At 33.7% G+C, this 57,671-nt stretch carries 52 protein-coding genes (1 of these 52 running past the window's edge); 36 read left to right on the top strand and 16 right to left on the bottom strand.

Going from position 1 to position 57,671, the window contains the following annotated elements:
• The 3 genes from V7P73_RS12535 to ppk1 form a co-directional block, all read right to left on the bottom strand.
• A protein-coding gene (locus tag V7P73_RS12535; RefSeq protein WP_333854192.1) for a choice-of-anchor I family protein crosses the window boundary here: on the bottom strand, positions 1-2,726 show its 5' portion. Its footprint begins 331 nt before the window's first position; 2,726 of the gene's 3,057 nt are visible here — the first part of the coding sequence; the start codon lies at positions 2,724-2,726; its stop codon lies beyond the left edge, outside the window.
• 189 nt (positions 2,727-2,915) lie between these two features.
• A complete protein-coding gene (locus V7P73_RS12530) occupies positions 2,916-3,800 on the bottom strand; it encodes a Ppx/GppA phosphatase family protein (protein ID WP_333854190.1) in 885 nt (294 codons plus the stop codon).
• A 40-nt stretch (positions 3,801-3,840) separates the two neighbouring features.
• Positions 3,841-5,910 carry a polyphosphate kinase 1 gene (gene ppk1, locus V7P73_RS12525; RefSeq protein WP_333854237.1) on the bottom strand — a complete coding sequence of 690 codons (2,070 nt, stop codon included), beginning with the start codon at positions 5,908-5,910 and terminating at the stop codon, positions 3,841-3,843.
• 235 nt (positions 5,911-6,145) lie between these two features.
• Here ppk1 and V7P73_RS12520 point away from each other — a divergent pair, with 235 nt between their 5' ends.
• The 16 genes from V7P73_RS12520 to V7P73_RS12445 all read left to right on the top strand — a co-directional run bounded on the left by V7P73_RS12520 (position 6,146) and on the right by V7P73_RS12445 (position 24,891).
• Positions 6,146-7,372, top strand: coding sequence for a M43 family zinc metalloprotease (locus V7P73_RS12520; protein ID WP_333854188.1), 1,227 nt, complete (start codon positions 6,146-6,148; stop codon positions 7,370-7,372).
• A gap of 145 nt (positions 7,373-7,517) precedes the next feature.
• Complete coding sequence (gene dnaK, locus V7P73_RS12515; protein WP_333854186.1) at positions 7,518-9,407, top strand: molecular chaperone DnaK; 1,890 nt, start codon at positions 7,518-7,520, stop codon at positions 9,405-9,407.
• 230 nt (positions 9,408-9,637) lie between these two features.
• The gene (locus tag V7P73_RS12510; RefSeq protein ID WP_333854184.1) at positions 9,638-10,207 is read left to right on the top strand and encodes a helix-turn-helix transcriptional regulator; all 570 of its coding nucleotides are present in this window, start codon (positions 9,638-9,640) and stop codon (positions 10,205-10,207) included.
• Positions 10,204-11,445 carry a site-specific integrase gene (locus tag V7P73_RS12505; protein WP_333854182.1) on the top strand — a complete coding sequence of 414 codons (1,242 nt, stop codon included), beginning with the start codon at positions 10,204-10,206 and terminating at the stop codon, positions 11,443-11,445. Before V7P73_RS12510 ends, V7P73_RS12505 begins: the two co-directional genes overlap by 4 nt.
• Positions 11,446-11,452: 7 nt before the next feature.
• Entirely contained in the window at positions 11,453-12,238 is a 786-nt protein-coding gene (locus tag V7P73_RS12500; RefSeq protein ID WP_333854180.1) for a hypothetical protein, read from the top strand.
• Positions 12,239-12,350: 112 nt separating this feature from the next.
• Positions 12,351-12,728 carry a helix-turn-helix domain-containing protein gene (locus V7P73_RS12495; protein ID WP_123878899.1) on the top strand — a complete coding sequence of 126 codons (378 nt, stop codon included), beginning with the start codon at positions 12,351-12,353 and terminating at the stop codon, positions 12,726-12,728.
• Positions 12,725-13,954, top strand: coding sequence for a primase-helicase family protein (locus tag V7P73_RS12490; protein ID WP_333854175.1), 1,230 nt, complete (start codon positions 12,725-12,727; stop codon positions 13,952-13,954). The genes V7P73_RS12495 and V7P73_RS12490 overlap by 4 nt, the downstream gene beginning before the upstream one ends.
• Before the next feature lie 221 nt (positions 13,955-14,175).
• The gene (locus tag V7P73_RS12485) at positions 14,176-15,054 is read left to right on the top strand and encodes a toprim domain-containing protein (protein ID WP_333854173.1); all 879 of its coding nucleotides are present in this window, start codon (positions 14,176-14,178) and stop codon (positions 15,052-15,054) included.
• A gap of 147 nt (positions 15,055-15,201) precedes the next feature.
• Complete coding sequence (locus V7P73_RS12480) at positions 15,202-15,651, top strand: plasmid mobilization protein (protein WP_333854171.1); 450 nt, start codon at positions 15,202-15,204, stop codon at positions 15,649-15,651.
• Positions 15,644-16,564 (top strand): relaxase/mobilization nuclease domain-containing protein, encoded by a 921-nt coding sequence (locus tag V7P73_RS12475; protein ID WP_333854169.1) that lies wholly within the window; start codon positions 15,644-15,646, stop codon positions 16,562-16,564. The genes V7P73_RS12480 and V7P73_RS12475 overlap by 8 nt, the downstream gene beginning before the upstream one ends.
• Before the next feature lie 25 nt (positions 16,565-16,589).
• A complete protein-coding gene (locus V7P73_RS12470; RefSeq protein WP_333854167.1) occupies positions 16,590-17,228 on the top strand; it encodes a hypothetical protein in 639 nt (212 codons plus the stop codon).
• Positions 17,229-17,304: 76 nt separating this feature from the next.
• Positions 17,305-17,589 carry a helix-turn-helix domain-containing protein gene (locus tag V7P73_RS12465; protein WP_123910526.1) on the top strand — a complete coding sequence of 95 codons (285 nt, stop codon included), beginning with the start codon at positions 17,305-17,307 and terminating at the stop codon, positions 17,587-17,589.
• Positions 17,590-17,601: 12 nt separating this feature from the next.
• A complete protein-coding gene (locus V7P73_RS12460; RefSeq protein ID WP_123910527.1) occupies positions 17,602-18,849 on the top strand; it encodes a type II toxin-antitoxin system HipA family toxin in 1,248 nt (415 codons plus the stop codon).
• Between the two features lie 69 nt (positions 18,850-18,918).
• Positions 18,919-21,984, top strand: coding sequence for a type I restriction endonuclease (locus V7P73_RS12455; RefSeq protein ID WP_168637564.1), 3,066 nt, complete (start codon positions 18,919-18,921; stop codon positions 21,982-21,984).
• A complete protein-coding gene (locus tag V7P73_RS12450) occupies positions 21,984-23,603 on the top strand; it encodes an HsdM family class I SAM-dependent methyltransferase (RefSeq protein WP_168637563.1) in 1,620 nt (539 codons plus the stop codon). The genes V7P73_RS12455 and V7P73_RS12450 overlap by 1 nt, the downstream gene beginning before the upstream one ends.
• Positions 23,593-24,891, top strand: coding sequence for a restriction endonuclease subunit S (locus V7P73_RS12445; protein ID WP_333854162.1), 1,299 nt, complete (start codon positions 23,593-23,595; stop codon positions 24,889-24,891). The genes V7P73_RS12450 and V7P73_RS12445 overlap by 11 nt, the downstream gene beginning before the upstream one ends.
• On the opposite strand, the gene V7P73_RS12440 is transcribed toward V7P73_RS12445, so the two are convergent.
• Positions 24,860-25,438 (bottom strand): restriction endonuclease subunit S, encoded by a 579-nt coding sequence (locus tag V7P73_RS12440; RefSeq protein WP_333854160.1) that lies wholly within the window; start codon positions 25,436-25,438, stop codon positions 24,860-24,862. The genes V7P73_RS12445 and V7P73_RS12440 overlap by 32 nt on opposite strands.
• Positions 25,439-25,440: 2 nt before the next feature.
• Positions 25,441-26,433, bottom strand: coding sequence for a site-specific tyrosine recombinase/integron integrase (gene xerA, locus V7P73_RS12435; protein ID WP_333854157.1), 993 nt, complete (start codon positions 26,431-26,433; stop codon positions 25,441-25,443).
• 98 nt (positions 26,434-26,531) lie between these two features.
• On the opposite strand from xerA, the gene V7P73_RS12430 reads away from it, so the two are divergent.
• The 3 genes from V7P73_RS12430 (at position 26,532) to V7P73_RS12420 (ending at position 31,096) form a co-directional block, all read left to right on the top strand.
• Positions 26,532-27,248 (top strand): restriction endonuclease subunit S, encoded by a 717-nt coding sequence (locus V7P73_RS12430; protein WP_333854155.1) that lies wholly within the window; start codon positions 26,532-26,534, stop codon positions 27,246-27,248.
• Positions 27,249-27,361: 113 nt separating this feature from the next.
• A complete protein-coding gene (locus tag V7P73_RS12425; RefSeq protein ID WP_333854153.1) occupies positions 27,362-29,719 on the top strand; it encodes an AAA family ATPase in 2,358 nt (785 codons plus the stop codon).
• A 12-nt stretch (positions 29,720-29,731) separates the two neighbouring features.
• On the top strand, positions 29,732-31,096 hold the full coding sequence (locus V7P73_RS12420; RefSeq protein ID WP_168637557.1) for a 5-methylcytosine restriction system specificity protein McrC: 1,365 nt from the start codon (positions 29,732-29,734) through the stop codon (positions 31,094-31,096).
• A gap of 16 nt (positions 31,097-31,112) precedes the next feature.
• On the opposite strand, the gene V7P73_RS12415 is transcribed toward V7P73_RS12420, so the two are convergent.
• Positions 31,113-32,303, bottom strand: coding sequence for a hypothetical protein (locus tag V7P73_RS12415; RefSeq protein ID WP_333854151.1), 1,191 nt, complete (start codon positions 32,301-32,303; stop codon positions 31,113-31,115).
• A gap of 386 nt (positions 32,304-32,689) precedes the next feature.
• Here V7P73_RS12415 and V7P73_RS12410 point away from each other — a divergent pair, with 386 nt between their 5' ends.
• The 9 genes from V7P73_RS12410 to V7P73_RS12370 all read left to right on the top strand — a co-directional run bounded on the left by V7P73_RS12410 (position 32,690) and on the right by V7P73_RS12370 (position 43,112).
• Entirely contained in the window at positions 32,690-34,264 is a 1,575-nt protein-coding gene (locus V7P73_RS12410; protein ID WP_333854149.1) for a reverse transcriptase domain-containing protein, read from the top strand.
• Between the two features lie 139 nt (positions 34,265-34,403).
• Complete coding sequence (locus tag V7P73_RS12405; RefSeq protein WP_333854147.1) at positions 34,404-35,003, top strand: DUF6088 family protein; 600 nt, start codon at positions 34,404-34,406, stop codon at positions 35,001-35,003.
• A gap of 2 nt (positions 35,004-35,005) precedes the next feature.
• The gene (locus V7P73_RS12400; protein ID WP_333854146.1) at positions 35,006-36,010 is read left to right on the top strand and encodes a nucleotidyl transferase AbiEii/AbiGii toxin family protein; all 1,005 of its coding nucleotides are present in this window, start codon (positions 35,006-35,008) and stop codon (positions 36,008-36,010) included.
• 583 nt (positions 36,011-36,593) lie between these two features.
• Positions 36,594-36,857 carry a hypothetical protein gene (locus V7P73_RS12395; protein WP_333854145.1) on the top strand — a complete coding sequence of 88 codons (264 nt, stop codon included), beginning with the start codon at positions 36,594-36,596 and terminating at the stop codon, positions 36,855-36,857.
• Positions 36,858-36,906: 49 nt separating this feature from the next.
• Positions 36,907-37,935, top strand: a complete 1,029-nt coding sequence (locus tag V7P73_RS12390; RefSeq protein WP_333854143.1) for a nucleoid-associated protein — start codon at positions 36,907-36,909, stop codon at positions 37,933-37,935.
• A gap of 50 nt (positions 37,936-37,985) precedes the next feature.
• Positions 37,986-38,345 (top strand): hypothetical protein, encoded by a 360-nt coding sequence (locus tag V7P73_RS12385; protein WP_333854140.1) that lies wholly within the window; start codon positions 37,986-37,988, stop codon positions 38,343-38,345.
• Between the two features lie 301 nt (positions 38,346-38,646).
• On the top strand, positions 38,647-41,031 hold the full coding sequence (locus V7P73_RS12380) for a TonB-dependent receptor (protein WP_333854138.1): 2,385 nt from the start codon (positions 38,647-38,649) through the stop codon (positions 41,029-41,031).
• Between the two features lie 27 nt (positions 41,032-41,058).
• Positions 41,059-41,619, top strand: coding sequence for a hypothetical protein (locus V7P73_RS12375; RefSeq protein WP_333854136.1), 561 nt, complete (start codon positions 41,059-41,061; stop codon positions 41,617-41,619).
• A gap of 158 nt (positions 41,620-41,777) precedes the next feature.
• Positions 41,778-43,112 (top strand): trigger factor, encoded by a 1,335-nt coding sequence (locus tag V7P73_RS12370; protein ID WP_333854134.1) that lies wholly within the window; start codon positions 41,778-41,780, stop codon positions 43,110-43,112.
• 196 nt (positions 43,113-43,308) lie between these two features.
• Here the strand turns inward: V7P73_RS12370 and V7P73_RS12365 are convergent, their stop codons facing one another.
• On the bottom strand, positions 43,309-44,190 hold the full coding sequence (locus tag V7P73_RS12365; protein WP_333854133.1) for a M23 family metallopeptidase: 882 nt from the start codon (positions 44,188-44,190) through the stop codon (positions 43,309-43,311).
• Between the two features lie 185 nt (positions 44,191-44,375).
• Here V7P73_RS12365 and V7P73_RS12360 point away from each other — a divergent pair, with 185 nt between their 5' ends.
• Positions 44,376-45,392, top strand: a complete 1,017-nt coding sequence (locus V7P73_RS12360; RefSeq protein WP_333854132.1) for an NAD(P)H-dependent glycerol-3-phosphate dehydrogenase — start codon at positions 44,376-44,378, stop codon at positions 45,390-45,392.
• 100 nt (positions 45,393-45,492) lie between these two features.
• Positions 45,493-45,831, top strand: coding sequence for a YkvA family protein (locus tag V7P73_RS12355; protein ID WP_333854131.1), 339 nt, complete (start codon positions 45,493-45,495; stop codon positions 45,829-45,831).
• 57 nt (positions 45,832-45,888) lie between these two features.
• On the opposite strand, the gene V7P73_RS12350 is transcribed toward V7P73_RS12355, so the two are convergent.
• From V7P73_RS12350 to V7P73_RS12340, 3 genes are all read right to left on the bottom strand, one after another.
• Entirely contained in the window at positions 45,889-46,137 is a 249-nt protein-coding gene (locus tag V7P73_RS12350) for a NifU family protein (RefSeq protein ID WP_120213840.1), read from the bottom strand.
• Between the two features lie 4 nt (positions 46,138-46,141).
• On the bottom strand, positions 46,142-47,251 hold the full coding sequence (locus tag V7P73_RS12345) for an Mrp/NBP35 family ATP-binding protein (protein ID WP_333854129.1): 1,110 nt from the start codon (positions 47,249-47,251) through the stop codon (positions 46,142-46,144).
• 410 nt (positions 47,252-47,661) lie between these two features.
• The gene (locus tag V7P73_RS12340; RefSeq protein ID WP_333854127.1) at positions 47,662-48,897 is read right to left on the bottom strand and encodes a dicarboxylate/amino acid:cation symporter; all 1,236 of its coding nucleotides are present in this window, start codon (positions 48,895-48,897) and stop codon (positions 47,662-47,664) included.
• A 255-nt stretch (positions 48,898-49,152) separates the two neighbouring features.
• Between V7P73_RS12340 and V7P73_RS12335 the strand changes: the two genes are divergently transcribed.
• Both V7P73_RS12335 and V7P73_RS12330 read left to right on the top strand, forming a co-directional pair.
• On the top strand, positions 49,153-49,977 hold the full coding sequence (locus tag V7P73_RS12335) for a UDP-2,3-diacylglucosamine diphosphatase (protein ID WP_333854125.1): 825 nt from the start codon (positions 49,153-49,155) through the stop codon (positions 49,975-49,977).
• A gap of 120 nt (positions 49,978-50,097) precedes the next feature.
• Positions 50,098-51,066, top strand: a complete 969-nt coding sequence (locus tag V7P73_RS12330) for a glycosyltransferase family protein (RefSeq protein ID WP_333854123.1) — start codon at positions 50,098-50,100, stop codon at positions 51,064-51,066.
• On the opposite strand, the gene V7P73_RS12325 is transcribed toward V7P73_RS12330, so the two are convergent.
• The 5 genes from V7P73_RS12325 to pncB all read right to left on the bottom strand — a co-directional run bounded on the left by V7P73_RS12325 (position 51,067) and on the right by pncB (position 54,564).
• Positions 51,067-51,516, bottom strand: coding sequence for an outer membrane beta-barrel protein (locus tag V7P73_RS12325; protein WP_333854235.1), 450 nt, complete (start codon positions 51,514-51,516; stop codon positions 51,067-51,069). It lies immediately after the preceding gene.
• 207 nt (positions 51,517-51,723) lie between these two features.
• The gene (locus tag V7P73_RS12320; RefSeq protein WP_312825482.1) at positions 51,724-52,140 is read right to left on the bottom strand and encodes an SH3 domain-containing protein; all 417 of its coding nucleotides are present in this window, start codon (positions 52,138-52,140) and stop codon (positions 51,724-51,726) included.
• Between the two features lie 6 nt (positions 52,141-52,146).
• A complete protein-coding gene (locus V7P73_RS12315) occupies positions 52,147-52,626 on the bottom strand; it encodes a BON domain-containing protein (protein WP_312825481.1) in 480 nt (159 codons plus the stop codon).
• 304 nt (positions 52,627-52,930) lie between these two features.
• Positions 52,931-53,386: a hypothetical protein gene (locus tag V7P73_RS12310; protein WP_333854119.1), complete on the bottom strand. Its 456-nt coding sequence runs from the start codon at positions 53,384-53,386 to the stop codon at positions 52,931-52,933.
• Between the two features lie 2 nt (positions 53,387-53,388).
• Positions 53,389-54,564 (bottom strand): nicotinate phosphoribosyltransferase, encoded by a 1,176-nt coding sequence (gene pncB / locus V7P73_RS12305; protein WP_333854117.1) that lies wholly within the window; start codon positions 54,562-54,564, stop codon positions 53,389-53,391.
• 132 nt (positions 54,565-54,696) lie between these two features.
• Between pncB and V7P73_RS12300 the strand changes: the two genes are divergently transcribed.
• Positions 54,697-55,029 carry a hypothetical protein gene (locus tag V7P73_RS12300; protein ID WP_333854115.1) on the top strand — a complete coding sequence of 111 codons (333 nt, stop codon included), beginning with the start codon at positions 54,697-54,699 and terminating at the stop codon, positions 55,027-55,029.
• Positions 55,030-55,083: 54 nt separating this feature from the next.
• Here the strand turns inward: V7P73_RS12300 and V7P73_RS12295 are convergent, their stop codons facing one another.
• Positions 55,084-56,184 carry a DUF3667 domain-containing protein gene (locus V7P73_RS12295; protein ID WP_333854113.1) on the bottom strand — a complete coding sequence of 367 codons (1,101 nt, stop codon included), beginning with the start codon at positions 56,182-56,184 and terminating at the stop codon, positions 55,084-55,086.
• 215 nt (positions 56,185-56,399) lie between these two features.
• Here V7P73_RS12295 and rplM point away from each other — a divergent pair, with 215 nt between their 5' ends.
• From rplM to rpsB, 3 genes are all read left to right on the top strand, one after another.
• Entirely contained in the window at positions 56,400-56,855 is a 456-nt protein-coding gene (rplM, locus tag V7P73_RS12290; RefSeq protein ID WP_074236969.1) for a 50S ribosomal protein L13, read from the top strand.
• A gap of 5 nt (positions 56,856-56,860) precedes the next feature.
• Complete coding sequence (gene rpsI / locus V7P73_RS12285) at positions 56,861-57,247, top strand: 30S ribosomal protein S9 (RefSeq protein ID WP_074236968.1); 387 nt, start codon at positions 56,861-56,863, stop codon at positions 57,245-57,247.
• Positions 57,248-57,432: 185 nt separating this feature from the next.
• Positions 57,433-57,671: 30S ribosomal protein S2 (gene rpsB / locus V7P73_RS12280; protein WP_333854109.1), on the top strand; the 239-nt coding region annotated here is incomplete at its 3' end.

Below are 57,671 nucleotides of genomic sequence, written 5' to 3'. Positions count from 1 at the left end.
GCGATGTAAGTGATGCCTTCTGGACCGTTATCTCCGCCGAATGCTGATGTCATTCTAGAATGTTTGTAATCTGTAAATGTTACATTATTTGGGTCAGTTACATTGTAAACCATTACACCACCGGTTCTTTCCAAAGTGATGAAAGCGAAAGTCTGTCCACTGATATTGGCTAATGTCACACCTTCTGGTTCTGGACCTTTTGCTCGGCTTCTGGATTTGATTCCATTCGCTTCGTTATCTGCATTGAAAATCAAAGGATGATTAGCTGCAATATATCTTTCAAATTGGTCGCCACTGTCATAAACAATCGCTTTCGTATCAGCATTGAAGATAGAGAAAGACCTTGCTCCCAAAGCATTGATTTCCTCAAAATTAGAATTTAAATCATTATTTCCGTTCACATTAGTTACTCTGAATCTTCCTAAGTTGTGGGAAGCTTTTAGGATTGAAGAGTTCGGGAAATTATTTGGATTTAATACATAACCATTCGCTCCGACAGTTGTTCTCTCGCTGAATCCTCCCAAATCTTTTTCATCACCTTCGTTAGCTGTCACCAGATAATTGGTATTTCCGATTTTGAAAGAAGCCATCGCATCCGGATTATAGTAAGCTTTTACAGGCCAATTTGCAATCAGGACTTCGCCGTTATTGTCAGAAGCGTCAAAACCATTTCCTGGCAGATTCATATCTTTTTTGCCTAATCCCCAGATGTTTCCTAAAGCATTAGTTGTAAGGTCAACCTCGATAATTCCATTGTTTTCCTGACAAGAAACCCAAGCTTTCTGGCTGTCTGAGCTGATAGCAATATATTCTGGTTCCAAATCCTGAGCTAATGTACTTGTTGATTTAACCTTTCTTCCGCCTGAGGCTATGAATGCTGCTTCCTGAGCATTGTAACCATCAAAAGAAAGTGTGGTTACATTGGACTGGGAAATATTAGCAACTCCTGCTGAGATATCAATAATACTGATAGAACCTTCTGGGTCAACCGTGTAAGCATCATTTGGCTCGCCCTCGTTGGCGGTCATTACTTTGTTCCCGTCTGGTGTGAAAGTTACCATATCCGGCAAAACACCAACCGTTAATTGTTTCTGGAAATTTCCATTAATATCAAAGAAAACAACAGAGCCATTGCTTTGAGCGTCTGTTCCATTAGGAGATGCAACGGCAAGAATGCCATTTTTCACAGCGATACTTGTGATTCCGCCGTAAGGTTTCATATCAACTGTTTTGATGACAGTCGGCGTTGTTGGATTTGAGAAATCGATGATATCGAAAACATCTGTCAAAGAACTGATTGTAAATAATCTTTGAGTCTGTGGGTCGTGAACAACAATCTCTGTAGAGCTGTTTCCATTACTGGAAGGGTCAAAACTTCCGATGTAATTTAAAGTGATTTGGTTTGATGGCGCTGGCGCAGGTTTATCATTGTCAATAATATAAATGGTAGAAGAAGTATCTCCCGAAATCGTAGTACCAACAGGATTTTCAAGACTTAAAACAAAATATTCTGCTTGCTGCTCTAATGTAGCATCATCAACGATTGGGATGTTGACATTATAAGTTGAAGTTCCAGGAACGATATTAATTGTCTCAGAGGTAAATGTATAATCATTGCTATCTGCAGTTCCGAAAGTTGGTTTTGCTAACAAATTAACTGTCGCATTAGAAGGATTATTTACATTGATTTTGAATGCCAAAGTTCCTGCATTTTCATCCACTTTAATCAAAGTTTTGTCTAATGAAATACTCGTTCCCGCCGTTGTGAAAGTTGATGAGGTTGAAGTTGTAACAGCGTTGTCACTTTCGTCTTCAATTACATTTGGTTTTAAAGCCAAATAATAAGCTTGATTAGGAATTAATCCACCAGTTGGAATCACTGTGATTTGATTAGCAGCAAATGTTGTTGTGAATGGAACCGTATTTCCAGAGGCGTTATTCAATTTTAATTCAACAAGATTCTGAGCATTAGCAGAAGTAATAGGAGAATTGTCAATCAATCTTATATTCTCATTGAATTTGATTGTAGGATGAACAGTTGTAGAAGCATTGTTAACATTATTTGCAGGCGAATAAGTTACAGTTGGAGCAGTTGTGTCTGTTCCTCCAATAACATCAGCATCTACTGAAAAATTGTCAAATCTGTTATTCCCGACTATTCCTCCAGCACCTTGAGTGAACTGAACTTTAAGTTTGAAATTGGGATTGTTGGCAACACCTGCAATTCCTGAAAAATCAAAAGTAATCAACTCTGGATTTTCATCTTTTGAAACAACAGTTTTATATTCAAGGAAAGTCGTTCCGTCCAAAGAGTAAGTCCAAACTTGATTTCCTGGTCCAGAGCCAGACCTTCTTGTTGAGAATTTTACCACAACATTATTATAACCTGAAGTTGGTAAAGAAAATTGGATGTTTCCGTTGATTGGATAGTTATATCTCAAATGCGTTCCAGAAGCATCACCGTTTCTTGCATTCAGATTATTTACATTGAAGTTTTGTCCCGTTCCGTTGGCAAATGCAATGTACGTAAATGGCTCATCTGTTCCTGTTTGCAACGCATTGATGACACCATTCTGCATCGCAGCAGAAGTAGAAGGTTTTGTGATAGCTTCCACAGAAGTACTATCGTTGAAGTTCCAGTAATGAATTAATGTTTGTGCCTGAGTTGTACTAAAGAACATAGCAGCAATCGGCAAAAGACCTTTCAAAAGGTAGTTGTTTTTCATTTTTACTTTTATTTAGATTTGCGTAAAGATGAAACAATATCCTCTTCGGGTACTTTAAATCAATTTTAATTAATATTTAATAAAGTTTGTGATAATGGGTGTTTTCGGGAAGATTTGAAATGAAAATTAATCCAGAATTATTATTAATATAACTGAGTCTAGATGTAATTTTTTGCAATTTAGACGTCCTTATTTTTTGTCGATAATTGATGTGTAAATATTATGAATCAAACCATCTGCGACAGAAATTTTCGGAACATAGATATGTTTAATCTCTGCCCAATTCATTACGTTGTTGAAGATTTGAAGCGCAGGGACAATCACATCCGCACGGTCTTCGCGGAACTGATAAAGTTGCATCCGTTCTTGCACAGACAGATTTTGCATCTCTTTCAGATATTTTTTGATGACAGAAACGGGCATTGGTTTGCCGTCTTTGGTTTTGCTTAGAGAAAATATTTTGTTGATGTTCCCGCCTGAACCGATTGCTACGACAGGTTTTTTACTTTTGATTTTATCTTTGATTTCTTCCTTCATCTCATCCCAGGCAGATTGAGAAACCAAACCATTCAGTAATCTGATGGTTCCGATGTTGAAAGAATGTTCATATTTCATTTTATTATTCTCATAAAAAGTGAGTTCCGTAGAACCGCCGCCTACGTCTATATATAAATAAGCAAAATTTTTGTCCAGTCCTTCTGCAACGTGGTTTTCATAAATCAACGTCGCTTCTTCGTCTCCTGAAATGATTTCTATATTGATGTCGGCTTCTTCTTTGACGATGTCGATAATTTCCTGACCATTTTTCGCATCACGCATTGCACTTGTTGCACAAGCACGATAATGTTCTACTTTGTACATTGCCATCAACTGGCTGAAAATCTTCATTGTGTTGATAGCCATCTGCTTTCTCTCCGCACCAATTTCACCTTTGCTGAAAACATCAAAACCTAGTCGCAAAGGGATTCTCAGAAGATTCAGTTTAGTGTATTCAACTTTTCCTTTAGACTCTTTTACTTCATTGATGAGCAGTCTTGCGGCATTACTTCCTATGTCTATAGCGGCGATTATCATTTTCTAGTGACGAATTTTAAAGCATAAATGTAGTAAATTCTTAATATTTCTGGTCTTTCAGGTAATTATAAGTTTTTATTTGTGACCTTTTTGGGTCTGTTTTATCACTTTCGACGTATTCGTTTCGCATATTCTTGTCAAGAATTCTGGCTTTTACGTTGTCCTCAAGCTGAATTTCCAAAAGTTCTTTCAGTTCTTTTTTAAGGTTTTTCTGCATGATTGGTGTCGCAGCTTCTATTCTGTAATCCAAATTTCTGGTCATCCAATCGGCAGAGGAGATGTACATATTTTCCGCACCTTTGTTATAGAAATACATCACTCGGGCGTGTTCCAGATATTCATCAACAATACTTATTGCATAGATTTTTTTCTTGAATTCTTTCTGATTCACGGCACAATAGATGCCTCGGACAATCATTTTGGTGTTCACGCCAGCTTGTGCAGCTTCGTAAAGTTTCAAAATCAAAGTCTTGTCACTTAAGGAATTAACTTTGATAATCATTTCCGCTTTTCTGCCCGCTTTGGCCTCTTCTATTTCTTTATCAATGTGAGCAATGATTTTTTCACGCATAAAAACCGGACAAACCATCAAGGTTTTACAACTTTTCAAAGCGATAGTCGGGTCAACTTTTGGTTTGTTAAGCGCAAGAAAAACTTTATTAATGTCGGCCATTATTGCTCTGTTGGAAGTCATTAGCAAATGGTCTCCATAAATCTTTGCTGTTTTCTCGTTGAAATTTCCGGTGCTGATAAAACCATATTGAATCGTTCTATTATTGACTCTTTTCTTGATGATGCACAATTTGGCGTGAACTTTTTTATTCGGAATTCCGAGAAGAACTTTTACGCCTTCTAGCTCGAATCTGTCTTTCCACAAAAGATTAGACTCTTCATCGAATCTCGCTCTCAGCTCCAGCATTACGGTCACTTCTTTACCATTTCGAACGGCATTAATCAAAGCATTCGCAATTTTGGAACTCGATGCCAATCTGTAAGCTGTGATTTGGATTGATTTCACATCTGGGTCCATTGCAGATTCTCTCAATAAGTCGATAACAGAATCGTAAGAATGGTAAGGAAAAGTCAGTAAAACATCTTTCTTGATGATGACATCTGTTACTCTTTGTTTCTTGGCAAATTCTGGGTGGATGAAGGATGTTCTTTCAACAGGTTTTTGATAAGCTTTAAAAACATCAGGAAAATCCATAAAATGTCTGAAGTTATGAATCTTTTGTCCTGGGATAATACTATCCTTTTTTGTTAAATTTAATTTCTTGATGAGGAATTCCAGTAGAGCTTTATCAATCTCTTTATCGAATACAAAACGTGTAGGTTTCCCTTTTCGTCGGCTTTTAATTCCTTTTTCGATTTTATCTGCTAAGGTTGTTTTGATGTCATTATCGAGGTCAAATTCTGCATCTTTTGTCACTTTAAAACAATGCGCTGTAAAATCATCATAACCAAAATAGGAGAAAATATACGGAAGATTATAAATAATGACATCTTCCAAAAGCATCACATCCTTTTGTTCTTTATCTTCCGTTGGTAACAAAACAAATCTTCCATTAGCAGTCACCGGAACTTCGATAAAAGCATATTGACTTTCGTATTGCCATTCTTTTCTTCGCATCGCTACACCAATGAAGAGACTTTTTTCCCGAAGATAAGGCATTGGTTTGTTGTCATGAAGCAAAATCGGAATGACGTTAGACTCCACTTCTTCATCAAAATATTTGACAACAAATTCTTTTTGTTCTGCTGTCAGATGATTATGGTCTTTGATAAAAACTTTTTCCTTTGCCATTTCCCGTTGCACATCTTTCCATGTTCTGTCAAAATCTTCTTGTTGATGAATAACCAATTTGTTGATTTTCTGAAGAATTTTGGAAGGCGCATCGTAGAAAGATTCGGCAACAAGCTTTTGTTTAAAGTCCATTGCACGTTTCAATCCTGCAACTCTTACACGGAAAAACTCATCCAAATTATTGGAAAAAATTCCTAAAAAACGAATTCTGAGATGTATCGGAACACTTTTGTCCATCGCTTCCTGTAAAACTCTGGCGTTAAATGCTAGCCAAGTGACATCGCGCGGATTAAATTCTTGTGGCATTATCGGATTTTTGATTATCTCAAAATTACTAAAATTCATTGTATTAATTTGGGTTCGAAAACTACAATCTTAATGGGATTATTAATGTTTCGAGAATGTCAATTAAATTTTAAATGCTGTGTAAAGACTTTACTATAAATGCTTAAATAAATTTATTTTAAATTTTTAATAAAATCGGATTCTTATTTTGAAAAAAATAATGCATTTGCTTCCCTTTTATTGAAAATTTAAAAATATGAAGAAAATTCTATTAACATTAGTAAGTGTTCTGAGTTTGAGTGCTTATGGACAAAGAACTTGTGGTACAAGTAAGAAGATGGCTGAATTTTTTGCGACTAATCCGGAAGCTGCCGCAAACAGGCAATCTTTGAAAGATTTTTTAGTCAATAATAAATCTCAACTCAACAGAAAAGCAGGAGTTATTACAATACCCGTCGTAGTTCATGTATTGTATTCTAATGCCACAATGAATATTTCCGATGCTCAAATTGCTTCTCAAATGAAAGTGTTAAATGATGACTTTCGAAAATTGAATGCAGATTTCAGTACCGCTGTTCCAACAGTCTTTCAAGGTGTTGCAGCCGATATGGAGTTGGCATTTTGCTTAGCTACAAAAAAACCAGATGGCTCAGCTACTACAGGTATTGAACGTAAATCTGTTGCATCAGGGTTTAATTTTGATGATAATTATTATAAATCTTCGGGATTACTATCTTGGGATACAACAAAATACCTTAATATCTGGGTTGGTAATATTAGTACAGGCTACCTAGGATGGGCTTACCTTCCCGATAATGCAGGCGGTTCAGATGATGGACTTGCTATCGGCTATAAATATTTTGGGACTACAGGAACTGTAGTTTCTCCATATAATAAAGGAAGAACTGCAACGCATGAAATTGGACATTATTTTGGACTAAATCATATTTGGGGCGATGAAGAAAATTCTTGTGGGACTTCATTAGGAGATGATGGTTGCGCAGATACGCCTGCTACGAAAGAGCCTTATTATGGTGCGCCAACTTTTCCTACCAATCAATATGCGTGTACAACCACTACTAATGGTTCTATGTTTATGAACTATATGGATTATGTGAATGATAACAAAATGGCAATGTTCACAAACAATCAGAAAACCATTACACAAAATACTATGGCTGGCCCAAGAGCAAGTTTGTTAAATTCTAATGCTTGTTCCCTTTTAGCTGTTGATGATGTAGAAAAATCAAACTCTATCAATGTTTTTCCAAATCCTGCTGTTAATTATATTTCGATTGCTTCTCCTTTAGTTAAAATTAATGAGGTGGAGATTTTCGGTAATGATGGAAGATTGGTGAAAAAATCAAACATCAAAAATGAAACAGACAAGATTGATGTGAAAAGTTTTCCAGCTGGAACTTATTATGTAAGAACTTATGATAATGGTAACTTCATCAAGTCAATGAAGTTTATCAAACAATAAACTAACTAAAATTTGACTTAAATGAAACTCCGTCTCACACGGAGTTTTTTTTATTAATGACAATTTGTCACTTTTTATGTCGTGGTACAAATATTGAGAATTCCAGATTGTAATAATTAATAAATAACAAAAAATAACATATAAAATGAGTAAAATAATTGGAATTGACTTAGGTACAACCAACTCTTGTGTTGCTGTAATGGAGGGAAAAGACCCTGTTGTAATTCCTAATGCTGAAGGTAAAAGAACCACGCCTTCAATTGTTGCCTTCACCGAAGATGGCGAAAGAAAAGTAGGAGATCCTGCAAAAAGACAAGCAGTAACCAATCCTACTAAGACCGTATATTCTATCAAAAGATTTATCGGTACCCACTTTAAAGATGATGCTAATGAAGTTTCTAGAGTACCGTACAAAGTAGTTGCTGGACCAAACGATACAGTAAAAGTAAAAATCGACGATAGAGAATATACCCCACAGGAAATTTCTGCGATGATCCTTCAGAAAATGAAGAAGACTGCTGAAGATTATCTTGGTCAGGAAGTAACAAGAGCGGTAATCACGGTTCCTGCATATTTTAATGATGCTCAAAGACAAGCTACTAAAGAAGCTGGTGAAATCGCAGGTCTTAAAGTAGAAAGAATCATCAATGAACCTACAGCTGCAGCATTAGCTTACGGTTTGGATAAAGCTCACAAAGATCAAAAAATTGCTGTGTATGACCTTGGTGGTGGTACTTTCGATATCTCTATCCTTGATTTGGGAGATGGTGTATTCGAAGTATTGTCTACAAACGGAGATACGCACTTAGGAGGTGATGACTTTGATGATGTAATTATCAACTGGATGGCAGACGAGTTCAAAGCTGAAGAAGGTGTTGACTTAAAATCTGATGCAATCGCATTACAAAGATTGAAAGAAGCTGCTGAAAAAGCTAAGATTGAATTATCTTCTTCTCCACAAACGGAAATCAACCTTCCATATATTACAGCTACAGCTACAGGTCCTAAACACTTAGTGAAGACTTTAACTAAAGCTAAATTCGAGCAATTATCTGCAGATCTAGTAAGAAGATCTATGGAGCCTGTTGCAAAAGCATTGAAAGATGCAGGTTTATCTACTTCAGATATTGACGAAGTAATCTTGGTAGGTGGTTCTACAAGAATCCCAATCATCCAGGAAGAAGTTGAGAAATTCTTCGGTAAAAAACCTTCAAAAGGCGTTAATCCAGATGAGGTTGTAGCAATTGGTGCAGCTATCCAAGGTGGGGTTTTAACAGGAGACGTTACAGACGTACTTTTGTTAGACGTTACGCCACTTTCTTTAGGTATCGAAACAATGGGTTCTGTTTTCACTAAATTAATTGAAGCAAACACAACCATTCCAACTAAAAAATCTGAAGTATTCTCTACAGCTTCTGACAACCAGCCTGCTGTAAGCATCAGAGTTGGACAAGGTGAAAGACCAATGTTTAATGACAACAAAGAGATTGGTAAATTTGATTTGACAGATATTCCACCAGCACCAAGAGGAGTTCCTCAAATCGAAGTAACTTTCGATATCGATGCTAACGGAATCTTGAGCGTTTCTGCAAAAGATAAGGGGACTGGTAAAGAACAATCTATCAAAATCCAAGCTTCTTCAGGACTTTCTGACGAGGAAATCGAGAGAATGAAAAAAGAAGCTCAGGAAAATTCTGCAGCTGATAACAAGAGAAAAGAAGAAGTTGAAATCTTCAACAAAGCTGACGGATTGATTTTCCAAACTGAAAAGCAATTGAAAGAATTCGGTGACAAATTATCTGCAGACAAAAAAGCAGCTATCGAAACTGCTCACGCAGAATTGAAAACCGCTTTCGAAGCTAAGAACGGAGATGATGTAAAGGCTAAAACCGAAGCTTTAGACGCAGCTTGGATGGCAGCATCTGAAGAAATGTATGCACAAGGTCAAGGTGCTGATGCAGGAGCTCAACAATCTCAAGGTCAAGCAAACGGAGCAGAAGATGTTCAGGATGCAGATTTTGAAGAAGTCAAGTAAGTAGTAATTATCATCGATTAATATCGATCGGAATAAATTAGCAAATCGCTGTAAATGTAATGTTTACAGCGATTTTTTTTGTTCTTGTATTTTTTATTAATAGTTGATTTTAACCGATTTTTGTTGTAATTTTGTATCTTACTTGTACCGCATCTTAATAACAGATAATGTGGTTCTTATTATGTCTTAAATGTACTAATGCATATTTTTAAATTTTAAAAAAGTGAATTATGGGCTTCAGTAATCTTAAAATACCGAAACTTTGTGAATTTTGTCAGAAGCCATTTGAAGCAAAAACAGTTGCCACCAGATTTTGCAGTAAGTATTGCTCGGAAAAGTTGGGAAAAAGACAAAAACAATTGGCAAAAGAAATCGAAGCGAAGAAAACACTGTTAGAAAACTCAGTTTCTAAAATTGCTGAATTGCAAACACGACCTTACATATCTGTGAGTGAAGCGGAAATGCTTTTTGGAATTTCAAAAAATACGATTCATAGATTAATTAAAAGTAAAAAAATACCTGCCATCAATTTGGGAGAGCGACTCACTCGTGTAAGCAAAATTGATATAGAACAAATGTTTACAGCAGTTGAAATGCCGGATAAGTCAAAGGAAATTCCTGAGAAACCCAATTTTGAAGTTGGTAATTGTTATACAATTTCCGAGATTAGTTCAAAATTCTACGCTGATCCAGGAACTGTAACAAACCTGATTAAAAGAAACAAAATTCCGACAAAGAAAGTTGGAAGTTTCGTGTATGTTCCTAAAAATTTAATTGATAAAATTTTTGACGGAAAATGAAAGAGTTATTAAAAACCAAAGTTACCGTACGATTGCGAAAATCCGAATTCCGAAAAGAATGGTTTATTTATTTGGAAAGTTATCCTGTGATGATTCAAGGTAAAGATAAAGTTCAAAGAATCCGGGAATATTTGAACAGAAGCGTCACAACCGTAGACTTTGATAAGAAAAGACCTGCAAGAACAACCCAAGAATCCGTTTCATATAAACCTAAAAGAGATGACAATGGTATTATCGTTTGCAAAAGCGAAAATGATCGGGAAACAATGTTCTATGCAGATTCTATGCGTAAATTACGTCAGAGAGAATATGACAATATTGAACTTTACAGCGAACTCGACAAAATTCAAGTAGAACAAAAAGAAAAATCGCAGGAGAATTTTGTGCGATATTTTGATTTGCTGGTTAATAAAAGACATAAAAACAATTCCGAATCTATTCAAATAAATTGGTATCGTTCGATAGAATTTCTAAAAGATTTTGGAGGCGAAAAAATTATGTTTTCGCAGATCAATACAAAATTCTGTGAACACTTTAAATCATATTTGTTGACTGCAAAAAGTGGCAGCAATAAGGAAGAGATTATTTCTCAAAATACGGCTTCAACTTATTTTTCTGTATTCAAAGCTGCATTAAAACAAGCTTTTATTGATGGATATTTTACGACTGATATTTCTGCTAAAATTAAAGCGATTCCGCACGAGGAATCAAGACGAGAATATTTAACACTTGATGAACTTAACACTTTAGTTGAAACGCCGTGCGAACTTGAAGTTCTTAAACGAGCAGCACTTTTTTCAGCTTTAACAGGTCTACGTCATTCCGATATTCAGAAACTGACGTGGAACGAAATAAGTATTGAAAACGATCAGGCAAAAATAAATTTTACTCAAAAAAAGACAAAAGGTGTAGAATATATGCCGATGTCTAAACAAGCATTACAACTTTGTGGTGAAGTAGGTCTTCCAAATGATTTGATTTTTAAAAATCTGACTAATCCGGCTTGGATTTCCCGACCACTTAAGAAATGGATTGAAAGTGCAGGAATTAACAAAAAAATAACTTTCCATAATTTTAGACACACTTTTGCAACGCTTCAACTTTCGAGTGGAACTGATATTTATACAGTGAGTAAAATGCTTGGTCATACGAATGTAAAAACTACGCAGGTTTACGCAAAGGTTGTTGATGAAAAGAAAAATAAAGCTTCGACCGCTATTCAACTAAAAAACTTATAAAATGCACTTGAAATATTTCGAATATATTGTCATCTACCTTTCCGTTCTATTAGTATGTGTGATAGGGGGAGCGTTAGCGAGAATTTCTTTTCTTGGACAAGGTGGTGACGAATATACCGCAAATATTGTATTTTGGTCAATCACGGCATTAAGTATATTATTTTATGCACTTATTATTTTATTTCTCGATGGGATAATTGTTTTATTCAGAAAGGTTTTTCCTAAAAAAGGCAGTTCCGAAATTTCTACTGGAGATTTTATTCCATCTAAAAATCCTGAGAATGTAAGGGAGAAGCAAAAACAAATAACTGGTGAAAATTCAGCAATCTATTTAGTCGAAAATTCGGAGGAAAACATTGTGAATCAAACTACAGAATCCGTAAATCTAGAATCTATAAGAAAAACTCAACTCCTGCAAAAGCAACAGAATGAAAGTTTAAAACTACAAATTGCTCTGGATTACACTCGGAATCAATTTGCATTATATGTAACAGATGAAGATCTTGATGCACTCTGTAATGCCGTAAGTTTATACTCAAAAAAAGAAGGGATTTCTAACGATATTTCTGTCCAAACCAAAGGGCTAACTAATCTAGACCTTTATCATTTCGGTTGGAATATTTGGAATTATTTTAGACCAATAAAACAGGAAGAAATTTCAAAATTATTAAAAACTGTATTTGTTTCGCTTGATGATATTGATTTAGATAGTATCAAGTCACATTTGAAAGATGAACCTCAAAAAGGCAATATCAAAATTCAAGAAGACTTGACAGACTACCAAAAAACATAAAAAATCACAAAATGAAGTGTATGTTTAGTGATTCCTCTGTGATTGCGTGTTTATAGCGATCACAGAGTAATCACTTTTTTTCTTTGCACCATAACAATCAAAAACAATAGTTATGGATAGCAATGATATTTCATTTGAAAATCTGCCAAGAGCAGTCGCACATCTGGTTAGCGAAATAGCCGAAATTAAATTTCTGGTAGAAAGAAAAGAACCTCCGATAATTCCCGTAAAAAGAATTCCGATTGATATTGTAGAAGCTTGCCAAATTATAGGTAAGGCAAAACCTACTGTTTATACTCTAGTGCGGAAAAGATTGATTCCTTGTTACAAAAATGGCAAGAAACTCTATTTTTTTGAAGATGAATTATTGGATTGGATTTCGAAAGGCAAGAAAAAAACCTTACAGGAAATCCAATCTGAAGCGGAAGCAAGTTTCAGAAAAAATTCAAGAAAGGCAAATGTGGATTCTAACCAAAATCTACAAAGATGAGCCAAAAAATTCCCTACATCCGAGTTGGAACCACCTATTATAAGGTAATAGAAAAGCCATTAATTTCGGGCGATAAAACTTCTGTTTTGGTTCGCTGGAATCGAGAAACAATCGTGAGCGATCACGGAAAAACGTACGTTTCTATTGTTCCGAAATTTGACGGTTTCTGTTGTATTCCGGAGCATCTAAATTATCAACAAATCGTTCAAGGTTTCTATAATATTTACAATGAAATCCCATTTCATCCTTCATCTGAAACGGAAGATTTGAAATCTAAAATTCCATTTTCCTTAAATTTCGTAGCGCACATTTTTGGAGAACAATTTGAAATGGGTTTGGATTATTTGAAAATTCTCCTGCAATTTCCAACACAAATTCTACCGATTTTATGTCTGGTGTCCAAAGAACGCGCTACTGGAAAATCAACATTTATCAAATGGCTGAGGGAGATTTTCGGATTGAATATGACTTATATCAAAGGCGATTCATTCGGAAGTCAATTCAATTCCGATTGGGCAGCAATGTTGTTGGTAGCAATCGATGAAGTTTTCTTTGATAAAAAAGAAATTACAGAAAGATTGAAATATCTATCAACAACTAATAAAGATAAACTAGAAGCCAAAGGAAAAGACAGAGAAGAAATCGATTTTTTCGCCAAGTTTATTCTTTGTTCCAATAATGAGGAGAATTTTATTCAAATTGATGAAAACGAAATTCGATTTTGGATTCTCAAAATCAATCCGATCAAAACCGAAAACACTGAATTTTTGAATAACCTCATTTCCGAAATCCCCAACTTTCTTCGGTTTTTAATCGAAAGACCATTTTCAACGGAGAAGAAAACAAGAATGTGGTTTTCAGCCGATGAGATCAGAACGAAAGCACTTCAAAAATTAGTTTTCAAAAACAACAATAAACTCGAATCTAAAATAATAGAATTGCTTTATGAGTTTTTTGAAACCAATGACGATGAAGAAATTAATGTCGTTCCGCAAGACTTGCTGAATATGATAATCAGAATGTTTAGACTTACTTATTGGACGAGAAATGATATCCGAACTCTATTAAAGGAAACTTGGAAATTAAATCCACAAAATAATGGTTTGACTTACATCAGATATGACCTTGATTTGTCAGGAATTTTCTATCAAAACAATTCAGTTGGTCGCTATTTCACCATAAAAAAGGATTTTATTCTTAATAAACGTGTTGAAATGTTGAATTGATTGATAATGAATAGAAAATCAAACACTTTAAACTCAACAAAATCCTCAACAAACTTTTAAACTCAACTTTTTGTTGAATGTTTGTTGAGCAGAAAAACTCTAGTTTGTTGAATTGTTGAGCTTTTGTTGAGGATTTAAGATATTATCAATCAATACGTTAATATATTTTCTCAACAATTCAACAAAAAATTTCTCACTCAAAACACGGAAAATTTACAGCTATGAACTGCAAACAATTTAACAGCATATCGTTGGAAGAAGTCCTCCTTTCTCTCGGACACCTTCCAACGAAACAAAATGAAAAAGAAGCTTGGTATCTCAACCCCTTTGCCAGCGAATCCCAAGCCTCTTTTAAAATAAATAAAAGTCTAAACAAGTGGTACTTATTTTCAGAGGGAATCGGTGGAAATAACGTTGACCTATTGAAAAAATATCTGAATAAGACTACTAGTGAAGTTTTAATTTGGGCAGAAGATCAGAGCTTTTCTTCTTTTCAAAATCAAAATATTCCTGATCAGAAGTTCGAAAACCCAGATAAAAATTATAAGATACTTGAAGTGAAAGAAATCCAGCATCCTGCACTTTTGGAATATTTAAGAGAAAGAAAAGTTGGAAATCAAACTCAGTTCTTACACGAAATTCATTACCGAATGAATGATAAAAACTATTTCGGAATTGGTTTTAAGAACGATTCTGGCGGTTATGAAATCCGCAATAAATACTCCAAAATTTGTTTGGGTAAAAAAGATGTTTCCACTATAAAAAGCGGATCAGAATCGCTTCGGGTTTTCGAGGGTTTTTTCGATTTTCTTTCATTTAAAAATGTAGAGAATTTTTTGGAAAAAGAACCAACCGATTATATCATTTTGAATTCCGTTTCGATGATTTCAAACATTAAAAAATCACTCGATAATTATGAAAATATTGAGCTTTATTTTGATAATGATGAAGCAGGAAATCGTGCCGTTGAAATGATTAAAAATGAAAACAAAAACGCAGAAGATTGTCGGGTTTTATATTCAGATTTTAAAGATTTAAATGATTGGATGATTCACAAAAATCCATCACCTGAAAGGCAAGTGAAGCAAAGACGAAGGTGAGTAAAATAAATACAGGTAAAATATGGTGGTATGTTAGTGCAAAAAGTACCCAAAGTTTACAATAAGCGTGGTCGCTGATCGTAAAATTGGGATTTTTGATTTCTTCCTATCGTCAGAAATGTTTTTAAATACACAAAATTTAATGAAATGGAAAACGACTTTTTACAAGAATTTATAAACCAAGCCACCAAAGAAAATGAAGCCAAAATTGCTCAGGAAAAAAGGAAAAAACATTTTCAAGAATTGGGCAGAAAAGGTGGTTTAAAAACTAAAGAAAACAAAAAACTGGATAAAGTAATTTCGATAAGAATGACCAATTCTGAATATGAATTATTGATTCAAAAACAAGAGAAATATCCGCTCAAATTATCGACCTATATCCGAAATGTTTTATTCGAAAAAGAATTAAAAATCAATGAATTTAAAACTGATGAAATCTTGCTTCAGTTTGGAAACAATTTCAAAAAAATAACCAATCTTTTGCGAAATCGAGAATGGAATGTTTTTGAAAATAAGAAAGAAATTTTAGTGAAAATTGAAACGACGGTTGATTTGATTCATCAATATTTATACTCAAAAATTCAGAAAAATGAATAATTCTGCAACCACAAGAACCATCACAAAAATTGCTTTAGAATATAATGGAAACGACAAAGGAACTGCAGAAACAGTGGCTTCAAATTGTCTTTTAAGTTCGACGGTTGAAGGTCAGTTTTTGGAAATGAAAACCGTTGTAGACCGAAACACGAATGTGAAAAAATGGGCTTTAACTGGCTATATTTCCCAACCCGACGAGCTTGGCAGAAAGTTGACGGATGAAGAATTTACAGAAATCGCTACCAAAGCTTTAGAAAAAATTGGAGTGAGCGATAAGAATCAATTTCGATTGGATATTCATAACAGTACGAAACAAAAACACATTCATTTTATCGTCAATAGGATTGATATTTCGGGAAAATGTACGGTAAAATCACACGATGTAGGAAGAAGATTTGGAGAAGCAGTTCGGGAAGTTTGTAAAGAAAAAGGGTTGTTGACCGATGTGGAAATTGGAATTCAGAAAAAAGCAGAAATGCTGAAAAATTTAAAAGAAAGCCTAAAAACAGCGAAAAATTTTGATGAACTTATTTTTAAAATGAAAGAAAGAGGTTTTGAAATTCAATTATCCAAGAATGTGAAAGACGGCGTTTCGGGAATGCGAGTCGTGATGGAGAAAGATAAAAACCCCAATACAGACAGAATTTATAAAGCAGGCTACAAACTTTCTGAAATTACCAACAAGTTAAAAATTGCAGAAATCAAAGTAATTCTCAATGAAAATAAAGAGAGAAAATTGGATGATGAAACTGTTTTTTCTGAAAATTCAAACCAAGAAAACAATGGAAATATACAAAAAAACAACTCCGTAATCAGCGAAGTTGGAAAAGCAATTGAGCAGTTTTTAAAACCAACGTACACCTCCAATTCGGATGATGAATTGTTAAAGAAAAAGAAGTGGAAATCGAGATAATAATTAAAAAAATAAATCAAAAAAAATGGAAAATCAAAAACAAAACGACGGAACGAAAAGCAACGGAATGGAATTGCTGGAAAACGTGATAAAATCTAACGAGAAAAATATTGCTTCAAACGAAGCAAATATCGAACAATTTGTAAAAGTTGAATTTGTTGTGGAAGACTTTATCAATTCGTCAAAACATATCCAGACTGGTTTGCGTGATGTAAGTGCAAAGTATGATGATGTCGAGAAATTGTATGAATTGGAGCAAGTGAAAAGAACTGAATTTCTTGCCAATATTCCCACCAAAATAGAAACAGTTCTTTCGCAAGAAACCATTGATTTTTATGATAATTTTGAAAACAAAGTTAAAAGACTAGAAAAATTTATCTGGAGTGGAATTGGAGTTGCTGTTTTTTCGGTTTTATTGCTGATAATTTCCATCAATTTCGCTACTAAATGGTATAAAGAAAGCATCAAAGCAAAAAGTGAACTGCGCCAAGATATTTTAAAAGAAATTGCTGGTGAAGGGAAAAAAATCTATGAAGAAAAGGAGATAAAAATATTGAGTGAAAATACTGAAATTATGCAGCTTTGGATTAAGAATAATCCTAAAAAAGGGGAAGATTTTTTGAGATTTAAGGATGGGTTTGAAGCGAGTTTGAAATCAAAATAATCATTCTTTATTTTTTAAATGTTCGTTATTTCATTCAAAATAAATATATTTGTATGAAATAACAATCATTTATAGAATGAAACAACAAATAATCCTTCCCAAATTCAATCAATTATTAGAACAAATGGGAGAAAACATAAAACTCGCGAGGAAGCGAAGAAAACTCACTGCAGTACAAGTTGCGGAAAGAGCTGGAATTGCTCGTTCAACATTATATTTGATTGAAAAAGGCGATTCTAGTGTTTCGATGGGTGCATATTTTAATGTCTTAAGAGTTTTAGGATTGCAAAATGATTTCCTAAAATTAGCTGCAGATGACGAGTTCGGTAGAAAATTACAGGATTTGGAATTGCTGAAATAAACGGCTAATATTATGAAACAAGGAAAATTTGACATCTACGTTTTTGCACATTGGAAAGGAATGCTAGAACCAAAAATGATGGGAATTCTTTCCGCACATTACGGAAAAGGAAAAAAAGCGTTTGGTTTTGAATACGATAAAAATTGGATTAAAACGGAATCACAAAGATTAATTGATCCAGATATTCAGTTTTTTTCGGGTGCGCAATTTCCTAATAATAAAGAAAATTTTGGCGTTTTTTTAGACAGTATGCCCGATACTTGGGGACGAACTTTAATGAAAAGAAAAGCCGCACAACAAGCCAGAGAAAACGCTGAAAAGCAGCAAACACTTTATGATATTAATTATCTTTTGGGCGTTTACGACAAAACCAGAATGGGCGCTTTGAGGTTCAAAACTTCTTTTGATGGCGAGTTTCTTGATGATGATCACGAACATTCTACACCGCCTTGGTCGTCTATTCGAGAGCTTCAAGCCGCTGCGAAAAATTTGGAAGATGATGAGAATGTCGATGTCAAAAAATGGTTGGCGATTCTTATGGCTCCAGGTTCTTCGTTGGGTGGAGCAAGACCAAAAGCCAATATTGTAGATGAAAACGGAGATTTGTGGATTGCAAAATTTCCTTCTAAAAATGATACCATCGACAAAGGAGCTTGGGAATTTTTAGCGTACCAATTAGCGTTGAAAAGTGGTATAGAAATGACTGAATGTAAAATTGAAAAAATCACAGGAAAATACCATACTTTTTTCACGAAAAGATTCGATAGAGAAGGCGAGAGTAGGATTCACTTTGCTTCAGCAATGACGATGACGGGAAATAGTGAAGAAAATTTGAGATTTCACACTGCAAGTTATCTCGATATAGCCGAATTTGTAATGAATAATGGCGCAAATGTCAACGAAAATCTTCATCAACTATGGCGAAGAATTGTTTTCAACATTTGTATTTCCAATACTGACGACCATCTTCGGAATCACGGTTTTATTTTAACCGAAAACGGCTGGATTTTATCTCCGGCTTATGATTTAAATCCTTCTGTTGAGAAAGATGGATTGTCTTTAAATATTGATATGGACGATAATTCTTTGGATCTCAAATTAGCCAAAAGTGTAGGTATTTATTTCCGATTAAATGATTCTGAAATGGATGCTATCATTGTCAAAATTCAAGATGCAGTCAGTAACTGGAAAGATATTGCAACTGAAATCGGGATTTCGAGAGGAGAGCAGGAATTGATGGTAGGAGCTTTTCGATTTTAGTTCTTTTACGGTTTTCCTTTAGTTTCCTTTATTTGATTTTGTTATATTTACAGAAACCTAAGATTTACTATGAAATTCAACGAAGACTCACGAGTTAAAATACCAGCTTTATTGCATTTGGCAAGACTAGGCTATACTTATATCTCAAGGTCAAAGCAATTTCGGTTGGAAGAAAACAATATATTTTCTGATATTTTTAAAGGAAGCATTTCAAATATAAATCCGGAACTTTCTTCGGGAGAGGTAACTAAACTTTTAGAAGATGTCAGTTTTAAATTAAAAAATGACGATTTAGGCAGAGACTTTTTTAAGCAATTGACTAATACTTCAGGAATAAAACTTATTGATTTTGATGATTTCGAGAATAATTCTTTTCATATTACTACAGAATTGACTAATAAAAATGGAGAAGAAGAATTTCGTCCGGATATTACTGTTTTAATTAATGGAATGCCGTTGGTTTTTATTGAAGTTAAAAAACCTAATAATAAACAAGGCGTAATTGATGAAAGAAATCGTATCAACAGACGCTTTACCAATGCAGCTTTTAAAACATTTACGAACATTACGCAATTAATGATTTTTTCCAATAATATGGAATATGAAGATGGCGTTATTGACCCTGTTTATGGCGCTTTTTATGCTACTTCAGCCAATGGAAATTTACATTTCAATTATTTTAGAGAAGAAGAAAATCTTAATCTTACCCATTTATTAAAACCTGAGAATGAGGATTTAGAAAACTCAATTTTAAGAGATAATAATATTGTTGCAATTAAAAATACAGATGAATTTCTAACGAATAAAGATTACAACAAACCGACCAATAGAATTTTAACCTCACTTCTTTCTAAAGATAGATTGGCTTTTATTTTACAATTTGGTTTGGCTTATGTGGAAGAAGAAATTGATGGTGTGAATGTGATTCAGAAACACATTATGCGTTATCCCCAGATATTTGCGACTAAGGCAATTAAAGCAAGTTTAGATAAATCTATTAAAAAAGGAATTATTTGGCATACGCAAGGAAGTGGTAAAACGGCTTTAGCATATTACAATGTGAAATTTCTGACCGATTATTATCAAAAGAAAAATATTATACCTAAGTTTTATTTTGTGGTCGACAGATTAGATTTAGCCAATCAGGCAGCTTCTGAATTTGGAATGAGAGGATTAATTGTAAAAAGAGTCAACTCCAGAATTGAATTTTTAAAAGATATAAAAACCATCAGTGCATTACAAAATAGCACAGGCGAACCAGAGATTTCTGTAATTAATATCCAGAAATTCACGGAAGAAAGTACTGTTGAAAAAGTGTTGGATTACGACCTTAATATCCAACGAATCTATTTTATTGATGAAGCACACCGAAGTTATAATCCGAAAGGAAATTACCTTATCAATCTTTTAAAATCAGATGAAAATGCTATAAAAATTGCTTTAACAGGAACTCCACTTTTGAAAGAGGTTGCCAAAGATTACGATTCTAAAGCAATTTTCGGCGATTACATTCATAAATATTATTACAACAAATCTATTGCAGATGGTTATACTTTGCGATTGATACGAGAAGGTATCAATACGCAGTATAAGTTACAGATGCAGGATATTATGGATGAGATTTTGAAAAAAGGAACGATTAGCAAAAGTGATATTTTTGCACATCCAAAATTTGCAGAACCAATGTTAGAATATATTCTGACAGATTTAAAAGCATTCAGAAAAACCCACCAAGATGATTCGCTAGGAGCAATGGTGGTTTGCGATAGTTCTGATCAGGCAAAAGCACTCTTTGCAGAATTTGAAAAAATATACGGAACACAAACTCAAGATTATCTGAGTGTAGCAGAAGAAAAAGCGAAATATGGCAACAATGATTCTTTGAAAGCCTCGTTGATTCTGCACGACATCAATGATAAAGAGTATAGGAAAAAAGATGTAAAGTCTTTTAAGGCAGGAGATATTGATATTCTTTTTGTTTACAATATGCTGTTAACTGGTTTTGATGCGAAAAGATTAAAGAAATTATATTTGGCGAGAGTAGTCAAGCATCAAAATTTACTGCAAACTCTGACTCGTGTCAATCGACCTTATAAAAACTATAAATTCGGATATGTAGTCGATTTTGCGGATATTTCTAAAGAATTCAAAATTACCAACGATAATTATTTTCAGGAATTACAAAGTGAGTTGGGAGATGAAATGCAGAATTACAGCAATCTCTTTAAAACACGGGAAGAAATACAAGAAGACAAATCAAGAATAAAAGAATTTCTTTTTCAATACGATACCAGGAATGCTGAGAATTTTTCTGACCAAATCATTCAGATTTCAGATAAAAAAAGATTACAGGATATTATTAATATTCTCAGTTCTGCAAAAGAATTAAGAAACATCATTCGGTTACAAGGTGATGATGATTTATTAAACGGAATAGATTTCTTTAAATTAAATCAACTTCTGAAAGTTGTACAAGACAGGTTGGCAAGTATTAATTTTGTAGAAAACCTTGACAATGAAGACGAGAACAATAATCTGCTGAATGTGGCTCTGGAAGACATCTATTTTCAGTTTGTAAAAGTTTCGGAAGAAGAAATGATCATCGCAGATCAGCTTCGAAATGACCTTCGAAAAACCCGAGAAGAATTACAGAGAAATATTGACCAGAAAGATCCTGAATTTATAACATTAAGAGAAGAACTAGAAAGGATTTTTAAAAATAAAAACCTAGACGAAGTTTCACAAGAAGATATGAGAAGCAATATTACGTTGCTAAAATCTGTTTATGCTCGAGTAAATGAGCTTAATAATAAAAACTCCAATATCAATTCAAAATATAACAACGACGACAAATTTACCAGAATCCACAAAAGAATAATGGAAAAAGGAAGTATTTCTGCTCAGGAAACCCAAATCCACGAAGCATTGATGGATACCAAAATAATGGTTGATCTTCTCGTTCTAAGCAATACCAATATCCTGAAAGATGGGAATGATTATTTTAGTGATGAAGTATTGAGCATCATTATACAAAAATTTATAGACAACAAAAAAATGAAACTTGACTTCGAAACGACCCAAAATATTAACCAGTTGGTTGTAAACGAATACAGACAACAATCTTATATCAACTAATGACAGATTTAGAATTTATATCGAACACAAAAAAACTTATTGATGACCTTAAAAGTGTTTGTGCCAATTATGGTTTAGGAAACGACGGAAACGAATTTAAAATTATTTCACAAACATTCCTTTATAAATATATGAACGATAAGTTCAGTTATGAAGCAAAGAAAATTAATGAATCCCTAGCTGAAGCCAAAGATTTTCAGAAAGCATACGAAACACTGTCAGACGAGGAAAGAAAATTTTTAATCGCGCGAATCGGGAACAAAGCTCCTAAGCTTCAACCTGAACATTTGATTTCTTATCTTTTCAACAACTCTACCAAAGCTAACTTTGCAGAAACTTATTTTGATGGAACATTGCGGAATATCAGTCTTGATAATTCCAATCTATATTCGATTAAAACCGCAAGTGGTGTAAAAGATAAGATGTTTGATGATCTCAGCCAATTCATTACAGATTCTTCCCAAAGAGATGCTTTTGCAAGAGCGTTGGTTAATAAATTAGTGAATTTCAGTTTTGAGAAAATGTTCCAAGAAAAATATGATTTCTTTGCGACCATTTTCGAATATTTGATCAAAGATTACAACAGCGACAGTGGCGGAAAATATGCCGAATATTATACACCTCACGCAGTTGCCAGAATTATGGCAGCTATTTTGGTAAAAGATGCTGTAACAAATGTGAAAGTGTATGACCCGAGTGCGGGTTCTGGAACACTTTTGATGAATATTGCTCACGCAATTGGAGAAAAAAACTGTTCGATTTATTCCGAAGATATTTCTCAAAAGTCGAGTAATATGTTGAGGTTGAATTTGATTCTTAACAATCTTTCGCATTCTATCCCAAATATTATTAAAGGAAATACGATTTCTGAACCTTCCTATTTAAAAGAAAAGTTTGATTACATTGTTTCCAATCCGCCTTTCAAATTAGATTTTTCAGATTTTAGAAACGATTTGGATAAGGATAGTTTCAAGGAAAGATTTTTTGCAGGAATTCCCAATGTTCCGAAAGCAAAAAAAGATTCGATGTCGATTTATTTGCTTTTCATTCAGCATATTATGCACAGCTTAAGTGCGACTGGGAAAGCCGCGATTGTTGTTCCTACCGGATTTATTACGGCGCAAAGCGGAATCGAAAAGAATATACGGGAAGCGTTAATCAATCGAGGTTGGTTGCGAGGTGTGGTAAGTATGCCAAGTAATATTTTTGCAAGTACCGGAACCAACGTGTCTGTAATTTTCATTGACAAAGAAGCCGACAATGAACATATAGTTTTGGTAGATTCTTCTAAATTGGGAAAAACGATAAAAGAAGGAAAAAACCAAAGAACAGTTTTAACAAGAGAAGAGGAGGAGCGAATCATCAACGCAATGAATCAAAAGCTGCAGGAAGAAGATTTCTCGGTGGTTATCTCCGCAGAACAAATTAAAGAAAAGAATTACAGTTTTAGTGCAGGACAATATTTTGAAGTAAAAATTGAGTATGTGGAAATCACTGCAGAAGAATTTCAAAATAAGATGACTGCTTTTGAAAACAATTTGACAGCAATGTTTGCAGAAAGTGCAGAGCTGGAGAAGAAGATACAGGAAAATTTGAAAAAGTTGAGGTATGAAAATTAGTAGGGAATATTTTGAGTTAGAAAATCTTGTAGATATAATAATTGATAATAGAGGAAAAACGGTACCAACTTCATCTTCTGGTATTCCGCTAATTGCAACAAATTGTATTAAACAATCGAGTATATATCCAACTTTTGAAAATATTCGTTACATCACTAAGGAGATTTATGATAATTGGTTTAGGGCTCATTTAAAACCTAATGACATACTATTTGTAAATAAAGGGACACCAGGAAGAACTTGCATAGTTCCCGATCCTGTAACTTTTGTTGCGGCACAGGATATGGTTGGATTGAGATTTAAAAAAGAACTAAACCCCTATTATATGTTAGCGGTTTTGCGAAGTAAAGAAATTCAAAATACTGTCCAGAATAATTATGTAGGGATTGTAATTCCTCATTTTAGAAAACAAGAACTTCTGAAATTAAAACTGCCCGTTATTCAAAAATCAATTCAAGATTTTATCGGAAATTTATATTATGTTTTATCAAAAAAAATAGAGCTCAACAATCAAATAAATGATAATTTAGAGCAGATGGCAAAAACACTGTACGACTATTGGTTTGTACAGTTTGATTTTCCCGATGAAAACGGGAAGCCTTATAAATCAAGCGGTGGCAGGATGGTTTGGAATGAGGTTTTGAAGAGAGAAATTCCTGAAGGTTGGGAAGTTAATACTTTAGGAGATTTTATATTGAGAGATAAGAGCGGAGATTGGGGAAAAGAACAAATTGAGGGAAATTATACCACAAAAGTAGAATGTATTCGTGGCGCAGATATAAATGGAATTTTTCGTGGTGGAGAATTGAAAACACCAGTTCGGTTTATCCTTGAGAAAAATGAAAATAAGATTTTATTACCTTATGATTTAGTGATAGAAATTTCGGGAGGAAGTCCTACTCAATCTACAGGTAGATTGGCATATATCACAAAAGAGGTTATTGATAGATTTGAAAATCCTTTGATTTGTTCAAACTTTTGCAAAGCTGTCTCTTTAAATGAATTAGATAGTTTTTTCTACTTCATCTATTCTTGGAATAAAGCTTATGACAACTCTGTTTTATTTGGCTTTGAAGGTAAAACAAGTGGAATAAAAAACTTGCTCTTTGAAAGTTTGGTCTCCACTTATAAAATTGTTAAACCCTCCAAATTGATATTAGAAAATTTTCAAAATAAAGTGTCTTTATTTGAAAGTAAAAGACAAATTAATTTAAAACAAAACCAACAACTTAGCTCCTTACGTGACTGGCTTTTGCCTATGCTGATGAACGGACAGGTAAAAGTGTAGTGATTTTGTAAAATAAATTATCATTTAGCTTATCGTTCAATTCAATTTTATTGTCAATATCTTTCAAGATATTGGCAATTTTTTGTTGAACTGAATTTTCCTTAGAATAATTTACAATTACATTGAACAAACGTTGTTTATCAAATTCGCCTTGTCCTGTGCTTCCATCCATAAAAGTTTGGAGTTGTTTTTCAATAGAAAATAAGCTGTAATTCAAACACTTAGATTCAAAGTAATTCTCTGTTCTAACAACTAAAATATGTGAATCAGTAATGACCTTTTTTCCCGTAGGCAATTTATCTACAAATGCAACACGACCTGCAGTTCCTTGACCCGTAGAGTTGATCAAAATATCTCCAACTTTTAGATACTTTTCTTCATTATATTTTTTTTGATCATTAATATATTGAGCAAAAGAATAATCAATTTTATTATGTCTAATGCATTTTTGGTTCAAGACTATAATAGAACTATCTTCAACATAATTCGGAGTTACACCTTTTCCATAGTAAGTAAGAATGGAATCTACTTTTCTTGAGTTACTCATAATTAACTTATAAATTTTCGATGTGCAATTTTCACATTAGACTGATTTACCATCGCATAATGCAAGGTGGTGTCAATCTTTACGTGTCCTAATAATTTCTGTACTTGCTCAATCGGCATTCCTTTATCTATCGCCATTGTAGCCAATGTTCGTCTGAATTTATGCGGATGCACTTTATTGATTTGTGTTTTCAATCCAAGATTTCGTAACACATTTTCTACGCCACCAATCGAAAGTCTTTGATGCGGTTTTGATAGTGAGACAAAGAGCGCCTCATTTTCATCAGTTCGAGTTTTGAGATATTGCTTTAAATGAATTTTGGTTCGGGCATCAAAATAAACTTCACGTTCCTTATTTCCTTTTCCTGTTACAATACACGATCGCTCGTGGAAATCAATATCTTTTCGGTTGATTTTTACGAGCTCCCCAACTCTTATTCCTGTCGAGCAGAGAATTTCGATAAGGGTTAAATCCCTAATTTCCTTGCAATTATCTCTCAAAACTTCTATTTCTTCATCACTGAGAACTTCTTTGATAATCTTTCCTGTTTTAACTTTATGAATTCGTCTTACCGGACTTTTTAATATATAATCTTCATCTTCAAGAAATGAGAAAAAGCTTGAAAATATCCTCCGAATATTATCGATAGTAACCTTGCTGGAATTCTTCGTTTCTTGATAATCAGAAAGGTAAATTCGTAGATCGTTAGTGGAAATTTCGGTCACTTTTTTACTTAATTTTTTGAAAAGCGTATCTATTGTTGAAAAATAATATTTTAGAGATTTCTCCGAACATCCTTCTACTTTTTTGGAAGAAATAAATAGATTGAGAATCGATTCGTTGTTATCTATAAAGTGTTGATTTTCTTTGTTTTGATTGGTTATTTCTACATTATGAAAACTCTGGTGAATTACCTTTTCTAACATCGTCATCTGTTGAAAGTTTAAAGTGGCATTCATTGCATTCATAATCTCTAGTTTCACTAATTCCTTCATTGCTATGCTTTATTTAAAATTTAAAAATCCGCAAAGGAATGAAAAACAAAAATAGCTAAAGTTCATCTTTTACTAAACTAAATGATAATTTAGAGCGTATGGCAAAAACGCTGTACGACTATTGGTTTGTGCAGTTTGACTTTCCAGACGAAAACGGAAAGCCTTATAAATCAAGTGGTGGCAAGATGGTTTGGAATGAAATTTTGAAGAGGGAGATTCCGATAGATTGGGAATTTCAAACAATTGAGGAGCTAGGGACAATTACAGGAGGAAGTACACCTTCAAAAGCTATTGAAGATAATTTTTCTAAAAACGGTATTCCTTGGATAACACCTAAAGATTTGTCCCAAAACATCGGAAATAAATTTATTACAAGAGGTGAATTTGATGTCACTAAAAAAGGTTTAAAAGAGGCATCCTTAAATATTCTACCAGCAAACTCCGTTTTGATGTCATCAAGAGCTCCGATAGGATATTTAGCTATTAATAGATTTAATTGCGCTACAAATCAAGGATTTAAATCTATTGTTTGTAATAAAGAATATCCTTTTGAATATGTATTTTATGTACTTAAACATAATATGCTTTCAATTGAAGCCAATGCATCTGGTTCTACATTTAAAGAAATCTCTACAGCAGTTTTAAAAAGAATCAAAATTTTAAAGCCCCAAAAACGATTAGTTAATCAATTTAAAAATATTGCTTCAGTACTTTTTCAACAGCAAAATAACTTAGAGCAACAAAACCAACAACTTAGCTCTTTACGTGACTGGCTTTTACCTATGCTGATGAATGGACAGGTAAAAGTGGAATAATTTTGTAAAATAAATTATCATTTATCCGATTAAAATCAAGCCACTATGGATTCCCGTATTTTTTGTTAAATTCAAAAACGTATTTTTGTGGAACTTAATAATCTATGAAAAATATGGAGGAATCATTACGAAGCAAAGTTGCAGAAATGCTCACTTCAAATTGGGCTCAAGATATTATTAGATCAAATGAATTTTACTTTCAGAAAGCTACTGACGCTTTACAAGATTTTTTGGTATTTGAGGTAAATGCAGAAACTGAAAATTTTCTTCGTTTAAATAAAAAAAAATATTCTGAACTTAAATTACTTTTTGATGATACAGCAGAACTCTCAGAGTTTGGGAAGCTGTTGCTGACAATTGTGTCGTATTGTGATTCAAATGCACATAGAAAAAAGGAGTTGAATCAGTATGATGATAATAGAGTTTTAGCATTTGCATTTGTTAGAATGAATAATTGGGTTGAGCAATTAATCTCTTATAAGTTTGGAGAAGATATTCCTGATGGATCTGTTAAAAATGCGATTAACTATATGTTGAATCCTCTAGATAATTTCACAATGTTGAGTGAGAATCATAGACAACAAATTTCGGAGAATCTTTTTTTTAAAGCTTATAAAAACACTACGTTTAAAGACAGTTTTTTAGAATATTTTGACGAATTTAGAATTGATGTAAGCAATTTAAAAAATAAGACACATCTTATAACAAGAATTGCATACTTTTTAGAAAAAGAATGGAAGGAAAGTTTAGTTGGTATTATGGCATCAGATAGTACAGGTTGGCTTTCTAACCACCAAATGAAAGATTCATACGATGTGTTTTGGAATTCAAAAAGACCATCTGGAACTAATAAAACGTTGAAGTTGTTACGAGAATGCATTGATGAGAATGGACATTTTAAGCTATTCTACACGTCGTATTACAATGTTAATTATATTGCAGAAGTAATTGATTTTGTTGAAAATGAAAAAGAGTATGAGAAAGCGAATTGGAAGCAAAATTATACAAATCAGGAAAATTGTCCGAAATATGACCAACTGCAGGACGATAATAAAGTTGCAAAAATTACTTTCTTGATTGATAAGTTTTATAAAGTTGGTCCAATTCCAATTAATCAGTTTAAAATTTACAAATCATATTCCTATCCAACACAGGATAATTTAACTCCTATTCAGGAATATATTTCGAATGCCAGAATAAATGAGATACAGAAAATGGAAAATATAAATACCTTACTTCAATACAAAAAACAAATCATCCTCCAAGGTCCACCCGGAACAGGAAAAACCAGATTAGCAAAAAACATAGCATTAGGAATGTTGGGTCTTAATAATGTGAATGAATTACAAGACAACGAAGAATTCAAACTTATTCAATTCCACCCAAGTTACACCTATGAAGATTTTGTACGAGGAATTGTAGCGGAGTCTAAAGGAGATAAAATTGAATATAAAAATGTGAATAAAACTTTAGGCTTATTTGCAGAAGAAGCATTGAAAAATTATCGTATCAGCTCTCAAAACTCCATTGTAAATAATTTAGATATTTGGATTGATGAAAAATTTGAAGATTTTAAAAATGAAATAGAAAAAGATGTAGAAGAAAGCGAAATTAACTTATCTGGAAATATTAATTTGTTTAAAGTAGAGGTTGATAATTTTAGATATGGTAAAGATTGGGCTTCACCTTCTAGAATTAATTTTTCGGATTTCAAAATATTAATAAAAGCAGTTCTGGAAAATCAATTAGTGATTTCATTACAAAAGATTCCAAAAGAACTTTCTGTTCACGCACATTATCGTTATACTTATTACAATGCTTTACTGAAAAAATTCTTTGAAAATTACTCTTATAATGGGGAAACTTATTCAGAAACTCGGAAAAACTACGTCCTAATAATCGATGAAATCAACCGAGCTAATCTTTCATCTGTTTTAGGAGAGCTCATTTATGCTTTAGAATACCGTGGCGAAAACGTAGAATCTATGTACAAAGTTGGAAATTCAAACAAATTGATCCTCCCTCCAAATCTCTGTATTATCGGAACGATGAATACCGCAGACAGAAGTGTCGGTCATATCGATTATGCTATTAGAAGACGTTTTGCTTTCGTAGATGTATTACCAAAAAATTTAGAATCAGAATTAAATGATGATTTTAAAGATGATGTTTTTGCTAAAGTTGCTTCATTATTTATTGAAGATTATGATTCATCTATCGATTATTCAGATGATAATGTGGTGATGAAAAAGTCAGAATATATGACTGCAGATTTCGATCCTAAAGATGTTTGGTTAGGACATTCTTATTTTATTCAGCATTATGAAAAAAATGAGATTGGTGAAGATATTAAAGAAAAACCTGTTGATTTCACTTTTAGAATTAGGTATGAAATAAAACCTATACTAGAGGAGTATATAAAAGATGGCATTTTGAAAGAATCGGCAAGAAGTATAATTAATTCTCTTTAATCATACATTAGAATGCTAAGGATTTCAGAACATTTTGAATATTATAATAAAGACCATATTTCTATTTTTCAAAAAATTGAAAATTGGGAGCACTATTTTGATTTATCAACTTTAGAAGATAAAATAAATTTTGAAAATGATAAAGAAAAAAACTGTGTTTCCATTTCATTAAATAGAAATTCTGAGGAAAATCAATACTCCTGCAGTATTTCTTCGTCTTATTATATTGGTTTAGATTGTTTTCCAAATTTAGGAGCTAACATCTATATTGAGCCAAAGATTAATAATGAAGAAAAACAAGTAAATTATGTTCAAATGCTTTTGGAATCATTGAAAGAACCAGAAAACTTTGAACATTTAGATGGCTTGATCTCTACAAAATTCGATGAAGATTGGATTGAAATTGACAATCAATTACAACCACTTTTAACACCTTTTTTAATTGCCCAGTTTTTATCTGTTGTAAAAGATTTAGTAAAGAAGGGTTTGAAAAAATCATATTACGAAAAGGTTGAAAATTTAAACAATAAAGTTAAAGGAAAAGTATTGGTAGGACAACAAATCAAACAAAATATACTTAAAAATCGTTACACAAAAACAATTTGTAAATTTCAGGAATTTGGCTTTGACATTGAATTAAACCAATTTTTGAAATTTGTTTTATCTTGTGTTTCAATTCATTTGGAAGATTATTCGAACAATTCAGACATATATAAAAACTTAGTAGAAATTCAAAGATACTGCAATGGTGGTTTCCATCAGGTAAGCGACAATACTTTCAGTAAATTGGATTTTAAAGAGAGTAATCCGTTTTTTAAAAACTATAATCGTGCAATTCAATTAGGAAATCAAATTTTGGCGTTAAATGACTACAATATTTCTAAAAACTCCAACAAAGCAAAAACATTGCATCCGCCATTTTGGATAGATATGAGTAAGTTATTTGAATTGTTTGTATTTGGAAAACTTCGTGACAGATACTCTTTGGAAGGAGAAGTGCAATATCATAAAAAATTCAATAAACAAGAACCAGATTTTATTATAAATACAAATTCTGGAATAAAAGCTGTTGTAGATGCGAAGTACAAACCACGTTATTCAAACGGAAATCCCACGATGGAAGATGCACGACAATTGGCTGGCTATACCAGGTTAAATAGTGTTTACAGAGAATTGGGAATCGAGAATGATGACGTGATTTCTACATATTTCATTTATCCCGGAAACTTAAATTTCACAGAAAAAGATCAGCACACTCAAGAAGATTTCAAAGTAAAAGAAGAAACTGAAGAAATTCCCCTTTTCGAAAGTTCATTCAGAGTTTCTTCTTCATATAAAAAAATGTATTTACAAGAAATTAATTTACTTGTGAATTAAACTGTTCAGTTTAAAGTTACATTATTAAGTTTTCGAAATCTTTAGTTAAAGTCGATCGTTCAATAATGTTTTTTAAACGAAAATGACGAATGTCTCCTTTTCTTAATAAGCAATTCGCAATGATAAAAGTTTCTTCAATTTCATCTTCGTTTTCAAATGTGCTAGTAGAGCAATTGGTTATTATTCTTTGTGTAAATCTTCCTTTTCTGTCGGTATAGTTGATTTCATAAAACTTATCTTGCTCCCAAGATAATTTTTTTATATCATTAAAGACGCTCGACGAATAATCTGGAAATTTATTTTTAGCTAAATCTGTAATTTTAAACTTCGTTGATTCAAAATCGAAATCTTGTAAATAAGATGATTTCACTTTTTTTGAAAAATAGTCAGAATATACGATCCGTACTTTATGATTTAAAAGAATTATGTTGATGATTTCAACTAACGTATTATTAATTTGACTTTTAGGATGTCCTTCAAATGGAGTGATTTTTGGAATTTTAAATAATTTACTTCCACTCATACCCAATTGTATAATATCAATTTTTTCTTGATCAAAGATAACTTCCTCTACAATGTTAAAAGGGATAAAATCCTCGGAAAATGATTGTTTAGAAGGGTTAAACCATTTGCATTTTAATAAGAATTTGCAAGAATCCTTTTTCAACGTACCATCTTTTGGATCTCTTCTATCTTTTAAAAATTTAGAATTTTCAACAACGTCAATTACGGTCATTACTGGCGGTAAGAAATCCATATAGGACTCAGTACGAAATTTTTCTTTATCACCTTCTTCACTCCAACTGATTTTCTTTTTCCCCAATTCTGCATCAGCAGTATTTAAAATCACTTGTTTTCCTTTATATTCTTTTTTTACAGCAGTTAATTCGGTTGGAAATGTTTTTTTTCCCGCAATGTTCTCTTCTATATTCTCTTTTTCTGCATTAGTAATAGGAATTATTTCGTCAATATTAAACCAAAATTTTTCGTAATTACAATTTTTAGAGTTATAGAAAGTGCCCAAAACTTGTCCTAAAAGTTTTTCTTCATTCTCAGAATCTGGATTGAATTTATTTTGCTTTAATATTTCGGTAACTACCATAAGTGGTGGGGTCATTAAAGCATTTGCTCCAATTTTCGTCTTTTGATTTAAAGAATAAGGGTGGTTTTTTAAAGAAATAAGATCACCAATTTGAAAGTTACTCATAGTAGTTATTTAGTTTTTTATTTTCCTATATTTGATGTACTCGTAGGAAGTTGATTTTTTACATCTAGTCAGGACTACAGGACTTCGGTCTTACTGCTTTTGCAGGATAAAAGTTTGCAATGCGATATTCCCGTTACAAGGAGCATCACGCATTCAAGCCACAAGATAAGTAATTTAATTATTAGTTCCAAATTCATTAATTCTGTTATTAAATAGGGTTTAACTGGAGCAACATCAATTAGTTGCAGTACATCTTTACGAACATTACAATGACTCAGTTAATGGGTACTAGTCCACTCTTCGGAGGTATGTAAATTTAATAATCATTATTGCTAGAACTTTCTACGGGGTTTTTTATGACAAATGATACAGTCAAACCAAATTGGATGAAAACCAAGGGATATTTACATTTATCCCCGAGTTTACGCATCAATGAAAATTGGAAAAGTTATCAAAAGAAAATCCAAGATCCTTCTTTCATACAGAAATATGCTTTTTATCCTTTAATGCATTCGATCATTAAAGAAAGGAAATATAAAAAAGTAAATTCGGAAAAACATTTAAATGAAAAAGAGAGGACGCATAATTTCAAACTCAATGATTTCAAATTTGAAAAAACAGCAAAAAAAAGACCTCTTCATTATGCTACACATTTTGACGCTTTAATTTATGGATATTACGCCTCAATACTAAATGAATTGTATGAAACGGCATTAAAAAAAGATCTTGGACTCGACGATTGCGTTAATGCTTACAGGAAAATTATTTTAGACGAAACTGGAAAAGGAAAGAGTACGATTCATTTTGCTAAAGAAGTTTTTGATGAGATTAGAGATCGTAGCGATTGCCAAGAGGAAGTAGGGGTACTAACTTTTGATATAGAAAGTTTTTTTTCAAGCTTAGACCATCAGTTGTTAGAAAAAAAGTGGAGCGATCTATTAGGTGAGGAAGAATTACCTCCAGATCACAAAAACGTTTTCAAATCTTGTACAAATTTCAGTTATGTATTAAGAGATGATTTGCGAATTAGAATACAAAAAAGTGGTAAACAATCTGGTTTTGATGAAAAAAAATTAGCAAAAATAAGAAGAGAAAAAGGTTTTAAAAGTTTCTTTGAGTCAAATGCAGATTTTCGAAATACTATAAAACAGGGAAAATTAAGAATTTATAAAAACTCATTTTATAATAAAGAAAAAATTCAAGTAGGTATTCCTCAAGGATTGCCCATAAGTGCAGTTCTTGCAAATTTATATTTGTTGGATTTTGATAAAAATATTCTTAACAAAGTTGTAAAGGATAAAGGGGGATTTTATAGAAGATATTCTGATGATATTATCATAGTAGCAAATGTAGATGATCTAGAAGAAATAAAAAATTATGTTGAAAATCTTATTAAACAAAGCAATCTAAAAATAAGTTCTTCAAAAACCGAATCTTTCGTTTTTAGAAAATCAATATACAATCAAGAACAAAATAGTAGACTAACTTCCTTTAAGCAAGTTGAAGGTAATGAAAGGAAAGACGCGCCTTTAATATACCTTGGATTTGAATTTCGAGGATACAATACCTGTATAAAATCAACAAATATTGCTAAATTTTATAGAAGACTAATTTCTATCGTTCGACGAAGATCTAATCGAGCAATAAGAAACAAAAATCCAAATATTCCAAAAGCGGTGTTTAAAAATCAAATTAAAAAATTATACAAAAAACCGTTACGAGATTTAGATGGGGAAAATAGAGAAATTAAACAGACTTTTCGGAATAGAACATTTCTTGTAGAAAATGAAAGAAATGAGTTTTCAATGATCGTTAAACCATTTGTAAATAAAAATAAATCAAACTATTTTAGCTATATTAAAAGGTGTGAAAAAATTTTCGATAGTAAAATTTTTTCTAAACAGCTTCGGAAAAAAGAACATTTGCTAAACACCGCTATTGCAAAGCATTTGAATAAATAAGGCTTGTTTTGAATAATCAAACTGCAGGAATTTGTCAAAAGACGAGGTGTTGCGCTAATGTATTATGATTAAAGATTTATAAACCATATTTTGTCACAAATATTTACTAAATTTGTGACTATAATTATTTATATAAACCGTGCAAACAACTCATAATCATATAGAAACTAAGATTAAGAAATCTTCTAAGGGAAAAATATTTTTCGCAGAAGACTTTCTGAGATTTGGCTCTGCTGAGAATATTCGGCAGGTTCTGCGTCGGTTGGAAGAACAGGGAGTTTTGGTTCGGTTGGCTCACGGAATTTATTTGGTTCCGAAGAAAGATGAGCTTTTAGGAACGGTCTATCCAAGCATCGAGGAAATTGCAAAGGAAATTGCGAAAAGAGATAAAGCCAGAATTGCACCTACGGGAGCGATGGCAATGTATTTGTTGGGGCTTTCTACCCAAATTCCGCTACACGCGGTTTACCTTACAGATGGTGCGCAAAGAGAAATTAAAATAAGAAAAAGCATCATTAAATTTAAGAAAACTGCCCCTAGAAATTTAGCGGTTAAGGATGAATTGCTTCAGCTCATCATTCAAACATATAAAATAACCGGCGAGAAAAATATTTCAGAAGATTTTGAGGAAAAACTTACAGTCTATATTAAGAAAATAGACGAAAAAGTATTAATGTCTCAATTGAAATATGCACCAGTTTGGATTCAAAAAAGAATAAAAAACAGATACCTTTCATAAAAATGTGGCATCAGCAGCTTACTAAAGAACAAAGAATTGAAACCTTAAACCAACTCGCTCTATCAACAGGTTATGCGCCTTTTGCGATAGAGAAAGATTGGTGGGTTTGTATGGTGTTACGCGCTGTTTTTCAATCAAAATATAAAGACCAAATTATCTTCAAGGGTGGAACTTCTTTAAGCAAAGCTTATCAAATTATCGAACGGTTTTCGGAGGATGTCGATTTAATTATTGATAAAAATTTATTAGGATTTGCAGAAGATCCAGAAACCAAAACGCAAATGAAGAAACTTCGAAAGACCGCAGGAAAATTTGTAATCTCCGAATTTAGAGAAGAATTGGTTAAACAATTGGAGAAGTTAGAGATTTCTGAGAATGAATACGAAATTAAATATTCTGAAATTATTGACGATCTTAGCGATCCAAATCACTTAGAATTAGTCTATAACAGTGTGATTCCACAAGAAAGTTACGTGCAGCAAAAAGTTCTTATTGAAATGGGAGCAAGAGCAATGACAGAACCTTCGGAGAAAAAAATGGTAGAATCATTTATAGAAAACCATTATAAAGATGCCCCTTTTTCATTGCCACAATTTGAAGTTTTGGTAACTGTTCCTACAAAAACATTTTTAGAGAAAATACTTCTAATTCACGAAGAATTTTCAAAACCAATAGAAAGAATTAGAAGCGAGAGAATGAGTCGTCATTTGTTTGATTTGCACCAACTTTATCATACAGAATACGGAAAACGTGCACTAATTGATGATAGCCTTTTTGAAAGAATTGTTGATTTTAGAAAAAGAATGAATAATTCTAAGTGGATCAACTACGACAATCATAAAAAGGGTCTTATCAATATCATTCCTCCTCAAGAAATAATGAATAAATGGGAAGAAGATTACAGAATAATGCAGGGAAGTATGATCGTAGGCGAGAGTCCGAATTTCAAAACTTTAATTGAAATAATGAAGGAAATTATGGGTAAATTGAACAAGGTAGTAAGTTGATAATGATAGAAAATATTCAATTTAGCGTTTGTTTATATTCGTTAATTTAGTATCATATTTGTACCATTAAAACACAACTAATTGATTTTCAGCATTAGTTACTTTTGAAGAAGTCAAATAAGACCAGCGAATTATAATATAGAAAGTCCCTTTGTGTAAGCAAGGGGGCTTTTATTTTTCAACTGTTCAAAATTTAACAGAATTATAACATTTGTTATGAAAGTTTTAAAACTTGGTGGCGTGGTTATTGCTTCTAACTGAAGCGATTCTCATGTTTAATTTGAGTTTTCATGGTTATTAGTTTTTACCCAGCTTCGGCTGGGTTTTTTGTTTATATTTTACTAAAAAAAGATGAAAAAACTATATCATATCTATATTATCCGTTGCCAATTTTTACCAATCGCAAATTACAAGTAGAGATAAGATATTTACTTTAGAAAAAGAGGAATACGAGAATTTAAAAACATATCTTACATCCAAAAATATACCTGTAAAAGATACGATAGTAATTAAATATGATTATAAAAATGATTCCTGCTGGAATCTTCTCGATGAGCAATCCGACTCGAGAATTAAAAATGTTTTGCAGAATTTTAAGAAGCATGTTAAAAACTTCAATGATAAGCATCCGGAAGCGATAGCACTCAATTTTAGAGAGCCTGATCGTAATTTTAATAAATTAAAGCTTTGGGATGACTCAATAATCATTGACGAAAACCTTTTCCTTAAAAATACAATTTTTAAAAAGAAAAAAATGTGTGGAAATTCTGCCATTGTACTTAATGATCGCTCTTATGTATTAAAATCTTCTGACCCTCATTTTGATTTATTAGAAGCAATAAAATAATTGGACTTTTATAGGATTTAATATCTTTGCAATCCTAAAAACAAAATCAATGTTTTCAAAAATTACAGTTCACAGAGTCGGGAATAAAATCAATGGAGAATCTTTAACGCTTTCTCAGGAGGAGCTACAGCTGGATGAGGAGATGAAAGAATTGCTGGGGAATTACTTCATCAGTGCTTTTAAATCTGAAGAGCAGTTTCAGTTTTACAGTGATTCTTATTTGGTAAACAATCCTGTTTATAGTGCTGTGTCGGAGATTTTTGAAGATAAAGCCAAGTTCCAATGGGAATCTGAGAATATTGCTAAGCATCTGTATGAGGCAGCGGAGAATCCAAGAGTTCAGGCAGGTGAGATGTTTTTGGTTTATTTTGAAGGCGAAGTTTTTGAGTCTGCGGATGGGCAAAGTGAAAAGACTGATTCTATCGGGATTTTCAAAACCGAAAAAAGAGAAGGTTTCCTGAAAATCAATCCTCAGGACGAATCTTTTGAAATCGAAAGAGATTTCGGAATCAGTTTATCCAAGATTGATAAGGCGGCTTTGATTTATAACAGCGAAAAAGAAAGTGGCTACGTTTTGTCGGTTGTAGATAATAACAAAAACGGCGATATGTATTACTGGTTCGAGGATTTCCTTAAAGTAAAACAACGCGACAATGAGTATTTCCATACACAGGAAACTTTGTCTGTTTACAAAGATTTCATTACCCAAAAATTACCGGAAGAATACGAAGTTTCCAAAGCAGACCAAGCCGATTTCTTGAACAAGTCCATCAATTTCTTTAAAGATAAAGAAGAGTTCAGATACGATGATTTTGTAAAAGAGGTGTTGGTGGATGATAATGTGATAGAAAGTTTCTCTAACTTCAAATCGGATTATGAAAGCGATATGCAAATCTCTATTTCAGAAGATTTCCCTATTAATAATCAGGCGGTTAAAAAGCAACAGAGACATTTTAAATCCATCATTAAACTGGATAAAAATTTCCATATCTACATCCACGGCGACAGAGATAAATTGGAAACCGGACAAGATGACAAAGGGAAATATTACCGTTTGTATTTTGACGAAGAGAAATAGGATTTAACACAATCTGTATTTTTCACAAAAAATATTCTACATTTGCATTGATGTTAATCAGAAAGAACAGAGCTGTTAAGAATTTTATCTCGGTATTTTTTGCCGCGATGTATCTTTTTGTGGCTTTGTTTTCTTCGCAATTACACAATCACGAAGGCGAATCTTATTTCAGAGATTCCGGATTCAAAAAAACGGAGAAAAGCATTTCCAAAGAAGTTTCCAAAGGTCAATCTGGAGACTGTTTGGCTTGTCACTTTTTAGCGACTGGAAACTCATTGGTTCCGGAAGAATTCGTTTTTCATTTTGAAAACCATACCAACGAAGCACAACAAACTTTTTCTGTACAGGAAAAAATATGGTCCGCGACCAAATACACCTTTCAGCTTCGAGGTCCTCCATCAATTTCGTAATTAATCTAAACCTAGGAAAAAATTCTAGAAGACTCAAGATTCATAAGTATTACTTGATTGATTGTTTTGGAAACTGTGAGCTTTTGTAATCTTATCCTTAAGATAGATTTAAACCAACCTTTTATCGACTTTTTTGATTTTCATTAATTAAAAAATCAACCTCTGAGGTTTATTTTGGTATTAGTATTAATTACAATTTGTACATTTTTATTTGTGTAAATCCGTCGATAATTACAACAAATTTCAAGATTTTTTTATAGATACTTTTTTACAAAGAAAAGTATGCAATCTTTATTTTACAATGAAATTGATATATAGTTTATTGTTCATCTTTTGTGGATTGACAATTATAAACGCACAGAAAACATATACTGTCCAAGGGACTGTTCAGGATTTTCACGACAAAACGATGTTGGAAAATGCTGTGGTAAAAATCGGTGAATTCTCCACCAGAACAGATAAAACGGGAAAGTTTTCTTTTAAGCAAATTCCTGCAGGTCAGTACAAACTCATTGCAAAACATCCTGATTGTAATGATTATACTGAAAATGTAGGAGTTACAAAGGATGTTCATTTGGCGATTACGTTGGAACATCACAGTAACGAAATCCAAGGTGTAACAATTCACGGCAATCATAAAACCAAAGGTTCTATGATTGTGAGAACATTGGATAAAACGGAAATCGAGAGGAATTCCACGGAAAATCTTGGGAATCTTTTATCAAAAATTTCTGGAGTATCAGCTTTGAAAACAGGAAATAATATCACAAAACCTGTTATCCGAGGTTTGTATGGAAGCCGAATTTCTATCGTAAACAACGGTGTGAAAATGGCGGAACAGGAATGGGGTGTAGAGCACGCCTCAAATATCGATGTCAATGATTTTGAACATATTGATGTTGTGAAAGGTGCATCCGCTTTGAAGTACGGGAATGAAGGTGTTGGCGGTGTTGTCATTCTAGAGCCTGCGAATCTGCCAAAGAAAGATACTCTGATGGGAAGTGTGAGGCTTTCTGGGATTTCTAATGGAAGAGGCGGAGAAATTGGGGCTAATGTTCTCAAAGCCTGGGAAAACCAATGGTTTGTAAAAGCAGGCGGAAGCTATAGAAAAACGGGTGACGAATATGTGCCACATCATACGTTGCAAAATACTGGAATGGAATTTAATTCTTTTAATTTCTCGTTCGGGAAACGTAGTTTTCTGCAAGGCTTTGATGTGTCGTATAGTGGAACCAATCAGGAATTCGGGATTTACAAGGGTGCACATTTGTCAAGTCCCGAGGATTTTTATAATGCCGTTAATTTTGGACAGCCTTACTTTTTGGACAACTTCAGTTATGATATAGACCATCCGAAGCAAGAAGTGGAACATCATATTGCAAAACTGACAGCTTACAGACGTTTCGCAGATTTCGGAAAACTGACTTTTCAATATAGCTTTCAGCTTAACAGAAGAAAGGAATATGATATCCGAAGGGGCGAGCTGAATGAGTTACCATCTATGGATTTGAGACTCATAACACATTCAGCGAGTTTGGTTCATCTGCTGGAACGTTCCAATTGGAGTTTGGAAAGCGGAATCTCTGCAGGTTATCAGGATAATTACCCCAATCCTGCGACCAAAGCCAGACGTCTAATTCCGGATTATTATAGATATGATGCAGTTGCTTTTTCTGTTTTTAAATATAAATTCAATTCTAAACTAAATGCGGAAGCTGCTGTAAGATATGACTTCAGCAGATATGATTCTTATAAATATTATGATTCTGATAAATGGGAAGCCAATTATGCCGCAATTTTCCCGCAATTTTTTGTTCAGGAATCTGGCAGCAGAACTTTGACAAGACCTATTTTGGATTATCATAATTTGTCAGCTAATCTTGGATTGGATTATAAACCGACTCAGGATTATGAATTTAGACTTAATTTATCAAGAGCGGAAAGAACACCCAATCCTGCAGAGCTTTTCTCAGATGGATTGCATCATTCTGCAGCTATTATGGAAGAAGGAAATCTGAACATCAAGAAAGAAACGATTTATAATATTAATCTTTCATTGGCAGGTCATTTTGATCTGTTGAGAGGATTACATTTGGAAATAAATCCTTACTTGATGTATTCTGACAGTTTTGTGAATCAAGTTCCAAGCAGTGTTCTTAATACCAATCGAGGCGTTTTCCCCGTTTGGACTTATCAGCAAATCAAAGCCAGAATGATTGGAGTTGATGCCGATGCAGAGTTGTCTATTTTACATAATCTGAAATGGAAATCAGGTTTCAGTATTTTGAGAGGTGACGACCTTTCTAATAATGAGCCATTGATTCTAATGATGCCGGCAAAATTGAAAAACTCAATCGAATTGACGCTTAATAAACCAAAGAATTTCTATATCGCTTTGGAGAACGAAAATACATTTAAACAAAATCGTTTTCCGATAAGAAATCTTCCGGTAACTTTTATTAAAGACGGAGTAGAGTATAATGAGACAGTCGATTTCAGTTCTACACCGGCAGCTTATACTTTATTTAATGCTTCAATTGGAGCTAACTTATTTAAAAATCTGAATTTTAACTTCAGAATCAACAACCTATTTAACACAGAGTACCGCGAATATCTGAACAGGCTAAGATATTATATGTACGAGCCAGGAAGAAACTTCGTCGTAACTCTGAAATACAATTTTTAATTATTACAGCTTAAAATTTAAATCAAAATGAAAAAATTATTAAATATAACACTAGCACTTTTAGCAGCCTTTTTTATCTTGTCTTGTAGAAATGATGATGATGCAGTTCCGGAAGATGTACACGAGCACGACGAAATCGGAAAAGTGGTTTTAACATTGACTAATAAAGCTAATGCTTCTGATGTACAAACTGTCAATGTTATTAGTGGAGAAGCGGATGGACATTTGCATTTGCACTCGGGCGATACTTATACGGCGGTATTAGATTTCCAAATCAAGCACGATGATCATTACCATTCTTCTGATGAGATTGAGGAAGAAAAAGACCACCACTTTATTACATTTGGTCCAGCTAATGCAGATATTGTTGTAATGAGAGCAGCAGACGATATTGTAAGAACAGACGGTCAAAAATTAGGAATGAAAACAGAATGGAATGTTAATTCTACTCAAGAAACTGGAAAAATGAATATCAAATTAATCCACGGTCCTTCAACAGTTAATCAAAACTATCCGTCAGCAACCAACCAATTAGGTCAGACAACTGGAGGTGAAACAGATGTTGATATTACTGTGGATGCTCATTAATCCCAAGATCATTCAATTATATCTAAATAAAGATGTCTTTTGTAAGGCATATTTATTTTTTTAATGAAATTTTATGATTTTTTATAAAATTCAAGCTTGTATTTAATTTTGAAGTTCCTCAGAATTTGACTACTTTTGCAACCTAAAAATTTCAATTAATGAACGTTACAGCTAAAAACCACGATGAGGTAAGTGCATTACTTACAGTGACATTGGAGAAAGCAGATTATAAGGACAAAGTAGAAAAGCAATTGATCAACTATGCAAAAAATGCACAGGTTCCTGGATTCAGAAAAGGAAAAGTGCCATTGAGTATGGTTAGAAAACAATATGAAGCAGGTATTGCTTTCGAAGAAATCAACAAGCAGGTTTCTGAAGCGTTGAACGGTTATGTAAACGAAAACAAACTAAGATTAGTTGGACAGCCAGTTCCTCAGCCAGTTAACGATTTCAATCACAATGCTGAGTCTTTGTCTGTAGCTTTTGAAGTTGGATATGAGCCAGAATTTACAGTTGATTTGACTAAATATGAAGCGCCTCACTACAAAGTAGAAGCTTCTGACAAAGAAATCTCTACAAGTGTAGAAAATATGCAAAAACGTTTTGCAGAAAGAGTTGCTGAAGAAAAAATCGGTAAAGATTCTTACGTAGCTTTAGAAATTGCTCAAGTTGTAGAAGCTGATGCAGAAGGTGAGCACCACCACGCTCCAAAAAATGTAACTGTTTCTAAAGAGCAGAAAGAAGCTTACGATTTGGTTAAGAAATTGAAGAAAGATGATTCTGTAAAAGTTTCTAAAGAAGAACTTGTTTCTAAAGAAGAATTGGCAAAACAATTAGGTTTCTCTAAAGAAGAAGCAGAACACCTTCACCACAACGAGGTTGAAGTAACTGTAAAAGATATCTACGGATTGAACTTGGCAGAACTTAACCAAGAATTGTTTGATAAAGTTTATGGAAAAGACGTTATCACGACTGAAGAAGAATTGAAAGCGAGAGTGAAAACTGAATTGGATGAGTATTTCCAACAAAATGCTGATGTTCATTTCGTAAACAAAATTTTAGAACAAGTAAACGAGAAAGAAGAAATCAAATTACCTGAGGCATTCTTAATCAAATGGTTGTTGTTCTCTAACCAGAATATCACTTCTGAGGAGCAAGCAAAAGAAATCCTTGAGAACGAGAAAAACATTATCAAAGGTCAAATCCTTGAAGGAAAATTGATGAACGATAACGAAATCAATTTGGATTATGCAGAAGTTCTTGGACAAGCTGAGCAATTGGTAAGAAACCAATTAGCAATCTACGGAATCCACCATTTAGGAGATGACGAGGTTCAAAAATATGCAGCGGAAATGTTGAAAGATGAGAACCAAGTAAGACAAATCTCTTCTGAAGTTGCTATGGCGAAGTTGAAAGATGTGATCTTGGAGAAATCTAAGAAAAACGAAACTGCAATCTCTCACGATGAGTTTCTTGAAGTATTGAAGAAATAATTCTCTTTTAAAGATAAATACAAACGCCCGTTTCTTTTGATTTGGGCGTTTTTTATTTAATGATTTCGAAGAAAATTAAGCTTCATAAAATTACATTAATTGAATCTTTGGAAACTTTGATCTTAATAAAATCTTTGCGTAAAATTTAATTGAAATAACTTTACTTCAATTTATAATGTCAGTCTGACTCTCTAAATTAAAAATTCAAAAACAATCTTGGATTGATAGGTTGATTATTTTTATGAACTTCATAATGAAGATGAGGTCCTGTGGAACGGCCTGTATTGCCAGATTTTGCAATGATTTGGTTCACTTTCACTCTATCATTGGTCTCGACCAAAAGTTCGGAAAGATGTCCATACAAAGTCACCAAACCGTTGCCGTGTTCTATCATTACACAATTTCCGTAACCGCCTCGTAAGCCTGAGAAAATCACTTTTCCAGCCGCAGCCGCTTTTACAGGACTTCCGTAAGCCACAGCGACATCTAATCCTTTGTGAAACTGCATTTGGTCTTTTTCTGCCGGTGCATTGCTAGATGCATTTTTATCTTCTTTTACAATGGCTTGTCTTTTTACAATATTTCCCAGACTGTCTTTTTCTTCAGCAATATTAGAATTATTGGCGACTTCGGTAGACTTTGGCGGAATAGGATTTTTTCTAATTCCAAAATTAGAAGAGATATAACCATCTGCAGGAACTCCCAACGGAACTTGTTGTAATCTCTGTTCAAGGTCAACCAGATATTGGCTGTATCGGTTACTGACTTTAGCCAGATAAACTTCATTCTCCAGACTATCTTTTGCTAATTTCTCTATTCTAAGGTCAGAAACATTTTTAGATTTAAGAAATCCGTCGATGCTTCGGATACTTTGGTCAACCATTGCAAGGTCGGTTTTTAGTTGAAGATGGTCGACGCTGTCTTTCTCATTATTGATTTTTACAATATTGACCTCATAGACTTTGTCATCTTTATCATTGTAAAATTTTCCGATAACTAGGCCTTCTATGAAACAAATCAGCAACAAGATTATAAGGACAATGTTTGTTTTCTTTTTCGATTTTAGAAATTGGACCATTAATTGATTTTTAAAATGGATTGCAAAAGTAAGAAATTTTTATTTTTTCTAATGTTAATCAACGTTAACGATAGATTTGTCATTAATAAAAGTTAATTACTCTTAAATAATTGTTAAAGGAGGATTAGATTTATGTAGATTCATAAATAACCTTAGATTTGTAGCAATGAAAAAGAAGACAAAGAATGACTAAGAAATTAACTAAATCATCTAAAAATGTGCGAGTTGGCGTTTTAGGAAGTGGAAGTTTTGCGACAGCAATCGTGAAAATGCTTCTTGAGAATTGTAAAACCGTCAACTGGTGCGTTCGTAACGAGTTTGTGAAAGGCGCAATAGAACAGCGCGGACACAATCCAACTTATTTGACAACGGTTTCTTTCAACCTGAAAAAACTGCAGATTACGACAGATATCAACGAGTTGGTTTCTAATTCTGATGTGATTATTTTGGCAGTTCCTTCCATTTATTTGGCAGAATCTATGGAGAAACTGACTTGCGATTATCAGGATAAATTATTCTGTTCTGCTATCAAAGGGATTGTTCCAAAACATAATGATATTGTTGCTCATTATTTGAAGGATAATTTCAAAATTGGATTCAAAAATCAAGCTGTTATTGCCGGTCCTTGTCACGCAGAAGAGGTAGCGATGGAACGTTTGTCTTATCTTACAGTTGCTGTAGCGCAGAAAGAAGATTCTGAAGTTTTACAAGAGATTTTGTCTTCCTGTTATATCAAAGTCAATACAAGTTGCGATATTCTTGGGAACGAGTATTCTGCCATTTTAAAAAATATATATGCGATAGGTGCTGGGATTGCGAGCGGTTTAGGTTATGGAGATAACTTCATTGCGGTTTATGTTTCCAATGCGATTCGTGAAATGGAAACTTTCCTAGAAGCAATTTATCCAGAGCCAAGAGACGTGAATGACAGTGCTTATCTCGGAGATTTAATTGTAACGGCTTATTCATTATTCTCAAGAAATAGAAATTTGGGAAATTTGATTGGGAAAGGTTATACAGTAAAGTCTGCGATTCAGTCGATGAGTATGGTGGCAGAAGGTTATTATGCAACAAAAGGAATCTACGCGATTTGTGAAGAGAAAAAACTAAAGTTGCCAATTATCAATGCGGTTTACGACATTCTTTATGAAGGGAAAAATGCTGAAAAACAATTCGCGAAACTGACAGATAAATTAACGTAACTAATTGTTAATTAACAAAAAATTACCATTTTCTATAGTTTGATTGGAATAGAATTTGCGAAATTAGATTCGTTAAAATAAAACAAACACAAAAATAAAAATGAAATATTCAAAATTTAAATTGGCTCAAGAAGCTATCAAACACAAAGGATTTTTGCAAAAGATTCCGTCTGTTTTCAGGATGATAAAATTGTATTACAAAGGAGAATACAAAATGAAATTTACAGATATTCTTTTGCCAGCTTTAGCGTTACTTTATGTGATTTCACCAATAGACTTTATTCCGGATTTTGTTCCTGTAATTGGTGCTTTGGATGATTTGGCAATCTTAGCTTTAGCAATTCCGTTATTGATGAAAGAAGTTGATAAATTTTTACTTTGGGAAAGTCAAAAGAATAATCCTAATACAAAAATCATCGACGCAGAAATTGTTGAGTAATAAAATACTTAGAATTAAAAAATCCCAATTCAAAACTGAGTCGGGATTTTTATTTTTTTAAACGCTGATAACTTCTTGTATCTCCGGCGCAAATTGCTTAATGGTGTTTTCCACACCTAGTTTCATCGTAGAACTGCTGATGCCACAGCTAGAGCAGTTTCCTAGCAGTTTCACATAGACTTTGTCTTCCTGCACATCTACTAACTCAATATCGCCTCCATCTTTTTGCAAAAACGGACGGATGCTGTCCAAAGCGTCCATCACTTTGGTTACAAGTTCTTCTTGAATTTGATTAATATTATTCATTTTATTATTTTTTCTTAGGCGAGCAACCTGCCATTGTTGTGATTTTCACAGCTTCTGTAGCAGGCAGATTTTTGTTTCTTTCCACAAGACTCTCAACCATATTCTGAGCAGTTTTGGTATAGATGTCCGATATTTTAGAATTTTCCTGCAAAGCTGCCGGTCTTCCTACATCTCCTGCTTCTCTGATGCTTTGAATCAAAGGAATTTCTCCCAAAACCGGAATCCCCAAATCTTCTGCCATAAACTGAGCGCCTTGTTTTCCAAAGATATAATATTTATTCTCAGGTAATTCCTCTGGCGTAAAATAAGCCATATTTTCTATCAATCCCAAAACAGGAATGTTGATGCTTTCCATATTGAACATTGCGATTCCCTTTCTCACATCGGCCAAAGCAACGTGTTGAGGCGTACTCACAATCACAGCTCCTGTTACCGGAACTTCCTGAATAATTGACAAATGAATATCACCAGTTCCCGGAGGAAGGTCAATCAAAAGGAAATCCAATTCGCCCCAATCTGCATCACGAATCATCTGATTCAATGCTTTGGAAGCCATTGGGCCTCTCCAAACTACTGCTTGGTTAGCACCGGAAAAATATCCGATTGATAACATTTTTACACCGTAATTCTCGATTGGTTTCATCAGATTTCTGCCGTTCACTTCTACAGAAATTGGTTTTTGGCCTTCTGTATCAAGCATTGTAGGAACAGACGGACCGTAGATATCTGCATCCAATAATCCGACTCTGAAACCCATTTTTGCCAACGTCACCGCAAGATTTGCAGAAACAGTAGATTTTCCAACACCACCTTTTCCGGAAGCGATTGCAATGATATTCTGAATTCCCGGAATTTGTTTTCCTTTGATTTCGTTGGTTGCAGGTGTTGCAGGCAATTCAGGAGAAGTGATTTTTAATTTCAAATTGATATGTTCCCCGAATTCTGAAGCAAAAGCTTGCTTCATAGCAACTTCCAACTTCTTTTTCTCGTGCATAGCAGGCGAGTGAGCAGTCATATCGATATATACATCATCGCCCATCACTTGGAAATTACTTACCAGGTCCTCCACTTCTATCTCTTTCAGAAAATCCTGAACTTTTGATTTCGTCAGCATAAAATTTATTATTCTTTAAGTGGCTACAAAATTACGGATTTTAAAATTAATTTAGAATTAATTGAATTTATGATTTTGTCTATGCTGATGATTTTTGGCAGGTTAAGTTGAGTAGGAGTGTTTGAGAGAAATAAAGATTTAAGGTTAAGTTAAAAACTATCCAACTCATTTTAGGAGCCGGGAACCTGCTGTCCACTATATCTTTTTTGTCATTGCGAACGACGTGAAGCAATCTTTAGTAACTTTCCCCGCAATGACAAAAAAGGATGCCGTTCCCATCAGGGCTAAGGGGTTTTGTCTTTGGATCCAGTTTTGGCAACGAAATATAATTTTGTCATTCTGAAAGAATCTCAAAAGTTTAGATTCCTCCAGAATAACAAAATCGTGTTTTTTAATTGTACAATAAATATCTAGCTCTCCAACTGCCCTTCCCATTTACTCACAGCAGAAGTCGCCAACGCGTTCCCAAGAACATTCGTCATACTTCTTCCCATATCACAGAAATGGTCAATTGGTAATATCAAAGCAATCCCTTCAACTGGAATATCGAACATTCCGCAAGCTGCTACTATGATTACTAAACTTGCTCTTGGTACACCAGCGATTCCTTTGCTCGTCAACATCAGAACCAAAAGCATTATGATTTGTTGTCCCAAAGGCATATCAATTCCATAAATCTGTGCAATGAAAATCGAGGCAAAAGTCATATACATCATACTTCCGTCCAAATTGAAAGAATACCCCAATGGCAAAATGAAAGAAACAATTCTATTATTACATCCGAATCTTTCCAATTCTTCTACCAACTTAGGGAAAACTGCTTCGGAACTTGTAGTGGAAAATGCAATTAACAATGGTTCTTTGATTCTTCTCAATAACTCGAAAAGACGATTGCCGAGAATCATATAACCCACTAACAAAAGTACAACCCACAGAACCCCAAGCGCAAAAAAGAAATCGCGAAGATAAATCGCATAAACTTTGAAAATTGTAAATCCATTGGTGGCAACCACCGCAGATATCGCTCCGAAAACACCCAAAGGTGCTACCCACATAATGTAACCCACCATTTTCAAAATAGCGTGAGCAATAATATCCAATCCTTTGATGACAGGTTTTGTATATTCTTCGCCCATTGCGGACAAAGCAATCCCGAACATTACAGAGAATATCACGATTTGGAGTACTTCATTGGTCGCAAATGCTTCGAATAAACTTTTTGGAATGATGTGTTTTACGAAATCTTCCATTGTAAAACCTTTACTGTTGCTTACAATTTCGGAAGCGGAAGCTGCGTCCTGGATTGGCAATTTGGTAACGTGACCAGGCTCCAGCCAATTCACCAAAACCAAGCCGATTAACAAAGAAACCAAAGAAGCAGATATGAACCAAAGCATCGCTTTTGTCCCCACACGACCTACCATTTTGATGTCGCCCATTTTTGCAATCCCAACCACTAAAGTAGAAAAAACCAAAGGCGCAATAATCATCTGAATCAATCGGATAAAAACTGTTCCCAGTAACTTAATGTTCTTTGCGAATTCTTCCTTAGAATCAGGATAAGTTGTGTGGATAATGCCTCCTAAAACAACACCCAAAATCAATGCGAAAATAATCGCGAAAAACAGTTTATTCTGACCTTTCATATCTAACTTTTATTTGTTTATCACTCATACAGAACTTCGGTAAAGCAAATTCTTGACTGGTTATATCAATTGTAATTGAACAAAACTAATATTTTTGAGAGAATAACCACTAATATTTTAAATTAATATTAAGACAATTAAGCAAAAACAGCCGATTCTCATCAATAAAAATAAAATAGCATTCACGCACAGTTCAAATTAGAATTCGTTCTTTGTATAAATCTGATTGTGAATGAAATCGCTACAAAAATCAATATGAAAAGAGATGTAGATATCGTCATTATTTCTGATGTGCATCTTGGAACTTACGGTTGCAAGGCGAAAGAGCTGTTGAGATATCTACATTCTATCCGTCCCAAAACTTTGATTTTGAATGGCGATATAATTGACATCTGGCAGTTCAAGAAATCTTATTTTCCAAAGTCTCATTTGAAGGTTATCAAAAAGTTAATATCATTCGCGACTAAAGAATCTGAGGTTTTTTACATCACTGGAAATCACGATGAAGCGTTCAGGAATTTCACAGATTTCGAATTAGGAAAACTGAAGCTTTGTAATAAACATGTTCTGAAATTGGGTGATAAAAAAGCCTGGATTTTTCATGGTGATGTTTTTGATGCATCAGTTCAGCACTCTAAATGGATTGCAAAATTGGGTGGGAAAGGTTACGATTTGCTGATTGCGATTAATAATTTGGTGAATTGGTTTCTTGAGAAAATTGGTAGAGAGAAATATTCTTTCTCCAAAAAGATTAAGAATAATGTCAAAAAAGCTGTGAAATATATCGGCGATTTTGAACTGACAGCTTCTGAGTTGGCGATTGAAAATGACTTTGATTATGTGATTTGCGGACATATTCATCAACCTCAAATCCGAGAAGTAGTTGGGAAAAAGGGAAGATGTACGTATCTGAATTCCGGAGATTGGGTAGAAAATCTTTCTGCTCTTGAATATAACGAAGGCGACTGGAAACTTTTTGTTTATGAGGATGAGAAACATAATTTAATCGATGAAGAACCAGAAGAAATGAAGGAGATTGACAGTGTGGAACTGATGAAAATCGTGACTCAGATTGTATAGAGTATTCTAGAACATCAGACTGAAATCGATGAAAAAATTAACATTTCAAGAGGTCATATTGTGGCTCTCGCAATGTTCAGTATTAAAATTAAAACACAAATTTTTAAATATCAAAATTCTATGAAAATATTATACGCCTTCCAAGGAACAGGAAACGGACACCTTGCCAGAGCTCAGGAAATCATCCCGATTTTGAAGAAACACGCATTGGTAGATACGTTAATCAGTGGACATCAAACACAGTTGAAGTCTGATTTTGATATCGATTTTCGCTTCAAGGGTGTGTCTTTGCTTTATAACAAAACGGGTGGATTGTCCTACAGAAAAACTTTTCTTGAGAATAACTTCTGCAGAGCCGCAAAGGTAATCAAGGATTTGGATTTATCTGCGTATGATTTGATTATCAATGATTTTGAACCGTTGACAGGTTGGGTGGCGAAATTGAGAAATCTTCCAATTATAGAGTTGAGCCATCAGGCTTCTTTAACTTTCAAGGAAACACCGAAACCAGAGAAAAAAGATTGGTTCGGAGATTTTATTCTGAAACATTATGTGCCTTGTGAGAAGAAAATTGGATTCCATTTTGAGAATTATAACTCTCATATCAAAAAGCCAGTCATCAGACAAAAAATCAGAAAACTGAATCCTGAAAATAAAGGTCATTATTTAGTTTATCTACCAAGCTTTTCTGATGAAGTCATCACAAATTTCCTGACAAGAATTGATGTTCAGTGGAAGGTTTTTTCCAAATATGCTAAACAACATCAGAAATTCAACAATGTTGAGGTTTTTCCAATTGATGAAACAAAATACTTGGAGTTGTTTGAAACTTGTGAAGGCATCCTTTGTAATGCAGGTTTCGAAACGCCTGCTGAAGCGTTGTTTATGCAAAAGAAGTTATTCGTTATCCCAATAGAAAATCAATATGAGCAGGAGTGTAATGCGTTTGCGCTGGACAGATTAGGTGTTGCGAATTCGGATAAATTAGACCCAATCAAAATCCGTGAATGGATTAATTCTGACCAAATGATAAAGGTGGATTATCCAGATAATATCGAAAGTATCATTACTAAAGAGGTTTTGTATTAATTAGCTTTTATTCTCTCCAAATTTATTCAGATTCATTATTAACGATAGCATGAAGTAACGCTTCAAAACGAGTTCTTCTCTGTCCTCGATGTAATTGTCACCGATATTTCTGATGGCATTTTGACGTTGATTCAGAACATCGTTGATGTTGAATCGCAGCGTCATCTGTTTTTTGTAGAATTTGTAATTCACACTGGCGTTCCAAAAATAGGAAGTTCTGTTGAAGCCTGCAGAAATGTTATTGTTTTTGGTCACATTAATATCATTACTGAAAAAGAGATTGGATTTCAAAAAGTAATTCACCATTCCGATAGTGTAATTCTGTTGAGCTGCATACGTTTTATCAACCCGATAATTGGTGTAATTGGAGAAATTATAATTGAGATTGGCAGAGCCTGTCAGGTCCAGAATATCTCTTAGATTGAGTTTGGCAGTCATCTTAGGTGTAATATTGTAAACGGTGTTGGTATATTGGGCACCATCTACAAAACTTTTTCTCTGTGTGTAACTTGTCAGAAATGATGGCGAAATCCGGAATTCATTTTTTTTCCATTTGCACGTTTTTGTAAAACGGCTATCCCAACTCAGCGTTTTGTTTCCGCTAATGTAAAAACCCCTGAAAAATCAGAGGTTTCAAAATTTTGTTAAGTTTTGAAATTACGCTTTCAAATATCTTGCGTAAGCATAACCTTCTTCTCCGTCAGCAGTTTTGATTTTCCACCAGTCGTCAGAAGATTGCTCAACCAAAGTTACAACTTCACCTTTAGCCGCTTTTCCAACAATCGAAGCTTCAGTTGAAGGCTCTTGTCTAATGTTAAGGTTAGATTCGTCTGTTGCAACAGTTAAAGAAGCACCAGCTGCCAATCCGGAAACCTGAACATCAATATTGATATCAGTTGCCGTATAAGAAGGGTCAATTGCACCTAAAGCATTCCAAACAGAATCTTTAGAAGCGCTATTTGTTGCTTTTCCAGTGATATAAAGAACACCGTCTTGCTCCTGAACAGAAAGGTCAGAAAGTCCTGCTGACTGAGCTGCAGAAACTACACTTGCATATTTGTCTTGTAAACTCATTTGCGATTATTTTACAGTGATTTTGTTATCGTATTTACCAATCTTAAGCGCATCTACAGACTCTTTTACTTTTCTTGCATTCGCAGAAGTTGTAGAACCAGTCAATGTCAATGTGCCTGCAACATCTTCAGCTTTTACGCCTGGGATATCTTTAAGAGCATCATTTACTTTTTGTAAAACGGCCGCGTCCACAGTGTTTACTTCGACAGGCGCTGCCACAGGAGCAACAGTTGCCATATCGTGAACGTCTTTCACGCCTTGTACTTTTTTAAGCGCTTCGATTGCTGCTTGTTTGTCAGCTTCGGTTGCGAAAACTCCACTTAGGTGAGCTTGTCCTTCTTTCACTTCCACAGTAGTTCCAGGATAAGCTGTGATTACTGTAGTTGCTTGTGAAGTCAGTTCCGCATCAGAAACTTTTTTCTTACAAGAAACAGCTGTCATTGAAACCATCAAGGCAAGAGCAGCAATTTTGATTGTTTTTCTCATAGTGTAAAAATTATTTTTAATTGTGTTTTAATTATTATTAAATCTTGTGCCAAAACAAAATGTATCGACTTTGGCTGTGTTTAAATTTTAACCTTTCGATTTAAGTAAAATTAAAAACTTTTTTGATGCGACAATGAGAATTTAAATAAAATTAACAGAGATTTATATATATAGAAAGCTGTATTCTCACTTTCCCGAATAAAAATAAATGCGGAGAATGTTAAAAATATGTCGGTTTTTGAAAAATCAATAAGAATATTGATGTAATAATTAGATAATGATAAGTTATTTTAGAAAAGATTATTTATTCAGTTCCAAATAATTTTCCATTAAAGGTGTGAGTGCAACAATCACAGTATGGTTTCATATCTTTTGCTTGAAGTTTTGGATTTGTTAATTGTAGAATACCAATATTATCAACATATAAGCCAGAAAAATAAGAAGATTCACCAACTCGAATAAAATCTTTTTTGTCTTGTTCGGTTAACGCAACTTGCCAAAATATCGGCTCACTTTTATCTAATCTTGATTTTGCTTCACTAAAAACTTTGTCCCAATCAGAACCAACTTTTGATAATAGAAATCTATAAAGTGGGGTATAATCTAAACCGCGTTCTTTTTTACCAGACATTTTTCCTTTAATTAATTCTAAGGTTTCTTTTTTATGTCTTGCATCTTTAAAATCTCCACCAAAATTGTGATGAACATTAAAAGTGGTAGTATTAACTTTTCTAAATAATTTAGATTTCTCTTTATTCATAACTATTTTATCCTCAAAAACTCCTTCGCCAACTCAATCATTTTTGGATCGCCGGTGTATTTCCCTTTTTCGTCAGACAATTTAACGGTCGGAATCCATTCATTATTAATGCCTTTTACACTGATGAGTTTCATTACGATATTCATTGGTTTAAGGCCTACATCATTTGTTAAATTAGTTCCAATTCCGAAAGAAATTCCGATTCTTCCTCTGCAATAATTGGTGATTTCTTCCACTTTTTCAAGATTCAAGCCGTCTGAGAAAATAATGTATTTGAATAACGGATTGATACCGTGTTTTTGATAATGCGAAATGGTTTTGTCTGCAAACTCCAATGGGTCGCCGCTGTCGTGACGTACCCCATCAAACAACTTTGCAAACTTTTTATCAAATTGCTGAAAGAAAACTTCCGTGGTATAAGTGTCAGAAAGTGCCACTCCCAAATCACCTCGGTAAACATTTACCCAATTTTCCAATGCGATAGAATTCGCCATTTTGAAACCAAATTCCGCGGCGTGAAACATAAACCATTCGTGAGCGTGCGTCCCGATTGGTTTTACATTGTAAAGCATTGCGAGATGAACATTCGAAGTTCCAGTAAAAGTCGATTTTTTATCCTGAATCAAAGCATCCATCACCAATCTGTGAACTTTGTAAGAGTGTCTTCTTCGCGTTCCAAATTCTGCAAACGGAACACCTAGTTCTGTCAAATGGATGGCTTTTTCTACAGTCTTATTAATGACTTCTTCGTTGGTTTGTCGCTCCATATGATTCATCTCGTAATGAAGTTCGCTAATGAGAGCAAGAAGTGGAACTTCCCAAAGAATAGTTCTATACCAAAGACCTTCAACCGAAACTTTTAGTTCATTTCCGTTTTGTTCAATCTTCACTTCAGAAGGGTCGTAATGAAAACCTTCCAAAAAATCGAGATAGGGTAGAGCCAGATAAGGACAAGTAACTTTCAGATATTTTTTTTCGTCTTTAGTCAATTTCAATTCTGCCATTGCGTTGACAGACTTTCTGAGTTCTTCTGCAAAACCTTCCGGAAATTGATGTTTCCCACGGTTGATGAATTCGTATTTTACAATCTCGTTCGTGAATAATTTCACGACTGCATTTTGCATTGTGATTTTATAGAAATCGTTGTCCAAAATAGAATTGAGCCTTACCTCGCGCATAAAAATATCATTTACACAAATCTAAGGAATTTTGTTGAGGAGAATTTTATAATCATTGATTTTAATCATTAATACCATCTACTTTTTACATTGTGAAATTTACATTTCTTACTTTTGTCAAAATTTTTTGAAATGATAAAAGCGCTGATGTATTTCGTAGTTGGAACCTTGATTAGTTTTTTCTTGAGACGTTTTACAGGAGAATCTGCAGATTTCTGGGTAGAACTTTATGTGGCTTCCGCTTTTGGTATTGGTTGGGGTTTAGCTTATTTTGTTGACCATCCGGAATGGCCGTTACCTAAGAAAATGGGGATTTCCTTTATTGGTATTATTGTTTTGGTTGCTGTGGGTTTAATCTTTTTTAATTTCGAAACTGCTTTGCCATCCATCATCAAGTTCTCCACTGTTTTCGTAGCTTATTATATGATTGCTAGTTTCCGAGAAAGTAAATCGTTGAGGTATTGATTTTAGAGATATAATATAAAAGCCGGATTTCGAAAGAAGTCCGGCTTTTTATTTTTAATGAATCATCAGGAAGCTTACTACGCCTAAGCCCGCAACCAAAAACATAAAGGCAAAGAAATTAAACATAAACAAAATACTTCCAATGATAAAACTGATAACGCCGTGTGTTCGATAAACTTTATAATGGGCTATGAAAAAGTAAATCATACTGTAGAAGAGCAGAACATTCATCAACAGATAAATAAAGATGTTGACAGTATTATTTAAAACAGTAGTCAATTTATATAGCATCGAGAATATCAGAATGGTTAATAACAGAAAACTGAAATAATGCAGTGTGAAAATGCCATGGTCAAAATACCACCACTTTCTCTGGTTATGGAAAATCCAAAGAAAAAATGCAAAAACCGGAAGATAAATGAACAAGGCTTTGGGAAGGTTGTGAAAGGAAACTTCTCCCAGTTTCTTTAATATTTCCCGTTTTGTAACGCCATTCTCTTTTAATTCAAAAAGTTTATGCGCAAAGGGAACATTTATAAAATCCCAAGATGATGGATTTTTAGCTTTGGCAGAATCAAAAGATTTTCTTGTTGAATATCCATTGAAGTTTAAACTCTTATCTAAACGGGTGTCCAAATTTAACTTGTCTGTAAGTTTTTTGTCACTTACAATTTCCTTAATTTCTTTGTTGATTTTCTCGATTTTGAGGCTGTCCTTTTTGGTGTGTTCGTTTTTAGTTTTTATGACTTCCAGTTCTTTCTCTAATATAGGAACTGCTTTCTGTTGTGCTTTTTGGATTTGCTCTAATCTGCTTTTGTCATGTTTTGAGCTCATTTCATAAGGCGGAAAGACTGCAAACAGAAAAAATGTAATGAAGCTGACGAAAATATAAAGCTTAACTGGCGGTACGAATTTTTGTCTTTTGCCTTCCAGGTAGGTATTGGTTAATTTGCCCGGTTTGAAGAATAGATTTTTCAAAGTACCCCAGAATTGTCCATCGTAATGGGTAAAATCTTCTACAAAATGAGTGAAAAGATAATGAAAAGGTTGCCTTCTTTCAATATTTTGTTGTCCGCAATGTGGGCAATAATGTTCCTCAACAATATGTCCGCAGTTTAGGCAGTCTTTTTCTTCTCTCAGTTTTCCGTGGCTCATTTTATAGAATTTTTCTCAAAAATATAAAAAAGCAACATCATATTATAAGTCTGGTGTTAATTAATTTTTAAAATCCATACCGATATTTAATTTAATAACTCCTTAATAATTAGAAAATTAAAATATTTCTTTGGGGAAAGTTTTTCATCCAAGAAAATTTTGCTACCTTTGCACACCCGTAAGGGAAAATTATGTTTAATCGTAAACGATAAATTGTGAATACATTAAGTTACAAAACAGTATCGGCAAACAAGGCTACAGCAAATAAAGAATGGGTTGTTGTAGACGCTGCTGAGCAACCGTTGGGAAGACTAGCTTCTACCGTTGCAAAGATTTTGAGAGGTAAGCACAAAACGAATTACACGCCACACGTAGATTGTGGAGACAACGTAATCGTTTTGAACGCTGGGAAAGTTACACTTTCCGGAAACAAGTGGGCAGACAAAACTTACATTTGGCACACTGGATATCCAGGTGGTCAGAAGTCTATGACTGCTGAGGAGCTTAAGAAAAAAGATGCTCTTAAAGTATTAGAAAAATCTGTAAAAGGGATGCTTCCTAAAAACAGATTAGGTTCGGCTTTATTCAAAAACCTTTATTTATATGAAGGAACAGAGCACAAACACGAAGCTCAACAGCCCAAAGTAATCAATGTTAACGAATTCAAATAATTAATATGTCTACAGTACACAAAATCGGAAGAAGAAAAACTTCTGTTGCAAGAGTTTATGTGAAGCCAGGAACTGGTAACATCACTATAAACGGTAAAGATGCTAAAACTTATTTCTGTACGGATGTTTTAGTTTATAAAGTGAATCAGCCATTTTTATTGACAGAAACTTTGGGTCAGTATGACTTAACTGTTAATGTTTTTGGAGGAGGTATTACTGGTCAGGCAGAAGCTATTAGACTAGGAGTTTCTAGAGCATTGTGTGAAATTAACGAAGAATTCAGATTACTTCTTAAGCCACACGGATTGTTGACTAGAGATGCAAGAATGGTAGAGAGAAAGAAACCAGGTCAGAAAAAAGCGAGAAAGAGATTCCAATTCTCAAAACGTTAATTTTTCAGATTCAGGATGTCAGATACAAGATGCAAGACTATGTGTTTTCTTCTTGGTTCTCGATTCTTGGCTCTATTATCTAAACAAAATATTGCCCGTTACGTTTAGCATCCAAACTTTACTCCCATCTAAAGTAAAGTTGATTGCAGAAAAGCGGAAAGTAAACTAACAAAAAACAAGAAAACATGGCAAAAGCAAATGTAAAAGACCTTTTAGAGGCTGGCGTACACTTCGGTCACATGACTAGAAAGTGGAATCCAAATATGGCTCCATACATTTTCATGGAGAAAAACGGTATTCACATCGTAGATTTACATAAAACAGCTGTTAAGTTGGACGAGGCTTGTACAGCTTTGGAAAAATTAACTTCTGCAGGTAAAAAAGTTCTTTTCGTAGCTACTAAAAAGCAAGCGAAAGAAGTAGT

Source organism: Epilithonimonas sp. (genome assembly GCF_036780765.1).
Taxonomy (GTDB): Bacteria; Bacteroidota; Bacteroidia; order Flavobacteriales; family Weeksellaceae; genus Epilithonimonas.
The sequence above is the reverse complement of the archived record's forward strand: the minus strand, read 5'-3'. Positions and strand labels throughout refer to the sequence as shown.

Bases quoted from the DNA above. Each gene is read 5' to 3' on its own strand.
- V7P73_RS12355 (WP_333854131.1), top strand. From the start codon at position 45,493: ATGAAATATTCAAAATTTAAATTGGCTCAAGAAGCTATCAAACACAAA.
- pncB (WP_333854117.1), bottom strand. From the start codon at position 54,564: ATGCGCGAGGTAAGGCTCAATTCTATTTTGGACAACGATTTCTATAAA.
- V7P73_RS12320 (WP_312825482.1), bottom strand. From the start codon at position 52,140: ATGAGTTTACAAGACAAATATGCAAGTGTAGTTTCTGCAGCTCAGTCA.
- V7P73_RS12310 (WP_333854119.1), bottom strand. From the start codon at position 53,386: ATGAATAAAGAGAAATCTAAATTATTTAGAAAAGTTAATACTACCACT.
- V7P73_RS12410 (WP_333854149.1), top strand. From the start codon at position 32,690: ATGAAAACCAAGGGATATTTACATTTATCCCCGAGTTTACGCATCAAT.
- V7P73_RS12300 (WP_333854115.1), top strand. From the start codon at position 54,697: ATGATAAAAGCGCTGATGTATTTCGTAGTTGGAACCTTGATTAGTTTT.
- rpsI (WP_074236968.1), top strand. From the start codon at position 56,861: ATGTCTACAGTACACAAAATCGGAAGAAGAAAAACTTCTGTTGCAAGA.
- V7P73_RS12430 (WP_333854155.1), top strand. From the start codon at position 26,532: ATGGCAAAAACGCTGTACGACTATTGGTTTGTGCAGTTTGACTTTCCA.
- V7P73_RS12420 (WP_168637557.1), top strand. From the start codon at position 29,732: ATGCTAAGGATTTCAGAACATTTTGAATATTATAATAAAGACCATATT.
- V7P73_RS12425 (WP_333854153.1), top strand. From the start codon at position 27,362: ATGGAGGAATCATTACGAAGCAAAGTTGCAGAAATGCTCACTTCAAAT.
- V7P73_RS12365 (WP_333854133.1), bottom strand. From the start codon at position 44,190: ATGGTCCAATTTCTAAAATCGAAAAAGAAAACAAACATTGTCCTTATA.
- V7P73_RS12510 (WP_333854184.1), top strand. From the start codon at position 9,638: ATGGGCTTCAGTAATCTTAAAATACCGAAACTTTGTGAATTTTGTCAG.
- V7P73_RS12390 (WP_333854143.1), top strand. From the start codon at position 36,907: ATGTTTTCAAAAATTACAGTTCACAGAGTCGGGAATAAAATCAATGGA.
- V7P73_RS12480 (WP_333854171.1), top strand. From the start codon at position 15,202: ATGGAAAACGACTTTTTACAAGAATTTATAAACCAAGCCACCAAAGAA.
- V7P73_RS12495 (WP_123878899.1), top strand. From the start codon at position 12,351: ATGGATAGCAATGATATTTCATTTGAAAATCTGCCAAGAGCAGTCGCA.
- V7P73_RS12465 (WP_123910526.1), top strand. From the start codon at position 17,305: ATGAAACAACAAATAATCCTTCCCAAATTCAATCAATTATTAGAACAA.
- V7P73_RS12530 (WP_333854190.1), bottom strand. From the start codon at position 3,800: ATGATAATCGCCGCTATAGACATAGGAAGTAATGCCGCAAGACTGCTC.
- V7P73_RS12385 (WP_333854140.1), top strand. From the start codon at position 37,986: ATGTTAATCAGAAAGAACAGAGCTGTTAAGAATTTTATCTCGGTATTT.
- V7P73_RS12470 (WP_333854167.1), top strand. From the start codon at position 16,590: ATGGAAAATCAAAAACAAAACGACGGAACGAAAAGCAACGGAATGGAA.
- V7P73_RS12485 (WP_333854173.1), top strand. From the start codon at position 14,176: ATGAACTGCAAACAATTTAACAGCATATCGTTGGAAGAAGTCCTCCTT.
- V7P73_RS12335 (WP_333854125.1), top strand. From the start codon at position 49,153: ATGAAAAGAGATGTAGATATCGTCATTATTTCTGATGTGCATCTTGGA.
- ppk1 (WP_333854237.1), bottom strand. From the start codon at position 5,910: ATGCCACAAGAATTTAATCCGCGCGATGTCACTTGGCTAGCATTTAAC.
- V7P73_RS12315 (WP_312825481.1), bottom strand. From the start codon at position 52,626: ATGAGAAAAACAATCAAAATTGCTGCTCTTGCCTTGATGGTTTCAATG.
- V7P73_RS12370 (WP_333854134.1), top strand. From the start codon at position 41,778: ATGAACGTTACAGCTAAAAACCACGATGAGGTAAGTGCATTACTTACA.
- V7P73_RS12475 (WP_333854169.1), top strand. From the start codon at position 15,644: ATGAATAATTCTGCAACCACAAGAACCATCACAAAAATTGCTTTAGAA.
- V7P73_RS12490 (WP_333854175.1), top strand. From the start codon at position 12,725: ATGAGCCAAAAAATTCCCTACATCCGAGTTGGAACCACCTATTATAAG.
- V7P73_RS12350 (WP_120213840.1), bottom strand. From the start codon at position 46,137: ATGAATAATATTAATCAAATTCAAGAAGAACTTGTAACCAAAGTGATG.
- V7P73_RS12400 (WP_333854146.1), top strand. From the start codon at position 35,006: ATGTGGCATCAGCAGCTTACTAAAGAACAAAGAATTGAAACCTTAAAC.
- V7P73_RS12445 (WP_333854162.1), top strand. From the start codon at position 23,593: ATGAAAATTAGTAGGGAATATTTTGAGTTAGAAAATCTTGTAGATATA.
- V7P73_RS12330 (WP_333854123.1), top strand. From the start codon at position 50,098: ATGAAAATATTATACGCCTTCCAAGGAACAGGAAACGGACACCTTGCC.
- V7P73_RS12460 (WP_123910527.1), top strand. From the start codon at position 17,602: ATGAAACAAGGAAAATTTGACATCTACGTTTTTGCACATTGGAAAGGA.
- dnaK (WP_333854186.1), top strand. From the start codon at position 7,518: ATGAGTAAAATAATTGGAATTGACTTAGGTACAACCAACTCTTGTGTT.
- V7P73_RS12380 (WP_333854138.1), top strand. From the start codon at position 38,647: ATGAAATTGATATATAGTTTATTGTTCATCTTTTGTGGATTGACAATT.
- V7P73_RS12345 (WP_333854129.1), bottom strand. From the start codon at position 47,251: ATGCTGACGAAATCAAAAGTTCAGGATTTTCTGAAAGAGATAGAAGTG.
- xerA (WP_333854157.1), bottom strand. From the start codon at position 26,433: ATGAAGGAATTAGTGAAACTAGAGATTATGAATGCAATGAATGCCACT.
- V7P73_RS12375 (WP_333854136.1), top strand. From the start codon at position 41,059: ATGAAAAAATTATTAAATATAACACTAGCACTTTTAGCAGCCTTTTTT.
- V7P73_RS12440 (WP_333854160.1), bottom strand. From the start codon at position 25,438: ATGAGTAACTCAAGAAAAGTAGATTCCATTCTTACTTACTATGGAAAA.
- V7P73_RS12295 (WP_333854113.1), bottom strand. From the start codon at position 56,184: ATGAGCCACGGAAAACTGAGAGAAGAAAAAGACTGCCTAAACTGCGGA.
- V7P73_RS12505 (WP_333854182.1), top strand. From the start codon at position 10,204: ATGAAAGAGTTATTAAAAACCAAAGTTACCGTACGATTGCGAAAATCC.
- V7P73_RS12360 (WP_333854132.1), top strand. From the start codon at position 44,376: ATGACTAAGAAATTAACTAAATCATCTAAAAATGTGCGAGTTGGCGTT.
- V7P73_RS12455 (WP_168637564.1), top strand. From the start codon at position 18,919: ATGAAATTCAACGAAGACTCACGAGTTAAAATACCAGCTTTATTGCAT.
- V7P73_RS12340 (WP_333854127.1), bottom strand. From the start codon at position 48,897: ATGAAAGGTCAGAATAAACTGTTTTTCGCGATTATTTTCGCATTGATT.
- V7P73_RS12415 (WP_333854151.1), bottom strand. From the start codon at position 32,303: ATGAGTAACTTTCAAATTGGTGATCTTATTTCTTTAAAAAACCACCCT.
- V7P73_RS12450 (WP_168637563.1), top strand. From the start codon at position 21,984: ATGACAGATTTAGAATTTATATCGAACACAAAAAAACTTATTGATGAC.
- V7P73_RS12520 (WP_333854188.1), top strand. From the start codon at position 6,146: ATGAAGAAAATTCTATTAACATTAGTAAGTGTTCTGAGTTTGAGTGCT.